Source organism: Vibrio sp. 2033 (assembly GCF_033339735.1).
In genome coordinates this window covers 1-57671 of record NZ_JAWOVC010000019.1, presented here as the reverse complement: position 1 = coordinate 57671, position 57671 = coordinate 1, and the positions used below count along the sequence as shown (strand labels likewise).

The following is a 57671-nucleotide window of genomic DNA, read 5'->3' as shown; positions in this document are numbered from 1 at the left end:
AGATAGAAGTTCTTTTACAGAGTGTTGCGTCGGCTTAGTTTTCACTTCGCCCGCTGCCGCTAGGTAAGGAACAAGTGTTAGGTGCATGAACATTGCGCGCTCACGGCCTAGCTCAACAGCTAGCTGACGAATCGCTTCCATAAATGGTAGTGATTCGATATCACCAACAGTACCGCCAACTTCAACGATAGCCACATCATGGCCTTCAGAACCTGCAATAACGCGATCTTTGATTGCGTTAGTGATATGAGGGATAACTTGAATAGTTGCGCCTAGGTAGTCACCACGACGTTCTTTACGAAGTACGTCGGCATAAACACGACCTGCAGTGAAGTTGTTACGCTTGGTCATCTTGGTACGGATGAAACGCTCGTAGTGACCAAGGTCAAGGTCAGTCTCTGCGCCATCTTCTGTAACGAACACTTCACCGTGCTGAGTAGGGCTCATTGTGCCCGGGTCAACGTTGATGTAAGGGTCAAGCTTCATCATAGTCACTTTAAGACCACGAGCTTCTAGAATAGCCGCAAGAGATGCTGCTGCAATACCTTTACCTAGAGAGGATACAACCCCGCCAGTAACAAAAATGTAATTTGTCGTCATGTTTAACCTGAAATTGGTTGAATGAGGGAAATGGAGTGCTTCTGGACGGGAGATAAATATACCAGAAGCTCCTTACCGCCACAACGTGAAATCTATCACACCGTAATTTTTTATTTTTTGCTTCAAATCAAAGTGAGCAAAGACAAACCAAAGTCCGTTTTCGTGTAACCAAACAAGCTGACCTTATATTATGTATTCTGCCAGTTTACCTCTGCCTCGATTCTTCTTGTTTTACTTCATCCCAAAAATGGTCAAGTTCTGATAAAGAACAATCTGTAAGTACTTTGCCTGACTGCTGGACCTTACCTTCAACTTGTTTAAAACGTCGCGCAAACTTTACGTTTGCTTTTCCTAGCGCGACTTCTGGGTTTTTATCAAGGTGGCGAGCCAAATTGACAGTCGCAAATAGCAAATCACCGAGCTCCAACTCAACTTTCTCTTCATCGGGCTGAACTTGCAGTGCCTCTTCCATGACTTCGTCAATTTCTTCTCGTACTTTATCGACAACCGGGCCAAGTGAATCCCAATCAAACCCAAGTTTTGCACATTTTTTCTGAATTTTTGTAGCACGAGAAAGTGCCGGTAAAGAGTTTGGTATTGAGTCTAGGATACTTTCTTCCGCTTTGCCTACTAGGGCTTTTTCTTTTGCTTTTTCCGCTTCCCAGTTCGCGTTAATTTCCTCGTCAGATTCAAACTCAACATCTGAAAAAACATGCGGGTGGCGACGAGTCAGTTTTTCGTTCACGGTTTCAACGACATCCGAAAAGTCAAACAGCTCTTGCTCTTTCGCTAGCTGACTGTAAAAAATCACCTGAAACAACAAATCCCCTAGCTCTTCTTTTAGATTGGGCCAATCTCGATTTTGAATCGCGTCCACCACTTCGTAGGTTTCTTCTATAGTATGCGGAACGATGGTGTCAAAGGTTTGTTTTAAGTCCCAAGGGCAACCGTTTTCTGGGTCACGCAGCTTCGCCATGATTTGTTCTAACTGTTCAATTGGATGACTCATTTTTTGTTCCTTTAAACCTTTCTATTAAAGAAAAAGGTGAGCAGCCAAAACCACTCACCTTCTACATTATATTTTCTCAGCAGCTTTCACTAAGTAATTGTTACTTTGACAAGGCAACAAATTTTCGCGACTCCTGAGCATAGCCTACTATGTGATGCCCTTGAGCCGGCACGTCGGAATAAGTGCAGCTAACGCAGATAAAAAGCCAAATATGACGCAAGTGTAACTCTGTAAATAGTTGAAGTTGTAGCTAGGCGACAAACAAACGAGACTCCATCACATGGTTCACCATGTGATGGAGCGAGTGCGTGCAGTCAACAACGCTACAACGATAACTATGACGAGAGTTTTAGCCGAGGCGTTTCACCGTCATGACATCCTTGATCTGTTCCACACGCTTCGAAACCCGCGAAAGCACCTCAATATTGGTGACTTCTAGGTCAAAGTCCATGATGGCAAGTTGACGTCTGTAGTCGACTCGGTTCTTCATACTGGTCACTTTGATCTTTTCGTTGGCGAACAGTGTCGTAATGTCTTTGAGTAGACCACCTCGCTCCATCGCTTCAACACGCACGGTGAGGATGTATGACCCCACAAAGCCGCTGCCCCAGACTGTATCGATGATGCGCTCTGGCGCATGATGGCGCAGTTCTTCTAGCTGTTCACAGTCACTACGGTGTACTGAAATCCCACGACCTTGCGTTATGTAACCAGAGATATCGTCACCTGGAATTGGCTGACAGCAACGTGCTAGATGTGTCATTAGGTTATCGACGCCTTCTACTACAACTGCGTCTTTTTTCGGTCGGCTTTGCGCGGGTGATTTATGCTCAGCTTCTTGCAGTTTTTCCAGTGCTTGCTGATCTTCTTCCTCTGCCGTTGGCTTGTTAACTAACGCGTTGATATGGTTAATTATTTGGTTGATACGCAAATCACCGCTACCTACCCCAACATACAATTCATCTGGTGTTTTGACGTTAAACCGCTTGAGGGCGTAATGCTCTGCATCTTTTAACGTTGCGCCAATTTTGGCTAACTCATGCTCAAGGATTTCACGACCTGCTTCAAGGTTCTTCTCACGGCTTTGTTTTCGGAACCAGGCGTTAATTTTGGCACGCGCACGACCAGAATGAACGAAGCCTAATGATGGGTTTAACCAGTCACGTGATGGGTTAGGTTCTTTCTGAGTGATAATCTCGACTTGGTCACCCATATGTAATTTATGCGTGAATGGCACAATACGACCTCCGACTTTGGCACCGATACAACGGTGTCCCACTTCGGAGTGAATGTGATAGGCAAAATCTAGCGGCGTTGCCCCCATTGGCAAATCGACAACATCACCACGTGGTGTAAAGGCATAAACACGGTCATCAAAGACTTGGCTACGCAGCTCATCGAGCATTTCGCCAGAGTCAGACATTTCTTCTTGCCAATCCAGTAGCTTACGCAGCCACGTGATCTTCTCATCATAACCGCTTCGGCTGCTTGCCCCTTCTTTATATTTCCAGTGCGCTGCAACACCCAGTTCCGACTCTTCATGCATTTGCTTGGTACGAATCTGGATCTCGATGGTTTTGCCTTCTGGCCCTAGAATTACTGTATGGATCGATTGATAACCGTTTGGTTTAGGGTTAGCAACGTAGTCATCAAACTCGCTCGGTAGATGCTTGTATTTGGTGTGAACTACGCCTAAAGCCGCGTAACAATCTTGCAGTTTGTCTGCGATGATACGCACTGCTCGCACATCAAACAGCTCATCAAAGGCCAAACTCTTTTTCTGCATTTTTCGCCAAATGCTGTAGATGTGCTTAGGTCGACCACTCACTTCGGCATTGATGCCCGACACTTCCATTTCGTGCGTGAGGTCTTCAACAAAGTCTTTGATGTACTGTTCACGAACGATGCGTCGCTCAGAAAGCTGCTTGGCAATTTGTTTGTAAGTTTCCGGCTGTTGGTAGCGGAAAGCGTAATCTTCAATTTCCCATTTCAGCTGACCGATGCCTAATCGGTTTGCTAGCGGCGCATAGATGTTGGCACACTCTTTTGCCGCCGCACGTCGAACTTCATCAGGCGCTTTTTTAACTTCAATAAGGTTACAAATTCGCTCCGCAAGCTTGATAACCACGCAGCGGAAGTCATCCACCATGGCAAGCAGCATGCGGCGTACGTTATCTACCTGAGATGACGCTGCACTGCCTTCCATGTTGACGTTGAGTTGGCCAATAGCAGCCATTTCTTCAACGCCGTCGATTAATTTTATGATTTCTTTGCTGTATTTCTCTTCCAGAATTTCTCTGTTAAAAGCACCACTTGAAACCAAAGGAAACAGTTGAGCAGCCACTAAAGTGGCTTGATCCATAGACAAGGTGATCAAAATTTCGATCATTTCTCGTCCACGCCACAACAACAGCTCCGCTTGCTCGTTATCAGCCAATACCGTCTGGCAATCTCGATATACTTCGATTAAGCGTGAGGCTGTGTTTTTCTCTTGTCCTAGGCTAGCCACCCAGTTTTCGAGTTCAAACTGTTCATCTTGGTTTAAATGCGCGCTTCTTACCGCAACCATCTCATCATCCTAATTATTATATTCGTGTGGTTTGACTAACACCGTCCAGGTTAGTTCTTTTTACCGCGCGTACACGCTGGCTTTATGACCACCCACCACAAATAAGGGGTCAAAGTCCTAAAGTTAGGACTTTTCAAACAATGCCATCGATTCTAGATGACTGGTATGAGGGAACATATCCAGCATACCTAATTTCGTTAATTTATAGCCTTGCTCTATCAAGCTTTGACTATCCCTAGCAAGGGTAGCAGGATTACAAGAAACATAAACTACACGCTGTGCGCCAAGCTCAGAAACTTGATCGATGATCCCACTCGCTCCCGCGCGTGCTGGGTCTAATAATACTTTATCAAACCGCTCTGCGGCCCAGGCTTGGCCTTCAAAATCTTGCTCAAGGTTAGCGTGATAAAATTGCGCGTTATTGATTTGGTTCAAAGATGCATTGTTTGTGGCTTTTTCTACCATCTCTGCAACACCCTCTACTCCAACCACGTACTTAGCTAATTTCGCAACTGGTAAACTAAAGTTGCCTAAGCCACAGAACAAATCTAACACTCGGTCACTCTTTTGTGGGTCTAACCACTCAACCGCTTGTTTGACCATTTGTTGGTTTACACCTTGGTTTACTTGAATAAAGTTATTTGGTGCAAAAGGGATTTTCACTCCAACTTCTTGATAAAAAGGCATATCGCCTTCGATAAGGTCTAATTGTTCTGTCGATGGCATTAAGTACAACGATGCGCCATGACGTTTTGCCAACTCCGTTAGAGATTGAGCTTCACTCGTTGTCAGAGCGCTCAAGTGGCGCAGCGTAATACACGGCCCATTATCACCAAGTACCAGCTCTATATGACCCAATTGTTCAGGCTTTTTGAACGCTTTTAGCGCTGAGTAAATCTCTGGCAGCAAAACATTCAGTTCCGGTGCCAGCACTGGGCAATCGGTCACTTGCGCAATTTGCTTACTCTGCTTTTTACGGAAACCAAAATGTAGCTGACGTGTTTTTTTATCAACAAACAAGCTCACTCTCGCACGGCGACGGTAGGCCTGCGAATATCCCAATAACGGGGCATCTAGTTCAATGTCACTGCCTGAAAATTTTCGCATTAGCTGACGCAACGTTTGCTGTTTGTACGTCAATTGTTGGTCATAATCTAGATGCTGCAAATCACAGCCACCGCACTCATGATAATGTGGGCAAAATGGCTCCACACGAGCTTCACTCGGCTTAAGGATTTTAATCAACTTACCGCGAGCGTATTTGCTCTTTTCTTCCACCAATTGAGTGACCACCTCCTCACCCGGCAGTGCTCCATCAATAAACAATGGCTTCTTTTTGAGGTAAGCAATGCCTGCGCCGTGGTGATCTAAACGCTCTACTTGCACTGCTTGGTGCCGAGTATTGAGTTGGGTTTTCTTTTTCGGTTGAAAGATGCGTGCCATGCTCTATGCCTGATTTATGTGTAATTGCTCTTCGGCTTCACTATTCTTGATTGCAGCCGTTGTGTGATTCGAGTGACTTGATTATGCTTACCGTTTATTCGGTGACGTCACTTCTTTGCTCAAGGCTTTATCGTGCGCTTGAGAAATAATGCGTTATTTTCCCATATCCAGACTCCGATGTAATTAGATAACATGACCAGATATGGCTTACGAGCACGTGTAATTACACTAACTCTCGCTCCCACTCTCATTATTGGTTTATTACTGAGCGGCTTTTTCTCATTTAACCGCTACCAAGACCTTGAGAAACAAGTTATCACCACTGGTAACAGCATTATTGAGCCGCTGGCGATTGCCAGTGAAACTCATCTACTATCAGAAAGCCGAGAGGCGGTACGTCGCTTGATAAGCTACGCGCACCGTAAAAACTCCAAACTGGTTCGTAGTATCGCGGTATTTGATGAACATCATGAGCTCTTTGTAACCTCTAACTTTCATCCTAATTTTGAAGCCTTGATGTTTCCCAAAGATAAACCGATCCCGCAACTGGGTAATTCGGAAATCTACGAAAACTCACTGATATTGCGTGTCCCCATTTTGTCAGAAGGTCACTACTTAGCGGAGTTGTCGAACGAAAGCCAAGGCACAAAAGCGATTGGTTACATCGCCGTCGAGTTAGATCTATCCTCCTTGAGGCTGCAACAGTATCAAGAAGTCTTCTCTGCGTTTTTAGTTCTGGTTCTCGGTCTTGGCTTAGCAAGTGTGTTTGCTTCACGTCTAATGCACGATGTGACCCAACCTATCACCCACATGAAGAATGTCGTTGACCGCATTCGCCGTGGTCATCTGGATGTGCGTATCGAAGGCAAAATGCACGGTGAGTTAGACCAGCTAAAAAATGGCATCAACGCCATGGCGGTATCGTTATCAGAATATCACGTAGAGATGCAGCACAGTATAGACCAAGCCACGTCCGACTTACGTGAAACGCTTGAGCAGCTAGAAATTCAGAACGTTGAGCTGGATATCGCGAAGAAACGCGCGCAAGAAGCGGCCAGGGTTAAGTCAGAGTTCTTGGCGAACATGTCGCACGAGCTGCGTACTCCGCTCAATGGGGTGATTGGCTTTACTCGTCAAATGCTTAAAACGCAGCTTTCTAACAGCCAAACGGATTACCTACAGACGATTGAGAAATCGGCGAACAACTTGCTGAATATCATCAATGACATTCTCGACTTCTCGAAACTTGAAGCGGGTAAGCTGGCGCTGGAAAACATTCCTTTTGATTTCCGAGAAAGTTTAGAAGAGGTAATTAACCTACAAGCCACAAGTGCACATGAGAAAGGGTTAGAAATCACCCTAAAAGTGGACCCTAAAATTCCACCAGGTTTAGTTGGGGATCCACTACGTATCCAGCAAATTTTGACGAACTTAGTCGGTAACTCAATCAAGTTTACCGAGCGAGGCAACATTGATGTTAGCGTAGAAATGCGCTCTCAATCAGGAGACTCCGTCGAACTACAATTCATGGTGCGTGATACCGGTATTGGTATCTCTGAGCGTCAGCAAGCGCAGTTGTTCCAAGCCTTTAGCCAAGCGGATGCCAGTATTTCACGTCGTTACGGTGGTACTGGCCTTGGTCTGGTTATCACTCAGAAACTGGTGAGCCAGATGGGCGGCGAAATCAGTTTAACCAGCCGTCTACACCAAGGTTCAACCTTCTGGTTTACGGTGCGCTTGCACTCAACCGAGATGCCAATGAGCGAACTGATTGAAGTGGAACTTCTGACTGGGAAGCAGTTACTGCTGATTGAACCAAACATGCAAGCCGCATCCGTAACCCAACAGATTCTAAGTCAGGAGGGTATTTTAGTAACCTACCGCTCTTCGCTACCAAACAACGAAGAACAATATGATTATGTACTGTTGAATTTAGCGGCCAACCAGACTCACGATGCGGAAGTTATTACACCTTGGATAGAACAAGCAAAACGCATGGCTCCAAGTGTTCTCCTAGGGACACCGAGTACCGAATTGGCGCTTGCGGACCATATAATGACTGAGCATCATGTCCAGTGCCTGACCAAGCCATTGTCTCGCCGTAAATTGCTACAAAGCCTGATTAGCGAACATGTAGAATCGCCACCGGTATTAAGCGCTCCAATTACGCCAAGCGAAGGGGACCGTTTACCTCTGACTGTACTAGCAGTGGATGACAACCCTGCAAACTTGAAGCTGATCTCTGCACTGCTCCGCGAACGAGTAGAAACCGTCACCGCCTGTAGCAATGGCCAGCAAGCGGTGAACCTGGCGACAGAGAAAAAGTACGATTTAATCTTCATGGATATCCAAATGCCACAAATGGATGGGGTGACCGCTTGTAAGCACATTAAAGAGTTGGAGCTAAATAAAGACACGCCAGTGATTGCGGTAACGGCGCATGCCATGGCAGGGGAACGAGACCGCTTGCTCTCGGCAGGAATGGATGACTACTTGACCAAACCTATTGAAGAGCATGTGCTACAACAGGTTTTGGTTCACTGGAACCCCAATGCTTGTACAGAGAGCATTGGCAAAGTCGCCCCTTCATACGTTGATGAACCTGAAGGAAGCGCACCACAATCCGTTTCTTCACCTCAACAGGATGTGATTATTGATTGGCAAGCGGCCTTGAAACAGAGCGCGAATAAAGAGGATCTCGCCAAAGATATGCTGCGCATGTTGATTGAGTTCATCCCTGAAGTAGAAGCGGTTGTTGACCAAGCTCTAGAGCAAGAAGATATCTCTCGTGATGACCTAATTCATGTCATCCATAAGCTGCACGGCAGTAGTTCATATTGTGGCGTTCCAAGACTGAAGTCACTCTGTGCGACGCTTGAGCAAGCACTGCGCTCAGGGATCAGTCTTGAGGAGGTTGAGCCTGAAATGTTCGAGCTGCAAGATGAAATGATTAAAGTAACAACAACCGCAAAGTTATACCTTGAACAGTGATCTATTGAAGAGAAACAAAAGCCAGAGCAAATGCTCTGGCTTTTTAGTATTTTGTTTAAGACTTACAAGCTAGGATTCAAAAATGACCGTCGCCACAGCGTAATGACGCTCATCGGAAATGGACAGGTGAATGTGGTTAACACCCATCGCATCCGCTATTTGCTTGGCTGTGCCCGTCAATGCGAGCACTGGTTTTCCAAGCTCATCGTTCGAGATGGAAAAGTCGTGAAACGTGACCCCTTTTGCGATCCCTGTTCCCAATGCTTTTGAGGCCGCTTCTTTAACTGCAAAGCGCTTAGCAAGATAACGACCTTGCAGCTTAAGCTGTGAGAATTTGGCCATTTCTTCTTCTGAAAGAATCCGCTGAGCAAAAGGTTCACCACTACGAGCTAACGCTTTTTCAATACGCTCAATTTCTGCAATGTCGGTCCCTAACCCTATAATCGCCATCTAGATAGCCCTATGACTGGCGAGCCTCAATCATCAGTGCTTTCATGTCAGCAACCGCTTTATTTAAACCATCAAATACTGCGCGACCAATGATTGAGTGACCAATGTTGAGTTCGTAAATTTCTGGTAATGCAGCAATTGGTGCGACATTGTGATAAGTCAGGCCATGCCCGGCATTAACAATAATACCTAGGTCATGTGCATAACTCGCACCAGCAGCAATCTTCTTCAGTTCAGCTTGCTGTTCGTCTTCTGTCGTCGCATCTGCATAGTGGCCAGTATGTAGCTCAATAAACGGAGCGCCACACTTTTTCGCAGCTTCAATCTGTTGACGGTCAGCATCAATAAAGAGCGAAACTTTAATGCCGGCATCTGTCAGCTTTTTCGTCGCAGCTTTAATTTTTTCAAGCTGCCCTACAACATCTAAGCCACCTTCCGTCGTCAGTTCTTCACGCTTTTCAGGCACTAGACACACAAACTCTGGTTTAGTTTGCAGCGCAATCTCAACCATTTCGTCCGTCACTGCCATCTCTAGATTCATACGCGTTTGAATGGTTTCACGCAGAATACGTACATCACGATCCAAAATATGGCGACGGTCTTCACGTAAGTGGATAGTGATACCGTCCGCGCCTGCACGCTCTGCAATTTCAGCAGCGTGAACAGGATCTGGGTATTTTGTACCACGTGCATTACGTAGAGTGGCAATATGGTCGATATTGACGCCTAAATAAATTGAGCTCATTTTCCGTTACTCCGTGCTCTGGGGGTCTGAATGAAAAATTCACGACTTTTTAAAGGTTTGCCGCCAAGATACGGCTTTAAGGCTATACGTGTAAAGCGTTTTGCCGCTTTTAGCTGCTCTTTAGTGACGAACCGCCGCTCACTGATAGCAATCAGTTCATTCCCTAAAAACGTGAGGTTATCGCGCCTAACCGAAGCAATAAACCCTTTCTGTTCCCGGTAACGATAGGTCATTTCTGGATCGACGGGCTCGCCGGTACCTGCACAATGCAAAAAATCCACGCCATACCCCATCGCAGACAGCAAGGCTAACTCAAAACGACGCAGTGCAGGCTCAGGGTTCTCGTTGTGCGCCAACTCGGTTAACGCATGCAAATAATCATGAAATAGTGCTGGCATCGGCACTTCAGCCATCAAAATACGGCCAATCAGTTCATTGACGTACATGGCTGAGTAGAGATTAATGCCCGTTAACGGCAAACCTAGACTTATCGGCTCGGCTTGACGCAAAGTTTTCATTGAGCCTTTCCCCGACCATTTAAGTAATAGCGGGGTAAAAGGTTGCAATGCGCCTTTTAAGTTCGAACGCTTACTGCGCGCGCCTTTGGCCATTAAAGTCATTCGGCCATATTCCTCACTAAATACATCAAGGATTAAGCTCGATTCACTGTAAGGGCGTCGGTGCAATACAAAACAGCGCTGTAAACCTTCGGAAGACAGATTACTCATCTAAGTCATTGTGCCTAAAAAGTGTGAAATAAAAAATAAGGAGCCGAGCGGCTCCTTATTTTAATCGATACTGATTTTTCATCGATGTTGGAGCGAAGCACCTTCGCAGCCAAGATTATAAATCGTCTATATAACCCAACGATCGCAACGCTCGTTCGTCGTCTGCCCAGCCAGATTTCACTTTTACCCAAGTTTCTAGGTAAACCTTACGACCGAACAATTCTTCCATATCTAAACGCGCTTCGCGACCAATGGTTTTAATCTTCTCGCCGCCTTTGCCAATCACCATTTTCTTCTGGCCATTACGCTCAACAAGAATCAATGCATTGATGTGGAAACCGTCGGTTTCTGGGTTGTAATCAAAACGTTCAATCTCAACCGTTACTGAGTATGGCAGCTCTTCACCAGTAAAGCGCATCAGCTTTTCACGCACAATCTCAGACGCCATAAAACGCTGAGAACGGTCAGTCACGTATTCTTCTGGGAAGTGATGCGTTGCTTTAGGTAAGTGATTACGCACGTGCTTACGCAGTACGTCAATGTTCTTACCTTGCTTGGCAGAGATTGGCACAACATCCACGAAGTCCATCTTCTTCGACATCTCCGCCATGTGTAGCATCACGTCGTTACGATCTTGTACGTTGTCGACCTTGTTTACACAAAGCACAACTGGGAAGTTCGATTTTTGAAGTTTGGTCAGCACCATCTCATCGTCTTTAGTCCAATGCGTACCATCGACTAAGAAGAACACAAGGTTTACATCACTCAATGACGAGTTAGCTGCACGGTTCATCAAACGGTTGATCGCACGCTTTTCTTCAATGTGAAGTCCAGGCGTGTCGACGTAAATCGCTTGGTAATCGCCGTCCGTATCCACACCCATAATACGGTGGCGTGTCGTTTGCGGCTTACGAGAGGTGATCGAAATCTTCTGACCCAAAATCTTGTTCAAAAGTGTCGACTTACCTACGTTTGGACGACCAACAATAGCAATAAAGCCACAGTGTTGGTTTTCTGGCGAGCTTGGCTCACCTTGTGATGCGAAAAACGCATCGATATCGAATTCGTTATCAGCCATTTGTTAATTGCTCAAGTGCTGTTTCAGCAGCCGCTTGTTCTGCCTTGCGGCGGCTGGTGCCTTTACCGATTACAGGCTTATCCACACCTGCTACTTCACACTCAACCGTAAACTCTTGGTTGTGCGCTTCACCTTTAATATTAGTCACTGTGTACACAGGCAGCGGTTTTCTTCTGCCTTGTAGGAACTCTTGTAGGCGAGTTTTCGGATCTTTTTGTGAGACGCCAGGTTTAATGGCTTCAAGGCGTGACTGATACCAACTCAGTACAATGCCTCGCACAACTTCAAGATCACTGTCTAGGTAAATTGCGCCAATAATGGCTTCAACCGCATCGGCTAAAATAGAGTCTCGGCGAAAACCGCCACTCTTCAATTCACCTGGACCTAATTTTAAATAATCTCCTAGATCGAATTCACGACCCAGTTCCGCCAATGTATGTCCGCGAACCAAAGTAGCACGCATGCGGCTCATGTCACCTTCGTTCACTTTTGGGAAACGATGGTACAGATCATCAGCGATGACAAAACTTAAAATTGAATCGCCCAGAAACTCAAGACGTTCATTGTGCTTACTGTTGGCGCTGCGGTGCGTCAGCGCCAAATTGATAAGCCCGGCATCTTGAAACTGGTAGCCGAGCTTTCTCTCTAGTTTATCAATTGGAGAATTCATACTCTCTCGATATTTGAATGGTTAGTGAATGCCACCGATGCGGTTAAAACGCACACCAGTTGGAATCCATGAAGGTAGAACACTATCTGCGCCACGATCAAACTCGAAGCTGATCCAGATCGCGACAGCTTTACCGACTAAGTTTGCTTCTGGAACAAAGCCCCAGTAACGGCTGTCAGCACTGTTGTCACGGTTATCACCCATCACAAAATACTGACCTTGTGGTACAACCCACTCTGTCGTGCCGCTGCGTGGGAAATATTGCTCCACGCGGTTACGCACAAGAGGGTTAACCAAAATATTGTGCTCAACGTTACCCAATTTTTCATCCAGTTGGATCATTGGAATACCGTTCGAGCTAAACTGACTTTCTTCAACATTGCTCAGTTTAACTGGCTTACATGCCGATTCGCCTTGGCTTTGCACGCAAAGCTGCTTATCACTTGAATAACGCACGATATCACCAGGTAAACCAACTACACGCTTAATGTAGTCCACACTTGGTTGTGGTGGGTATTTGAATACCACGATATCACCACGCTCAGGCTTACCAGTTTCCACTAGCTGAGTACGCCATACTGGGTCTTTTAGACCGTACGCGTACTTCTCAACTAAAATGAAATCGCCAACTAGCAAGGTAGGCATCATTGAGCCTGATGGGATTTGAAATGGTTCGTAGATAAAAGAACGTAATACTAAAACGAACGCGATCACAGGAAAAATAGAGACGCTATTTTCAACCCACCAAGGCTGACGCTCTACTTTTTGCAAGGTCACTGCATCCAAACCATTAGACGTCTGAGCTTGAATCTCAGCCAGTTTTTCCTGACGCTTTTTCGCGAAAACCAGCTTTTCCAATAGCCAAACCACGCCAGTTACCAAAGTCGCAATAACCAACATCAGTGAGAATGTATTCGCCATTAAATTCCCTTATCTAAAAATACGAAAGTGAAAGAGCCGAAACCCTTTCACTTATTTTAATATCTAACGTCTTAAGACCGACAAGTGTGAGACAAAGTTCAACTTTAGTCTTTACCTACGTGAAGGATGGCTAGGAACGCTTCTTGAGGCAGCTCAACGTTACCGATCTGCTTCATGCGTTTCTTACCTTCTTTCTGTTTCTTCAGAAGTTTCTTCTTACGACTTACGTCACCGCCGTAACATTTCGCAATAACGTTCTTACGCAACTGTTTTACCGTTGAACGAGCGATAATGTGGTTACCAATTGCCGCTTGGATTGCGATATCAAACATTTGGCGAGGGATGAATTCTTTCATCTTCTCTACCAACTGACGACCGCGAGTCTGAGACTGATCTTTGTGTGTAATCATCGCCAATGCATCAACAGTATCACCGTTAAGAAGAACGTCTACACGTACCATGTTCGAAGCTTCAAAACGTTGGAAGTTGTAATCCAAAGATGCGTAACCGCGTGATGTTGATTTCAGACGGTCGAAGAAATCCAGTACCACTTCGGCCATTGGAATATCGTAAGTCACAGCGACTTGGTTACCGTGGTAAACCATATCAACTTGACTGCCTCGCTTTTCAACACACAGAGTGATTACGTTACCTAGGTACTCTGAAGGCACAAGGATATTACAACGCGCAATCGGTTCACGAATTTCTTCAATGTCATTGATCGCTGGTAGTTTTGCTGGGCTATCAACATACAGCAGATCGCCATCCGTCTTCTCAACTTCGTAAACTACCGTTGGTGCTGTGGTGATAAGATCCAAGTCGTATTCACGCTCTAGACGCTCTTGGATGATTTCCATGTGCAACATGCCAAGGAAACCACAACGGAAACCAAAGCCAAGTGCCGCAGAGTTTTCTGGCTCGTAGAATAGCGATGCGTCGTTAAGGCTTAGTTTGCCTAGTGCGTCACGGAAGTTCTCGTAATCGTCAGAAGATACAGGGAACAGACCTGCGTAAACCTGAGGTTTAACTTTCTTAAAGCCTGGTAGCGGTTTATCACAACCATTCTTCGCTAGAGTCAGCGTATCACCAACAGGGGCACCAAGAATGTCTTTGATACCACAAACAACCCAACCTACTTCACCAGTACGAAGGATATCGGTATCCACTTGTTTTGGCGTAAAGATACCAAGACGATCTACACCCCAAACTTGGCCCGTACTCATCACTTTGATCTTATCGTTCTTCTTCAGTTCGCCGTTTTTAATACGCACTAAAGAAACAACGCCAAGGTAGTTATCAAACCATGAGTCAATGATCAGCGCTTGTAGTGGCGCATCTGGATCACCTTCCGGTGCTGGAATCGCTGACACAATGTTCTCTAGAACGTCATCAACACCGATGCCTGTCTTCGCAGAACAGCGGGTTGCTTCCATTGCATCGATACCAACGATTTCTTCAATTTCTTCCGCTACACGCTCAGGATCAGCTGCAGGTAGGTCAATCTTGTTTAAGATTGGCACAACCTCTAGATCCATTTCGATCGCGGTGTAACAGTTAGCCAGTGTTTGAGCCTCAACACCTTGACCCGCATCCACAACCAATAGCGCACCTTCACAAGCCGCTAGAGAACGTGATACTTCATATGCAAAGTCAACGTGCCCCGGAGTATCGATGAAGTTCAGCTGATACGTCTCACCGTCTTTAGCGGTGTAGTTTAGCGTCACACTCTGAGATTTGATGGTGATGCCACGCTCACGTTCAAGATCCATTGAATCCAGAACCTGTGCGGCCATTTCACGATCGGTTAACCCGCCACAAACTTGGATTAGACGGTCTGATAGGGTCGACTTACCATGGTCGATGTGGGCGATAATCGAAAAGTTACGAATGTGCTTCATAGATTTAGGGTGACTAACTCTTTACAAATAGGGACAGTAAGAAACGCCATCTACTGACGGCATTTCAATCAAGTTGGCAGATTCTACCGAATTTCGTTAACGGGCGCACGTAATTTAAAGTACATACCCAAATAACCTTTAGTGGAGGGGGACAGCACTTACTGGATTGGCTCTCCAAGTACCCGAACGAGGGTAACTTGGCGCTTAGATTCATCTTCTAACGGACGAGAAACACGTTTTGCGATCCACATTCCACCAGCGGCAAACAATACCGATGCCAATATGATGATGCCTTCCCCGCCGGCTGTCAGCGGCGCTAATAGGAAGTGACCAAACATCGCACCGATAATCAAACCAAACAATGGCAGTAAATAAACCGCCATTGCTGATTTTATTAGGCTCGACTCAGGAAAACCAATCTCGACGACTTGACCTATTTTCACCGATTTATCCGTGCGCAGGTGCCAAGATAAACTCTTGTTACCAATGGCTTTAGTAACAACGCCCGTTCCACAGCTTTTCTGTGAAGAGCAACTACTGCAACTGGTCTGCTGTTCGCAACTTAAATCAATTTCGTATTGCTTGCCGCGACGATGCACGTCTGTCACGGTAGCCAACGCGGTCATCATTGTTATTTACTCTTTGTTACATTAAATGTGACAGATTGGGCTATACGCTGTGCTGTGGTCGGTGGAATGTCTCCTACAACAGAGATTTCATGTTGACCGCTCACAAAACTGTGTAGCGTTCTTCTGCCTTGGCGAACCAACTGCCCTTTTAACGAATGCTCATCTTTGTTTGCTACGTAAACAGAGAAGCTAAACAGACCATCAGAATACAGCTGGCTCTCCACCATTTGATTAGTAACGGCCATTCGATAGCGGTTGAGCTCGTTCGGCTCGAAACCCTCAGGGATCCAACCAACCTGCCAATTACTGGTCCCAATATCGCCTTTTGGCATGGTGAGAACAGCAGGTAATTGAACATCTTGCAGGCCACTCATTAACTCTGCGATTTTTGGGTTTACCGTGTAAGAAATAGTGCGATATTGTTCAAGCATCTCACCATCGCGGTCCACAAGGTCGGCACGTAACGGCAATTTACTCTTCTCATCGATCCATAGTACGTATGAATAGCGCAGACCGTCTTTAGGAACAATACGCAGCACTTGTGTTGCCACACCAGCTTCACGAGCTCTACCCACTTTTACATAGTCGTAATACAAGTTTAGCTCATCGATATTGGTGTTGAGCATAGGCATAGTCGGAGCGACCATTTTACCTGACTCGATGGTGAATGGTTCTAAACCCGTTTCGATATAACTTACTTCAGTTCCGCGACGAATCACTTCACGCACAGGGCCACTTAAGTAGACAAGATGAGCATATTGATCGTCACCATGCGTGGCATGACGATACAGCAACGGCTCAATGCTGTTCTTTTTGATAAGGATATAAGAGAGTTCGTAACTTAAATTCTTACTCGCCTCGCTCATTTGATGCAATAAAGCCTCCGCTGGCTTATCACCAGCAAAGGCTTGAGAAGACATCATACTGAACAGAGCGCAAGCGCTGATCAGAAATTTTTTCATTCAATATCCGGATTCAGATTTGCATCTTGTTGAGATGCATCACTGTTAATTCGTAACTGCAATTCGTAGTCTCGCAGCATAGCATGAACACGCTTGCGCTGCTCTTGCATATTTGCCTCGCCTACAGAACGTTCTACAGACTCACGAGTCAAACTCACTGGTTCTGCGCTGCCAGCAAACGGAACCGTCTGCAATACAGGTAATTGATCTGTTTGCGGCGACATTGAATCGCTACCACCGTACTGCTGTACACCTAAAATAACAACAAGCGATACACATGCAGCAACAGCAACTTGACCAAACTGCGTCAACCAACCTGGCAACTGACGTTTTGCTTTTTGCGGTTCTGGTTGCGACTCTTTTGGCGTATCCGCAATTGAGATAACATTTGCACTGTGCGAATCAAACGCACGGTGTGCAGGTTCATCTTCTAACGCTAACGCCACGCTTTCAGCAATATTCCACTCAGGTTTTGCTGGCGCTTCGCCTCGCATCACATCACCAATCAGGTGATAGTTCTGCCAAGCATCACGGCTCTCTTGGTCTTGCTCTAACTCTTGAATTAAAGCCTTATCGACCAATTCTCCATCCATGAGAGCTGAAAGTTTTTCTTTGTCAGCCATTATTTTCACCATAGTTATTACTTGTACTAGCGTTGCAAAAGAGGTCTGATTTTCTTTTCCACCGCCTCACGAGCACGGAAGATACGCGATCGTACCGTTCCTACCGGGCAATCCATCACTTCTGCAATTTCTTCATAACTCAAGCCATCGAGCTCTCGTAATGTCATTGCGGTTTTTAAATCTTCAGGTAAAGCTTCGATTGCACTGAACACCACCCGTTGCAATTCTTTGGACAACGTTAAGTTCTCAGGGTTCGATATTTCTTTAAGTGCACTACCTGTTTCGTAAAATTCAGCATCTTCAGCATCGACATCTGTCGCTGGAGGTCTACGCCCTTGAGCAACAATGTGATTTTTCGCAGTATTCACTGCAATGCGATACAGCCACGTATAAAACGCACTTTCCCCACGAAAGCTAGGGATAGCTCGGTAAGCTTTAATAAACGCTTCTTGTGCTACATCTGGTACATCGCCAGGATTACTAACGTATCTGGAAATAAGATTACATACCTTATTCTGGTACTTTGTTACCAACAGGTTGAATGCTTGCTTATCGCCATTCTGAACTCGCTCAATCAATACTTGATCGGTCAGCTGCTCGTTCATTCGAGCGGATACTCCTATTTGTTATGCCCCTACTCTTCTCAGATATGGGTACTAATTATGCAAAACGTAGTATTGACACCACTGCTTACTTGAGCACTATTGTGACCCTAACGTGAATGAGAAAGTTCCATGGTTTCTCAAGTTTTTTGTCATTGTTTTTTCACAGTGTGATGTCTGTACCCAAATGACCACCGCTGCCTGACTTTAGTCTAAGTTTGACAAGCGAGCATCTTGGAGGGAAATGGGTATAATGAATGATCTCTGTCCCAGATTGTGCTGGGTCGAGCATGGAAAAGCAATGGCATTGACAAACTATTACTTTTCATTTGCATGGCTAATGGCTATCTGAACACCGCGTTACAAATTATAACTTAGGAAGCATGCTCATGCTCTGCATGAAAAAGAAGAGTGGCTCAGTCACCGCCGTAACACGGACGTCGATAGGTCTCCCAACTTAGCCCTTAGCGACAGATGTCGCGATAATGGAATGCACATGGTGTGCAAATAATACACAAGGTAGCCTTGTTACCTTAGCTTGGGATTATAAAAGTTATATGAACACAAATCGTGAACATGAGTGTGATGTATTAGTGGTAGGGAGTGGCGCGGCAGGTTTGTCGTTGGCTTTGCGCGTTGCTAACCACTGTAAGGTGATGGTGCTGAGTAAAGGACCACGCAGCGAAGGGGCGACATACTATGCTCAAGGCGGTATCGCTGCCGTATTTGATGAGTCAGACACCATTGATTCACACGTTGAAGACACGCAAATCGCCGGGAATGGTATTTGCGATGAGGAGACCGTAAGGTTCATTGCTGAGCATTCAAAAGAGTGCGTACAGTGGTTGATTGACGGTGGTGTCCCATTTGATCGTGAAGAAGATGACTCTGACGATGAACCTCGCTACCACTTAACTCGTGAAGGTGGTCATAGCCGTCGTCGTATTCTTCACGCGGCAGATGCGACAGGTATGGCGATGCAAACCTCCCTGCAAGATAACGCTCATAACCATCCAAACATTCATGTTCTCGAACGTCACAATGCTCTGGACTTAATCACCGAAGACAAAATTGGCGGTGATAAAAACAAAGTTATCGGTGCTTATATTTGGAACCGCAACGAAGAGCATGTCGAAACCGTGCGAGCCAAATTTGTGGTTCTCGCTACAGGTGGTGCTTCAAAGGTTTATCAATACACCTCTAACCCAGATGTGTCGTCTGGTGATGGTATTGCGATTGCTTGGCGTGCAGGGTGTCGTGTGGCGAATATGGAATTTAACCAGTTCCATCCGACGTGTTTATATCACCCAGAAGCACGTAACTTCTTGCTGACTGAAGCGTTGCGTGGCGAAGGTGCTTACCTGCGTCGTCCAGATGGCTCTCGCTTTATGCCAGATTTCGATGAACGTAAAGAGCTTGCTCCGCGTGACGTGGTGGCTCGTGCTATCGACTTCGAAATGAAGCGTTTAGGCGCCGACTGTATGTATCTCGACATCAGTCATAAGCCTGCTGACTTTATTACGAAACACTTCCCAACCATTTATTCACGTTTGATGGATTTGGGCATCGACATGACTAAAGAGCCAATCCCAATCGTACCTGCTGCACACTACACTTGTGGCGGTGTCATGGTGGATAGAAATGGCTGCACCGATCTGAAAAATTTGTATGCGATTGGTGAAGTTAGCTACACCGGGCTGCATGGTGCTAACCGCATGGCATCAAACTCACTTCTCGAATGTGTGGTTTATGCTTGGTCTGCGGCAAAAGATATTCTAAAACATCACACTAACGTTGAGCTACCCTCACAGGTGCCATGTTGGGATGAAAGCAAAGTAACCAATAGTGATGAAGAAGTGATCATTCAGCACAACTGGCACGAGCTTCGTCTGTTTATGTGGGACTACATGGGCATTGTGCGAACTGACAAACGTTTAGAGCGCGCCTTACGCCGTATCCAACTGTTGCAACAAGAAACACACGAGTACTACAGCAATTTCCGTGTGTCGAACAACTTATTAGAACTGCGTAACCTTTTACAAGTCGCAGAGTTGATGGTTCGTTGTGCGATGCAGCGTAAAGAGAGTCGAGGTTTGCACTACACGCTTGACTATCCGAACCAACTGGAAAACAGCGGCCCAACGATTTTGGTTCCAGCTAAACAGCTTTAACTTTACCAAGTAAACTATTACATCAGCAGGGAGCATTAGCTCCCTGTTTCATTTCCCATTGGCGTAATACCAAAGATAGTTGACGATACTGCTCATCGTCACAGCTATCACGCCAAATCGTAACACTACGGCCAGATTGCAATTGGAATGTTATCTTGAATGGTGATGCCGATGTATCGACTCGCTGTAAATGACCCTTTTCGGACTCAATATCTTCCGAGCATTCGCCATACTCAAGGGCATCAAACCTAACCGAGCCATCGCAGTGCACATACCAATGCCCATGACTTGTAGGTTGAACAAGGCCTTGGCTTGAGAGAGCCTTAACAATCAGTAATAACAAATAAGTCGATAATACGAGCGGAACACTAGAGAAGATAACAGCCCAAGTCATCAATAAGAAAAGTACAACATTGAAGACTCGGGCAGTCAGAGAGGGAGAAGCAGTAAAATTAACGAACTTTGCTGAGGTTATGGGCGACAATTTTATCAACCATTGCTGCATGACCTAAATTTTCGCTACGGCCATGCCCCATTACCCAAGTAAACAGATCAGGATCATCGCATTCAAGTAAAGAAACAAAGTCACGCTGCTCTTGTTCACTCAGAGTATCAAAGCACTCTTCAAAAAACGGCATAATTACTACGTCAAGCTCAAGCATGCCTCGACGACAAGCCCATTTAATACGCGCTTTTTCTTCCGGAGTGTACATTCACTATTCCTTCATAGATGTCTTGTTGTTAGTGCGGAGTGTAACAAGTGATGTGCTACGTCACTAGTGTGCGGGTCACAATACGATAGTGAAAGCAGACAAATGTTGATTCGTAAATCGCTCCCCTAGTATCTCAAGGTTATTTGGGTATAACATAGCGGAAAAATATCTTCAAAAGGCATTGTAATTATGGAATGGCAAACTCGTTTTTCAGCATTACCTCTCTCAACTCAAGACGCACTTCCAGAGTTATCTATCTCACTGCTGGATAACTTCGGCATGATCACCATGATCGGTGACGATAAAAAATCATACTTACAAGGTCAGGTTACCTGCGATGTTGTTTCTTTAGAAAAAGACCAATCAACACTGGGCGCACATTGTGATGCGAAAGGCAAAGTGTGGAGCGTGTTCCGCCTTTTCCATCATCATGATGGCTACGGCATGATCCAACCAAAATCGGCGATTGACGTAGAACTTAGTGAAATAAAGAAATACGCCATTTTCTCTAAAGTAACGATTGAAGCTTCTGATGACGTTATCTTAGGTGTCGCTGGCGTCAAAGCCGATGAATTCATTTCAACAATGAGCAAGACAACTGGCAGCGTTCGCCCAGTTGACGGTGGCACAGCAGTGCAAGTTGCCCAAGATCGCTGGTTACTGATATTAAGTGCGCCAGAAGCACAGCAAATCGTTGAAACTACCGACGCTGTCTTTACGACAAATGAGCTTTGGAATCGTTTCGATATTGAGGCAGGTTTACCATTTGTCTCTGCATCCGCGCAGAATGCTCACATTCCACAAGCACTTAACGTGCAAGCTTTAGGAGGCATAAGCTTCACAAAGGGCTGCTACACGGGACAAGAAACGGTAGCACGAGCGAAGTATCGCGGTACCAATAAACGTGCGATGTATATCGTAAAAGGTGCAACTTCTGCTCCATTCAGTGACGAACCAATTGAGCTCGAACGCAGCGTAGGTGAAAACTGGCGTTCAGTAGGTGCTTTGTTAAATCACTACCAGTTCAGTGACAATCACGCGATTGGCCTGATCGTACTGCCTAATAATCTCGATGAAGACACTCGTCTTCGTTTGGTTGCGCAACCAGAATGTGAATGGACAATCGAATCAATGCCTTACAGTCTTGATGATGAGTAATACAATCAATACTCCTTTGATGCAATTTCTCACAGACCAACACATTCCGTTTCGTCTGTTACCGCATCAAAGACCAGCAACCACCATTGAGGATGCCGCGCACCAACGCGGCATTCGCCCTTCTCAAATGGTGAAAGCAATCTTGCTACGAGACATGGGTAATCAATATGCACTAGCCTGTGCACCAGGTGATCGTAGCGTTGATCCCAAAAAAGTGCGCTCGTTACTGAAATGTCGCCGGATGACTTGTGTTGATCAAGCCGATGTTGAGTCCATCACTGGTTACAAAGTTGGTACTGTCACTCCTCTGTTACTCAAACGTCATATGCCAATCGTGTTCGACCCCAGCTTACTAGAAGAACAGGAAGTCACGATCAGCAGTGGCGATCGAATGGCTGGGCTGGCGCTTTCTATTCAAGATCTTATCCAATTGTGCCAGCCGACCGTAGCTGAGATCTGTCGTTAATCGTCTAAAAACAATGTAATGACACGTAGTGTTTCTATCACTGCGTGATCTCGCTCATATCTACAAAAATAGACATGAGAATTTTTAATCACATATAAAACATAAATAGTCACAAAGATAAAACTCGTATATGCTGAATTTGTTGGTTAAGTTTCAAACAAGCACTTAACCGATATAAAGTGAGTCAGCTAGCTGAGTGACAGCATTCATGCAGTTAGTTATCCACTTTTGTGTAATGCATCTGTGACTATTCGCCCGCTGAAGCGGGCTTTTTTTTACGTGGAACTTTTTCTCTTTCATTTCCTCTAATCGTTAGAACGTAAAGTGTGTTGCGCGAGGCACGACCTTAATAGAAACAACTAGCAAACAACCGTTTTCGTTCTATTCTTAATTCTGTAACAAAACTATTGCTTAATGCGTCACGTAAAAAGGAGTGTATTGGCGTAAGGGTTCCTTTAGAGAGGTTATTTTTGAGGTAATCCTCACGCTATTTAAGAGATGACACTGTCAAATTGTCTAAGACAACACAATTCTCTGACGCAACACCCTACATCTGTATTTAATACTATTGCTGTCACAATAATTTTCGCGTCCAGAACGTAGAATACCTAGGCTAGGTTAGATAAAAGGAAAGTAAATATGAGACTGTTTAAGCGCTATACACCAAGTATGATTGCTAAACATATAAGTCGTCTTTTTAAAGGAAGAATTTATATTTACGGGGTCGGTAGATTCGAGTTTGATAACGGTAAGTTAATACTGCCGGAGAAAGCAGAGCAACGCCATTTCCGAGCGGTCAAAGAGATCAATCAAGAAATAATGAAACTCCGATGCGCATATGCTTAGCGAAATGTTGATAAAACAAAGGCTGGATTAACCAGCCTTTTGTGTATTTGAAGTTCGCTTTGCACTTACTGACGCGCCAGATCCGGCAAGTGTCCCTTTAAACCAAGCGCGCGCTTCATGATCTCATCTTTCGCTCCCGGCAGTTGCCCCGCTAAACTTAAGCCAATGCCACGAACGAGCTTCTTAGCTGGGTTCTCGCCAGAGAACAAATCTCGAAACCCTTGCATAGTAGCGATCATCTTTGCCGCTTCCGCTTTTCGCCAACGCTCGTAGCTTCTTAGGTTGCGTTTACTACCGATATCTTGTCCCTGCTTCCAAAGTGCTAACACCTCTTGAGCAAGACTGGCCGCATCTAATAAACCCAAATTCACACCCTGCCCCGCTAATGGGTGAATGGTATGGGCCGCATCACCAACCAGCGCGACTCGCTCGACGACAAAATCTCGCGCATAGCGCATTTTCAAAGGAAACGCAGCACGCTCTCCCACTACTTCACATAGACCAAGTCGAGCATCAAACTCACTCGTCAACGCTTTATTGAAATCATGTTCACTCATCGCCACTAACTGCTCTGCTCGATTTGGCTCCGTGGACCAAACAATAGAGCACATATCTGGTTGCGACATTGGCAAAAATGCCAACGGTCCGTGAGGAGTAAATATCTGGCGCGCAATGCTGTTGTGTGGCATAGCAGTTTTGACATTCGCGACCAAAGCATGATGACCATAGTCCCAATGCGTTAATGGAATATCCATTTGATGGCGAAGCCACGAATTCGCCCCATCGGCTCCGACCACTAATTTAGCGGTCATGGCTTGGCCATTATCGAGCGTCAGCCAGCTTTCTTGCTCACCGACCGCGAGAGTCGCGCAACGTGCAGGCATAAACATAGTGACGTTATCGAGCTTTTGGACTTGTTCAAGCAGCGCAAGTTGAATCACACGATTCTCAACAATGTGCCCTAAATCAGGTTGTGCCATACTTTGTGCATTAAATTCAATACTGGCAAAGCTATCTTGTTCCCATACTTCCATGCCATGGTAAGGTGAAGCTCGGCGCTGTTCTATGCCCTGCCAAGCACCAAGTTTACGCAAAATCGTCTCACTAGAGCGGCTCAGCGCAGACACACGAACATCGGGCAATTCTTTCAACGAATCATCTGGCACTTTACCTTCAATAACGGCGACACGCAGATCACTGTCTTTGAACGCGGCAGCAAGTGCCAACCCAACCATCCCTCCGCCGATGATGGCGATATCTACACTTTGCATCATTGCTTTTTATTACCTAATTCAGTGCGGCCGTTCATCGTTTTACCAAGCCAAGTGTATGGCGTAGTAGCGGCTGCTTAAAAATAGAAAGGTTATCCATCGCTGCTAAGGCAGTATTTCGGCCAATTCGCATCGCGGGTAAATCATTTGAAAAAACATGTACTAAGGCACTGGTTAGCCAAATAGTTTCGCTTCGATCTGCTTCTCTACGTTGACTAAAGCGCATCAGGCCTTGATAAAGACCCACATCCTCACTTTGCTGCACAATTTCTTCTGCTAGTGAGACTACATCGCGAATACCGAGATTAAAGCCTTGTCCAGCTATCGGGTGCAGCGTTTGCGCCGCATTTCCAACAATCGCAAAGCGATGTGAAATATTTTGCTTTCGATGGCGAAGAAGCAATGGGTAACTTGCACGGCGCCCCACTTTTTTCATCGCGCCTAAACGCCAACCAAAATCGTTCTGTAAACGCTGGAGAAATGCTTGATCAGATAACTCAAGAACGGCTTGGGCTTCTTCAGGGTGCAAACACCAAACTAAGGACATTCGATTGTCACTCATTGGCAATAAAGCAACAGGGCCATTCTCAGTAAAACGTTCAAAGGCTCTACCTTGATGAGGTTCTTGAGTCACAATATTGGCAATGACAGCCACTTGTTCAAAATCTTGCTCAGAAAGTTCTAGACCAATTTTCTGACAACAGGTCGAAACAGCACCATCTGCAGCCACCAGCAGTTTTGCTTCAAGTTGCTCACCACTTTTCAACGTCACATGGGTACAGTTTTGCTCGCGCTCGATATCGGTAACGGAGTCAGGACAAAACAGCGTAATTGACTCGCTACTGTCTAATAATTCTTGATATACACGCCCAACATCGGCTAATTCTACAACATACCCTAGAGCTTCAACCCCAACCTCTTGCTTGGTAATCTCCGTCATCCCAGCATGAGAACGGTCAGAAACGTGGATATGTTCAATGGGTGTGACAAACGGTTCTACTGACGTCCAGAGCTGTAGTTGACGCAACAGATTGACAGTACCGTAAGACAATGCGATTGAGCGAGAGTCAAAACCAGGGTGCATATCTGATTGTGCTTTAAAAGGCTCAACGACGGCAATGCGGAGCTTTCCCTGAGACAAATGGTCAATCGCCAATGCTAACGTTGCACCAGCCATGGCACCACCAGCAATGACTACATCATATTGCTTCATACTAACCTCTGGACGGTCTACGATTAGTGAATAGTAGGTTTTTTGTCGCTGCTTTCAGGACGAACACCAAATTCAGCATGAATCGTTAGTACGCAAGCTTTGATGTGCTCAATCACTTGCTCTAGCAATTGCGCTTGTTCACCAAGATCGTCATCTTCATCAATGCCTAATTTGGCAATCTCTTCTAGATCAGCCAGTGCTTCTTTAGCGTCATCAGATGCTTTGTTAAGCGCAACGCCTGCTAGACCTAGCCCAGAAATAAAGTGGTTTACAAAGTCGGACACACTGTCGGCTAATGCGAATAAGCCTTCTTCGCCCGGCTCATCTGGCAATAGTAAAGACAGCTCCATTGATGTGCCAGTAAGCTCATTAACAGTAACGTTGAATATGCTCTGAGCAAAAGTGAGTGCTGTCGAGGGCCACCCCATCCCATCATTGGTGTAGTCAAAAAGAATCGGCTGCCAAGTTTGATCATTGATCGCCAATCCACCACTTAACATGCCAACAAATAAGCCATGTAACTCCGCCGGTGTCACAGCCAGGCTTGCCGATTGCAGTTCAGCAGCAATAGATTGGTATTCAGGAAGGGTGATTTCACTCATAACTTGGCTCATTCTTGCGTAATAATGTATTGGTATATCCTACCATCAAGGTTAGTGGTCTGAAACGGCTATCAAATTCAATTTTGGACAGCATTTGTTCAATTTGCCCAATTCCTGTGTGATCTCGTCATCATTTCTCTTTCTGTGATGGGAAATGCTTGAATCTTAATAGCGGTTTTCCTATAGTTTGCTCCTCGGTAGTTGTATGAAGCAACACCTTAGATAGCGCGAATATAGAGTTTATTCATCATGAGCAATCAAGCGATCGACGTTGAAATATTAGGCAAACTTACACGAGTGAATTGTCCGACAGGACAAGAAGAGTCTCTTGTTGCAGCGGCAAAAGATCTGGATCGCCGATTGAAAGAAATGAGCGAACGTACTAAGGTAACCAATGAAATCCAACTGCTGACCTTTGCTGCATTGAATATTTGCTATGAGTTGCACACCAAGTCATACGAATCCAATGGTCAACAGCAAGAAATTACTGAGCGAATGGAAAAGCTCACCGCGTCTTTAGAGAACGCACTAAGCAAAGTTACGCAAGGACAGCAGTAAATACAAAATTTACCCTGGGGTGTGCGTCAGCAGGATTTAAGTCCCTGAGCCGATAAGCAATACCTAAGGGTTAGTATTTGGTAACTATTGAGCAAGCTCGGCATGCACCGAGAAGCCTACGGTTGTCATTGCTGATCCGCCTTGAACCAGCTGGTTCAAGGGCCACAATCCTCAACGGCACCCTGGGGTATTCTCTCTATGTCAGACCTCTCTCGACAAGACTTCCGCAAACTGATTCGTGAAAAGCGCAACGCTCTGTGCAGTGATACACAATACCAAGCGGGAATCGACCTTATTACTCAATTTTCCCAACTTCCTGAAATCGATCAGGCGCAACATATTGCCATCTACCTTTCTGCAGACGGTGAGCTTGATACTAAACCGCTCATTGAATGGTTATGGCAACAGGGAAAATCGGTTTATCTGCCCGTCATCCACCCCTTTTCTAAAGGTCAGTTACTGTTTCTTCAGTATATAAGTGATGAACAGCTCGTCTACAACAAGTACGGCATCTTAGAGCCCAAGCTCGATATCAGACACCTCAAACCCGTTCGCCAGCTTGATTTAATCTGCACGCCTTTAGTTGGGTTCGACAGTATCGGACACCGCTTAGGCATGGGCGGAGGGTACTACGATCGTACTCTGTCACGTTGGTTTATAACTGGAGAGGGAGCTAAACCTGTTGGTATCGCTCATGACTGCCAACATGTAGAACGCTTACCAATTGAAAGCTGGGACATTCCATTACCTAAGATCGTGACCCCAAGCCAAATATGGCAATGGGAAAGTGACAAGTAAGCCGCTATAATCACGCCCGCAAACGTTAACGAACATCTATTCAGGAGATTGGCATGACTCAAGATGAAATGAAAAAAGCGGCTGGTTGGGCAGCACTAAAATATGTTGAGAAAGGCAGCATTGTCGGTGTTGGTACTGGCTCTACCGTGAATCACTTCATCGATGCACTAGGCACTATCAAAGATGATATTAAAGGTGCAGTGTCTAGCTCTGTCGCTTCAACTGAGCGCCTTAAAGAGCTTGGTATTGAAGTATACGAGTGTAACGATGTAATGAAGCTGGATGTGTATGTTGATGGCGCAGATGAGATCAACCCAGCACGTGAAATGATCAAAGGCGGCGGCGCGGCTCTGACTCGTGAGAAAATTGTCGCAGCAATCTCTGATAAGTTCGTATGTATCGTTGACGGCACTAAAGCAGTTGACGTACTTGGCCAGTTCCCATTGCCTGTTGAAGTAATCCCAATGGCACGCTCTTACGTGGCTCGTGAATTGGTAAAACTAGGTGGTGATCCAGCTTACCGTGAAGGCGTTGTGACTGACAACGGCAACGTGATTCTGGATGTGCACAATATGCAAATTACCAACCCGAAAGAAATGGAAGACAAAATAAACGGCATCGCTGGTGTGGTGACTGTGGGTCTTTTCGCTCATCGTGGTGCAGACGTAGTGATCACTGGCACACCAGAAGGTGCAAAAATTGAAGAATAAGTAACAGCCCAAAATGAACCTATCTGGTTCACTTTTCTGTTATTTCATTACATACGGTGCTGCAAGGCACCGTTTTTTATTCCTTTCTATAAGAAAATTATCTCTTATTCCGTAATTTTCTTACCCAAAGCAATTTTTTTTTGTTACTTTATTGAACAGAAGACGCACAGGGAAACGTTTGTCTTCCTACAAAACTGTTAATTATCCCCTTTTTAATAGTTTTGTCCAATGTGCGCCACATTAGCCCACCTTTCCATTTTAAGGACGAGAAAAAATGGCCAAAGTTTCACTGGAAAAAGAAAAGATTAAGATCCTCTTGTTAGAGGGACTCCACCCTTCTTCAGTTGAAGTTCTTCAAGCAGCTGGTTATACCAACATTGAATACCATAAAGGTTCCCTTCCGGAAGAAGAACTAATTGAAGCGGTAAAAGACGTACACTTCATTGGTATCCGCTCCCGTACGAACCTATCCGAAGAGGTAATCAATGCGGCGAACAAGCTGGTTGCAATTGGCTGTTTTTGTATTGGTACTAACCAAGTAAACCTAGACGCAGCAGCAAAACGCGGTATTCCTGTCTTTAATGCACCATTCTCTAACACTCGAAGCGTGGCAGAGCTTGTACTTGGGCAAATCCTTTTACTAGTGCGTGGGATTCCTGAAAAGAATGCACTTGCACATCGCGGTATTTGGAAGAAAAGTGCAGACAACTCTTACGAAGCTCGTGGTAAGTGCCTTGGCATTATCGGATACGGTCACATTGGTACGCAGCTTGGTATTATTGCCGAAAACTTAGGTATGCGCGTTTACTACTACGATATTGAGAACAAACTGTCCCTTGGTAATGCGACGCAAGTACATACCATGAGTGAACTATTGAACAAATGTGATGTGATTTCTTTGCACGTTCCCGAAACACCGGAAACGAAAAACATGATGGGTGAAGCTGAATTTGCTCGAATGAAACCAGGTTCCATCTTTATCAACGCTGCACGTGGCACCGTTGTGGATATTCCTGCACTTTGCCATAGCTTAGAAGCTGGTCACCTTGCCGGAGCTGCAATTGATGTATTCCCAACTGAACCAAAAACAAATGCTGACCCTTTCGAGTCTCCTTTACAAAAATTCGATAACGTCATTCTCACTCCACACGTTGGTGGTTCAACGCAAGAAGCACAAGAGAATATCGGCTTAGAAGTGGCGGGTAAACTGGCTAAGTACTCTGATAACGGCTCGACACTTTCAAGCGTAAACTTCCCTGAAGTGTCATTGCCAGAACACAGTGGTGAGTGTTCTCGTCTGCTTCATATCCACAAGAACCGTCCTGGTATCCTAACTCAGATCAACACCATCTTTGCTGAAGAAGGCATTAACATTGCCGCGCAGTACCTACAAACAGCCGCTGAAATAGGCTACGTAGTGATCGACGTTGAAACTGAGCGCTCAGAAGAAGCTCTAACAAAGCTCAAAAACATTGAAGGCACAATCCGTGCCCGTATCCTTCACTAAACAGTGAAACAGAAACGACAAAGGCAGGGGTTATGACTCCCTGCCTTTTGCTTTTTACTGTTTGCTAAGCCTTACTTTAGCTTATAAATGACATCGACTTGATCGCGAATGATCATAGTTGAATCTTGGTAGCTATTCGCTCCTTCTTTACTATCCATCGCCATTGAACGCATTAACACAGGCTGAACGTGCATCTGTCTGTAATTGATCTGCCATACATCGCCCAACTTTTTCTCAAAACCAGTCGCTAATGACCCTGCTTTTTCTCTTGCGTCCTTAATCGCAGCCATTCGTGCCTTTTGCTGATACTCGGCTTGGTTGCTTACCTTAAGTTGAATATTATCAACCTGATTAATTCCCGCTTCTAACGCCATATCTAGGTATTGGTTAAGGTTTTTCAGATCCGTCACCGTGACATCAATACTGCGAGATGCTCGATACCCAACAAGTTCTGCTTTCCCTGATTTAGGGTAATGGTACTGAGGAGCAAGGTATAAATTCGAGCTAGTAATATTGTCTTTTGATAAGCCGGCATCCGATAAGCTTTTTAGAAACTCTTCAACGGTTTTATCTACGGACAATTTCGCTTGTTCGGCCGTCATTGTCGTATCGACTACTTTTACAGAAAACGTAGCCATATCAGGTGTGGCCGTCACTTCGCCATACCCCGTTGTCGTAACATGAGCAAACTCTGGCGTATTCGCCAAAACTGAAGCACTGGTAAGGCTGAGTGCTGAAGCCAGCAAAAATGAATACAATTTCATTCAATAAATCCATCCATACAAAATTAAGTACTTAATCTCAGATTCCAACATCACTATCATGGCTGAGAAAGCGTGTGGTTTCATAATAGAAACTTCCGCCGATTATCCAAGCACCCATAGTGACTTCTAACACAACTTTGACTATGTAACATTGGCGTAATTTTTAAACAAAACACACTAAGTTAACGATATGCAGCTCTGACAAACTTATTGAGGTAGATGCTGCTGCGCATACCCCACTATCGCGTGTGAGATTTCTTGTAATACCCCAGTTTCTAACTGCCAGTGGTGCCAATAAATCCGATGGGACATTAAAAAACCTGGAGTCACATCAACCAACACACCTCTGTCTAATTCGTCGGTAATTTGCAAGCGGGGGATCAAGCAATAAGCAACACCAGCTAACGCCACTTTTAGAAACGCTTCAGAACTACTGATGTTGTGATGAATAACGCTGTCAGGATTGACGTTAAAATGCTCGGTAAGAAATGTTTTATGTAGATCATCATATTGGTCATATGAAACGGCCGGTGCTTTTGCCAATGTCTGATTATTTACGCCTTTAGAAAAATAACGCTGATAGAACTCTGGGCTCGCGACACAAACATAATCGATGCGACCTAAATAGTCTGCTCTGCATCCGGGGATTGGCTGGGACTCCAAGCTGATCGCTCCTGTCACTTCGCCACTTTTGAGTTTTTCAATAGAGCGGTATTCACCAAAGATAGTCAGTTTTAGTTCAACTTGACGCTGCTTCATAACATTTTGCAGCGCTGGCAGTAGCCATGTTGCAAGGCTATCTGCATTAGTCGCTAAAGAGAGTTGCACAGGTCGCGTACTGGTATCATTTTTTAGTTCGGGGAGAATTTCATGCTCTAGCAAGCGTACTCGCCGATAAAGACCCAACAATTTTTTACCAATTGGCGTTGGCTTAGGTGGCTGGCTTCGAATTAAAACAGGCTGCGCGAGAAACTTCTCTAACTGCTTGATACGTTGAGAAATGGCGGATTGAGAAACAAATAAATGCTCGGCAGCACGCTCAAAGCTACCCTGATAAACTATAGCGTCTAATGCCTCAATCCATTTGTAATCTAACCCTCGCATACCTTTCCTCTCACTCCTGATCAAACGCCTCCCGTTAAATTAGTCTATCTAATGTAAGATTAAAATCATTAATTATACTTATTTAGATAAACGCTTTATCTTTCCCTTTTCTGTAAATGTATTTGTTATTTTGAAGTGAGGTGAAGTGTGAGCTTGTGGGTTCTATTGCAAGGTTTTGGTTTAGGAGCATCAATGATCATTCCGATCGGCGCGCAAAATGCGTATGTTTTGAATCAAGGCATAAAGCGTAACCACCACCTAACAACCGCCACTATTTGTAGCGTGCTAGATATGATTTTCATCTCTCTAGGTATCTTTGGTGGTGGTGCAATTCTGTCTCAAAATGAAATCTTACTGACGTCGGTGACACTTGGTGGTATTGCTTTCTTAAGCTTCTATGGACTGCTCTCGCTTAAAAGTGCTTTTAAGCCAGAGAGTGAATCGGAATCAAAAGGGGAGATCGTAGCTCGAGGTCGTCGAACGGTTATTCTAGGTGCGTTAGCTGTCACTGTGCTTAATCCGCACTTATATTTAGATACAGTCGTTATTCTAGGTTCGATCGGTGGACAATTTGAAGGCCATGATCGCATTGCTTTTGCACTAGGTACGATTATGGCTTCCTTTGTTTGGTTCTACACTTTATCGATAGGAGCAGCCAAACTAGGTCCAACACTCTCTAAACCAAAAGTGAAAAAAACCATCGACATTGCAATCGCAATGATGATGTTCACAATAGCGTATATCTTAGCGAATGAGCTTATTGATAAGCATTGGTAATCACCAGGTAGTAAGGCAGCAAAGACATGGAGTCACTAAAACGTATTTATAACAACAATAGAGAGCGATTCAACGCGCTCTCTATTCCTTTTCGGGAATGGCAGCACGAAGCCATTTTAGACTTTGAGACAGATATACGCATTGCGAGAGAGCTTGGTTGGACGGGTACGCATACCAAAAGCCTCTTTTTAACACTCAAAGGACAAGGTTACGCGGTTTATCTGACAGATAAGGACTCGCGCCTCGATGCCAAGCAGATTAAAGCGATTACAGGTAAACGTCCCTCTATTTGTAATGACGATGAAATGGTCGAAGTGTTAGGTTGCGTACCCGGCGCGGTTTGCCCAATAGGCTTACCGGAAGACATCACTATCATTGTTGATACCAATCTCTATCAACATCAAGAGTTGCTGTATACGCCTGGCTTACCTGAGTTCACATTTGGATTTGCAGGTAAACATCTAAAACGCCTCTTACTTGCTGGTCATCACACCCTTTACGAAATATAAAAAAGCGAGGCCTATTGGCCTCGCTTTTGAATATCGACTGCTTTTGATTAAGCGTCGACTTTGTTCAGGTGAACATCCATTTGTGGGAATGGAATCTCGATACCATTTTCATCCAATGCTTCTTTAATACCTTGCATTGCATCAAAGTATACGCCCCAGTAATCTGCAGTTTTCACCCATGGACGAACCACAAAGTTAACTGAAGAGTCCGCTAACGTAAGTACACCAATTGTGATATCTGGGTCTTTCAAGATACGTGGATCTTTCTCTAGCGTCTCACGAATCACTTTCTTCGTTAGTTTAAGGTCTGCTTTGTATGAAACACCAATCACTAGGTCGACACGTCGTGTCGCATGGCGAGAGTAGTTAGTAATGGCACCGCCGATAACTGAAGAGTTAGGCACAACAACCATTTTGTTGTCTGGTGTTTTTAGAACGGTTTGGAAGATTTGAATTGCTTCAACACTACCCGCTACACCACCGATTTCTACGTAGTCGCCTGATTTGAATGGACGGAACGCAACAATAAGTACGCCTGCTGCAAAGTTTGATAGTGAACCTTGTAGTGCAAGACCAACAGCAAGACCTGCCGCACCAATCACAGCAACAACAGAAGCGGTTTGAACTCCTAATCGACCAAGAGCCGCGATTAGCACGATTACAAATAGCAAGTAACGAACAAGACCGTGAATAAATTCAACGACGGCCTTATCCATGTTTTTCTTTTCTAGTACTTTAGAAACACTACCAGCGACTGCCTTAACGATAAGATTACCGATAAACAGAATAAGCAGCGCAGAGATAATGTTCACACCGTACTGAACCAGTAGATCTGAATTGTTTGTCAGCCAAGTTTCAGCCTGAGTTAGACCATCCGTTAAAGTGGTATCGATACCCACCGATTCACCTGCCATAATTCTTATCCTCAAAAATAAAGAGATATAAATCCAATTGCCGTTAATTTATGAACCTTGTTTTTTAAAGGCTCTTTTCTAAAACAACATCCCTATTGCTCCACTGAACAGTGTCAGATTTTTGGCACAATATCCCAACTCTGACTTTTTTCAAAGTCAGAGTTTCGCAAAGATATGCAAAACAAGACTTTATCAGAGCTTTCTGACACTGACTTGTTACAGGTTACGCAATGCACTCTGATTTCGCCACTCTTAAGACTGATATTCCCATGTTTTCTTTAAAAAAACGTTAAAGGTGAGATATCTCACTAGCAAATACAACCTAACGCATAAAAATATCGGGAGAAAGCAGCGGGGAAGAAAGTGATAGACATAAAAAAACCCGCTCAAAGAGCGGGTTTTTAAGTAACTTAATCAGTAACGATTATAGTACGTCAACTGCGTTAAGGTCAGCAAATGCTTGCTCTAGACGAGTAACCATTGAAGCTTGGCCTGCACGTAGCCATACGCGTGGATCGTAGTACTTCTTGTTTGGTGCATCTTCACCAGTTGGGTTACCGATCTGACCTTGTAGGTAATCGTGGTTTTCAGCTTCGAACTTACGGATACCATCCCAAGTAGCCCACTGTGTATCAGTATCGATGTTCATTTTGATTACACCGTAGCCGATAGATTCACGGATTTCTTCTAGAGAAGAACCTGAACCGCCGTGGAATACGAAGTTTAGAGAGTTCGCTGGAAGACCGAATTTCTCAGAAACGTGCGCTTGAGAATCACGTAGGATAGTTGGAGTTAGTACAACGTTACCTGGCTTGTATACGCCGTGTACGTTACCGAAAGATGCTGCGATAGTGAAACGGTGGCTGATTGCGCTTAGTTTCTCGTATGCGTATGCAACGTCTTCTGGAGAAGTGTATAGCTCAGACGCATCCATATCAGAGTTGTCAACGCCGTCTTCTTCACCACCAGTACAACCTAGTTCGATTTCTAGAGTCATGTTCATTTTAGCCATGCGCTCTAGGTACTTAGCAGAAATTTCGATGTTCTCTTCTAGAGACTCTTCAGAAAGGTCGATCATGTGAGAAGAGAATAGTGGCTTACCAGTTTGCGCGAAGTACTCTTCACCAGCGTCTAGTAGACCGTCGATCCAAGGAAGTAGTTTCTTAGCTGCGTGGTCAGTGTGTAGGATTACTGGAACACCGTAAGCTTCAGCTACAGCGTGAACGTATTTCGCACCAGCAACAGCACCTAGGATTTGAGCTTCTTGACCTTCAAGTTTTAGACCTTTACCAGCAAAGAAAGCAGCGCCACCGTTAGAGAACTGAACGATAACTGGAGCTTTAACTTTTGCAGCTGCTTCAAGTACTGCGTTTACAGAGTCAGTACCCACACAGTTTACTGCTGGAAGTGCAAAGCTGTTTTCTTTTGCAACTTCAAATACTTTCTGAACGTCATCGCCAGAGATAACACCTGGTTTTACGAAGTCGAAGATCTTAGACATGGATGTAATCCTATTTATCTGTCGTTTTTAAACAAAACTTGTTAAGTTGAAAATCTTGCAAACGTTTGCTCACAACTGAGGCTATTCTAGCAGAGTTCCTCACACGTTGCAGCAAACAAGAAAGCGGGAGAATCACTCCCCCGCTTTGCTTTAATTACTTAGCGCGTGCTTCTAGCATTTCTACTGCTGGAAGAACTTTACCTTCTACGAACTCAAGGAAAGCGCCGCCGCCAGTAGAGATGTAAGATACATCCGCTTTGATACCGAACTTGTCGATAGCCGCTAGCGTGTCACCACCACCAGCAACAGAGAAGCCTTCAGAAGCTGCGATAGCTTCAGAGATACCTTTAGTACCTGCTTCGAAGTTCTTGAATTCGAATACGCCTACTGGACCATTCCATAGGATAGTCTTAGCGTTTTTAAGGATTTCAGCTAGTTCAGCAGTTGAATCTGGACCAAGGTCGAAGATCATGTCGTCGTCTTGTACTTCAGAAACGTGCTTGATTTCAGCTTCTGCGTTCTCGTCAAATGCTTTCGCACATGCAACGTCAGTTGCTACTGGAATTGCACACTCGTCCATTAGCTTCTTAGCTGTTTCAACTAGGTCTGCTTCGTATAGAGACTTACCAACGTTGTGGCCAGCAGCTGCGATGAATGTGTTAGCAATACCACCACCAACAACGAGTTGGTCAGCGATTTTAGATAGAGACTCAAGAACCGTTAGCTTAGTAGAAACTTTTGAACCACCTACGATAGCAACCATTGGACGAGCTGGCTTGTCCATTGCTTTGCCTAGCGCTTCTAGTTCGTTCGCTAGTAGAGGACCAGCACATGCTACGTCTGCGTGCATACCAACGCCGTGAGTAGATGCTTGAGCACGGTGAGCCGTACCGAATGCGTCCATTACGAATACGTCACATAGTGCTGCGTATTTCTTAGATAGCTCTTCGTCGTTTTTCTTTTCGCCTTTGTTGAAGCGAACGTTTTCAAGAACAACAAGTTCACCCGCATTTAGCTCTAGGCCATCTAGGTAGTCTTTTGCTAGCTTCACTTCGCAATCTAGTGCGTCGTTTAGGTAGTTAACAACTGGTTGTAGAGAGAACTCTTCAGCGTATTCACCTTCAGTTGGGCGACCTAGGTGAGACGTAACCATTACTTTAGCGCCTGCTTCTAGGCAGTGCTTAATAGTTGGAAGAGATGCGATGATACGTGCATCCGAAGTTACTTTACCGTCTTTTACTGGCACGTTTAGGTCAGCACGGATAAATACACGTTTACCTGCAAGATCCAGGTCAGTCATCTTGATTACAGACATGATGTGTCCTCTCAAATATTTAATAATTAAAGTTTTTGAAAACTCGGCAACCCTGCCAAGCCTGTTAATTCTTCAAACTGGTTATAGATATGGAGATATTATGGATTTATTTCAAGGCTAGAAATAAAAATTCTCCATCACTTCTTCGTCATTACTGTTCCACTTGCGAAGAAGCTTGCATTGCTAAGGCAGTATCCAGCATCCGGTTAGCAAAGCCCCATTCGTTGTCGCACCAAACGAGCATTTTTACGAGTTGCCCGTTACTCACTCTAGTCTGGCTTCCATCCACAATCGCACTATGGGGGTCGTGGTTAAAGTCGATGGAAACGAGTGGCGATTCAGTATAGTCAACAATGTTACGTAATGTACACTGAGATGCGTTAACAATGGTTTGATTTACGTCATTAACTTTCACATTTGTACTAATTGTGACACTTAAATCCATTGCAGTGACGTTAACCGTTGGAACACGAACAGAAATTGCTTCGAATTTGTTGGAAAATTTCGGGAAGATCCTTTCAATCCCCTTATGCAACTTAGTGTCCACCGGAATAATAGATTGGCTTGCAGCACGGGTACGGCGTAAGTCGTTATGATACGCATCAATTACTTGTTGATCGTTCATGGACGAATGAATTGTGGTAATGGTGCCAGACTCTATGCCGAAGGCTTCGTCTAATACTTTAATGATGGGAACGATACAGTTGGTGGTGCAAGAGCCATTGGAGACAACACGGTGCTCGTCTTTCAGAGTTTCGTGGTTCACGCCATAGATAATCGTATTATCTAGGTCGTTTGCGCCCGGGTGCGAAAACAGTACTTTCTTCGCGCCTGCTTCTATATGCGCTTGCCCATCCGCTTGCGAACCAAATACGCCAGTGCAATCCAAGACGATATCAACTTCTAAATCACGCCAAGGAAGTAATTCGATTTCGGAGAGATGGAGAATGCGAATGGAATCATATTCACCGCTGTCATGATGAACATGCAAATGTTCTTGGTCATGGGAAATTTTTTTACCAAAGCGACCATGACTGGTGTCATATTGCAGTAGGTGTGCCATCGCCTCTGGCTGTGCTAGTTCGTTTACCGCCACAACCTTGATCTGCTGGTGTTTTCCGCTTTCATACACCGCTCGCAGAACATTACGACCTATACGTCCAAATCCATTGATCGCAACCTTTAGCATTTATCCTTCGCCCTACCAAAAATTTCGTGTCACAGATACTACCTGATCAGGCTGACAAACGCACCTGTTGAATCAAAGTAAAGCAGGATTAAAAAAGGTCGAGACTATGCTCGACCTTATTACAACGATAGATAATTAAAATGCGACGTCTAAACCTAACCAGTAGCGACGACCATCTTCAATATATCCGTATTCTTCGTAACTGATTTCCTCGTCCAGCAAGTTATAGATAGCGCCTTTAATACGAGTATTGTCGGTTAACTGGTATGTCACACCGGCGTCCACAAAGGTATAAGCTGGTTCTACAATACTGTTTCTTGATGGGCCAGTAACCGGATCCATTTCTTTACCTCGGTACGTGACTTTCGCCCAGCTCTCTAGATCTGTTGTCGTTTGCCAAGTCACATCCACATTAAACAGATGCTTTGGTAACTGCTGCAGCGGCATGCCTTTGTATTCACCTGTTTTTTGCTCTGAGTCGGTAAATGTGTAGCTCGAGCTGAGGTAAATGGTTTCCGTTAATGGCGATGCTAAGGTCGCTTCAATACCTTGTGTGACCGCTTCGTCCACGTTAATGCGGTACGTTGGATCTGCACCCCATTGGTTTGGTCCATCTGTACAGATGGTATCTGGACAAACAACACGTGTGATCTTGTCTTTGAACTCATTATGGAACGCAGTCAAAGAGACATCTAAAGCAGAGTCACCTTGATACAAGACACTGATTTCTTTGTTTAGCGACGTTTCAGGGTCAAGGTCTGGGTTACCGTAGATATTACCGCCGCCACTGACTTGCGCCCAACCAGGAGTAATTTCACGTAATTGCGGAGAACGGAAACCTGTTGCCACGCCACCTTTCACAGTCCAAGACGGGTCAACTCGCCATACACCATAGACACGCGGACTAAAGTGCGCGCCATAGTTTTCGTCATGATCTAGACGGCCGCCAAGCGTAACGCTAAACGGATCAGCAATTCTCCATTCATCTTCAATGAAAACAGCCCACTGCGTATTCGATGTTTCAGTCTTCGATGACGCTTTGTTGGAGGTGAAATCCTCAAGCTCTGCATGAGTAGCGTCCACACCCGTCGTCAACGTATGGTTTCCAATACCAGTCACCAAGCTCGATTTGAACGTGGTGTTGGTGATCGTCATCTCACGAGATTTGTTCTCGCTCTCTTCTCGCTGTAAGTAAGTATCTGAAATTCCCACCGAATCCCAATCACCGTTGTGGCTTACCGTTACGTAATTACGACGATATTCATTCAGTGAATCTTCACACCCACCACGACACCCTGTGGTCGGCACTGAAAGGCCCACATTGCCACGACGACTTTGTGCCGACGTGCCGCCCTCTAATTGCACCGAGTGGCGATCATTAATCTGGTAAGTCAGTTTTGAAGAGATACTCTGCATATCTTTATCTTCATAACCGTATTCGATGTCATCTTCTTCTCTGGTTGTGTACTGACCATATACTTGGAGAGATAAATTTTCAGCCAACGGACCATTAACGAAAAAGTTCGCGCTCTGCTCTCCACCTGAGCGGCTATTCTCTTGTAGTACCGTGCCCAGTTGAACATTACCCGTCCACTCTAACGCATCTTTTCGTGTGATGACGTTAATCACGCCACCAATCGCATCAGAACCGTAAAGCGTCGACATTGGACCGCGAATAACTTCGATTCGCTCAATCGCTTGAAGAGGAGGTAACCAACCTTGTTCGATACCAGGACCGTCACTATTTGGACGAGTTTCACGCGTGCTTTGACGTTTACCATCGACCAGTATCAAAGTGTATTTAGAACCCATACCACGGATACTAATGTCGGTGGTATCACCACCACCTGTCACGACAACACCTGGCACACTTTTTAGTGCATCAGTCACATCGCGGTAATAACGGGAGTCCAACTCCTCACGTGAAATCACACTAATACTTGCAGGCGCGTCCGCTTGAGATTGCTCGTAGCTTGATGCAGTTACAACCACTGTTTCCATTTTAGAAACTGCATCATTGGCAAAAACATGAGGGACACTGACGAAGGCTAAAATACCAGTTGCGGTAATAACTGGCAGTCTAAGAGTAGACATCTACATCTCCATAATTGATAATGATTATTATTTTCGAAAGTGAATTATTCACAAATAGAATGAGATGCATAGTGAGAGTTATGGAACGGTTCTTTCCATTTATGGAACTCGTACATAACGCAGTAAGGAGTAAAATAAATATGCACGACTTAGCATCAATTAGAGCCTTTGATGCGCTCAATCAGCATAAAAGTTTGACAGCCGCTGCTAAAGCCCTTAATCAGCCAAAATCAACGCTAAGTCGTCGCTTGGCACAATTAGAAGAAGACTTCGGTCAGGCTCTAACCGCCAGACAAGGTAATCGATTAGTTCTGACAAGAGCTGGAGAAATCTTTGCCCACTACAGCCGCCAGATTCTTGAGTTAAGTGAAGAGAGTTATGATGCACTTCAAGGTTTAACGAACCAAGTTTCAGGGCCACTGCATATTGTTTGTCACACTGCCTTAGTTAGAAGCTGGCTCGGCGGCGTACTCAATCGTTTTCTTGCTGATAATCCCGATGTTAGAGTTCAACTTACCAGTGACTTTTCTGAGGCGCATCATGACCCAGATTTGTTCATCTGGCTCGGCGAACGTAAAGAGCTAGACTGGCGAAAAGAAGTGCTGGGGGTATTTCGCTATACGCCTTTTGCCTCTCCAAATTATCTAAAACAACATGGGCCTATACCGCACCCCAAAGAACTTGAAGCACATCCATGGATCGATTTTGGTTCAGTGCAAGAAAATGGATTGATGCTAGCACACCCTCAACACGGTGAGTTCTTTTTAGAACCCTTTGTTAGTCGCTTATACAGCGACAACATAGCAATGCAAATAGACAGTATCGCGAATGGTCATGGTATTGGACTGCTGCCGACTTGGACAGCATGCGGCTATGAGAAACATCACCCAGGGCGAATCGCACCTTGCTTAGAAGGTTGGCTTTCTGAGCCTATTTCCATTAACTGCTATACACCAGCAGGACGACCACCACTGCGCTTATCCGTACTTTTAGACTGCATTCACCAAAGCATTCCACAAGGTTGGAAAACCTGACAAAAATAAAAAGGCCATCATAATGATGGCCTTTCTAACTTTAGCATCTAACAGTTGTCGTTTACGTTCGACTGTTTAGACGGTCCTGCAATTACGCTAGCAATTCTTTTGCTGTGTTCACTACGTTTTCAGTCGTGAAGCCAAACATCTCGAATAGCTGACCAGCAGGTGCAGATTCACCGAATGTTGTCATACCGATGATGCGACCGTCGAAGCCAACGTACTTGTACCAGAAATCAGCAATGCCCGCTTCAATAGCGATACGTGCCGTTACGTCTGATGGCAGTACAGCTTCACGGTAAGCGGCGTCTTGTTTGTCGAATGCATCTGTTGATGGCATTGAAACAACGCGTACTTTCTTGCCTTCTGAAGTTAGTTGCTCAGCGGCTTTCACTGCAAGCTCAACCTCAGAACCTGTTGCGATAAGGATTAGCTCAGGCTTACCTTCGCTATCTTTCAGGATGTAAGCACCTTTCGCGATGTCTGCGACTTGTTCAGCAGTACGCTCTTGTTGCGCTAGGTTTTGACGAGAGAAGATAAGTGCAGTTGGTGCATCTTTACGTTCAATCGCTAGTTTCCATGCAACTGCAGACTCAACTTGGTCACATGGGCGCCATGTGCTCATGTTTGGAGTTACACGTAGAGACGCCATTTGCTCAACAGGTTGGTGAGTTGGGCCATCTTCGCCAAGACCGATCGAATCATGCGTGTAAACTTGGATGTTCTGAATTTTCATCAGCGCAGCCATACGCATTGCGTTACGAGCGTATTCCATGAACATTAGGAATGTTGCGCCGTAAGGAACGAAACCACCGTGCAATGCGATACCGTTGATGATAGCAGTCATACCGAATTCACGTACACCATAGTGGATGTAGTTGCCAGAGAAGTCCTCCGTTTCTAGAGACTTAGAACCAGACCACATGGTCAGGTTAGAAGGCGCTAGGTCAGCAGAACCACCCATAAACTCAGGAAGCATTTGACCAAACGCTTCTAGTGCATTTTGCGATGCTTTACGTGATGCAATGTTCGCTGGGTTTGCTTGGAGATCAGCAATGATTTGGTTCGCTTTTTCTTCCCACTGTGCAGGAAGTTCGCCGTTTAGACGACGTTTAAGCTCTGCCGCTTCAGCAGGGTAAGCTGCAGCGTATGCTTCGAATTTTTCATTCCAAGCTGCTTCTTTCGCGGCGCCCGCTTCTTTTGCATCCCACTCAGCGTAAACATCTGCCGGGATCTCAAATGGGCCGTACTCCCAACCTAGGTATTCGCGAGCCGCTTGGATTTCATCGTGACCTAGTGGTGCACCGTGACAGTCGTGCGAACCAGACTTGTTAGGAGAACCGAAACCGATAATTGTTTTGGTACAGATAAGCGTAGGACGTGGGTCCGCTTTTGCTGCTTCAATTGCTGCGTTGATCGCGTCTGAGTCGTGACCATCGACTGCTGGGATTACATGCCAGCCGTACGCTTCAAAACGCTTAGGTGTATCGTCAGAGAACCAGCCTTCAACGTGACCGTCGATAGAAATGCCGTTGTCATCCCAAAACGCGATCAGTTTGCCTAGACCTAACGTCCCAGCAAGAGAGCATGCTTCATGCGAGATACCTTCCATTAGACAGCCGTCACCCATGAACACATACGTAAAGTGGTCAACGATATCGTGACCTTCTTTGTTGAACTGTGCCGCTAGTGCTTTCTCTGCGATCGCCATACCAACAGCGTTAGTGATGCCTTGACCTAGAGGACCCGTTGTTGTCTCGATACCAGGCGCGTAGCCGTACTCTGGGTGACCTGGGGTTTTTGAGTGCAATTGACGGAAGTTTTTCAGATCGTCAATAGATAGCTCGTAACCGCTTAAGTGCAGTAGAGAGTAAATAAGCATTGACCCATGACCGTTTGACAGCACAAAGCGATCGCGGTCGGCCCACTCTGGGTTTGAAGGGTTATGGTTTAGGTGAGAGCGCCAAAGAACTTCAGCGATATCAGCCATACCCATTGGTGCGCCTGGGTGGCCTGAGTTAGCTTGTTGAACACCATCCATGCTTAGAGCACGAATTGCATTGGCAAGATGTTTACGAGACGACATGTCTGCTCCTGAGTACATTAAGCGAAACGAAAAGTAGGTCATAATTCTCTCAAAGCCCTGTTGGGTGTGCAAACGTTTTCCAGTCCAAAACCTCACAAATATTGCACCTTTCGCGCCAAATCGTTCGAAGTTCTTAAAATTATCAATAAATCAGGCAAACGTTTGGTTATAACAAAAACCAAAAAAGAGCTTGTAATTCGAGCAATCAAATTTAGAATAGACGTCTAGATGTAGATACACCTACAAAAATTAGTATTAATTTGCGCTGGAGAGTTTATCATTCCCCAGTTTTAAACCAGATATAGTGGAGCTAACATGGCTAAGCACCTGTTTACTTCTGAGTCAGTATCAGAAGGTCATCCAGATAAAATTGCAGACCAGATTTCTGATGCGGTTCTTGACGCGATTCTAGAGCAAGATCCAAAGGCTCGTGTTGCATGTGAGACTTACGTTAAAACCGGTATGGTAATGGTGGGTGGTGAAATCACGACTTCAGCATGGGTAGACATCGAAGAGTTAACTCGTGAAACCGTTCGTGAAATCGGCTACGTACATTCAGATATGGGCTTTGACGCAGATTCTTGTGCGGTACTAAACACAATCGGTAAACAGTCGCCAGATATCAACCAAGGTGTTGATAAAGCTGACCCTAAAGAACAAGGTGCAGGCGACCAAGGCATCATGTTTGGTTACGCTTGTAACGAAACTGAAGTACTAATGCCAGCGCCAATTACTTACTCTCACCGTCTTGTTCAAAAGCAAGCAGAAGTTCGTAAAAACGGCACACTACCTTGGTTGCGTCCTGATGCAAAATCTCAGGTAACATTCCAATACGATCAAGGTAACATCGTTGGTATCGACGCGGTTGTTCTTTCAACTCAACACTGTGACTCAATCTCAACTTCAGACCTGCGTGAAGCGGTAATGGAAGAGATCATTAAGCCAGTGCTACCTTCTGAGTGGATCAACAAAGAAACAAACTTCTTCATTAATCCAACCGGTCGCTTCGTAATCGGTGGTCCTATGGGTGACTGTGGTCTAACTGGTCGTAAGATCATCGTAGATACCTACGGCGGCGCAGCTCGTCACGGTGGCGGTGCGTTTTCTGGTAAAGATCCATCAAAAGTTGACCGTAGTGCAGCATACGCAGCACGCTACGTAGCGAAAAACATCGTAGCCGCAGGCATGGCTGACCGTTGTGAGATCCAACTTTCTTACGCAATCGGTGTTGCTGATCCAACGTCTATCATGGTGGAAACGTTCGGTACTGAGAAAGTATCTCACGACATCATCATTGAAGCGGTTCGTCAATTCTTCGACCTACGTCCATACGGTCTACAAGAAATGCTTAACCTTCTTCAACCTATCTACAAGAAGACAGCGGCTTACGGTCACTTCGGTCGTGAAGAATTCCCGTGGGAAGCGACAGACAAAGCTGCACTTCTACGCGATTTCGCTGGCATCAAATAATCAAGCCAAGCAAGAATCAATCAAGCCCTCGCCTATGGCGGGGGCTTTTTATTTTCAGCAACTTTTATCCAGCCATTTCGGCTCATACCGCCCTGCCCCACAAAGCAGTCCTGTTTCTCCCTCATTTTTATACCGAATAAATTTTAAGCAATTATTTGTAAATTATCCCATCTCCGCCAATAGTTAAAATATTGTTAACTCCAATTTAAATAGAGACGTCGGATGCTGGCGACTGTGGAAGCAACACTTAAGTAAAGACATGAGTCAGGCATCTTTATGGCCGATACCAAACTAAGCCAATGCTCAGATGTAAACTTGAAAAAGTCGCTTCAAGTTTGACTGAACAAAAACCGCTGTCAGTTGGTATAAGCGGATAATGTGGGAATAAATCAAGGAGGAGTTATGCCTCGAACTGTTAATCCATCGGACTTCCACAACAAACGAAAGGAAGTGCCAGACAACGAATACGCCAGAACCATACCGTGCAATACGGTCAATCTTTCTGCACCTTTTCATTGGCTCGCATTAGGTCTGCATGACTTCGTGCGAATGCCGCTTATTAGTGCTTTCTATGGCATCTGTTTTATGGCTGCTGCGATAGGCATTGTTTTGCTCGTACAGTGGCAAGGCACACACTTAGTCGTCATGCCCAGTTTGATTGTTTACATGTTAATCGGTCCGTTTCTCGCGCTGGGCTTGTATGATGCCAGTTGGGAGAGAGAGCGCGGACACAAAGCAAGCTTGTTCCATTCAATGAAAGCGATCGGTCGTAACTCAACATCTCAATGGGCGTTCGCCGTGTTACTCGCAGTGTGTATGATATTTTGGATGCGCATTGCCGCTCTACTTCATGCACTCTACCCTTCTGTTCAAGGGGCACCTTTAAGTGAGTTCCTACCCTTCCTTGTCATCGGCTCTTTAGTTGGCTTTGTTTTGGCTTGTGTGGTGTTTAGCATTTCAGCCTTTTCTATTCCTCTCATGATGGAGCGTCGCGTAGACATGATGACCGCTGTATTTACCAGCTTTAATGCAGTGAAATCCAACATTCCAGCAATGATTGTTTGGGCAGCGATCATCTGTGGCGGTATTCTTATCGGCTTTGCGACCTACGGGATCGGAATGTTGTTTACCATGCCAATTCTAGGCTACGGTACATGGCACGCTTACCATGCCACCATCAAGAAAAAACACACACCATAATTAACTGATGCTATGATCTGGCCCTCGCAAATGCGGGGGCTTTTTTATTTGATTTATCGAGGTGAATTGTGGATATAGAACTCAGCTATAAAGCCAAGCAAGTGATGGCGGGCTGTATCGCGATGGCAGAACAAGCTTTCAAACGTTCTTTCCCGATTCCAACAATCACCTTCGACGTCCGTGGGAAAGCGGCAGGAAAGGCCTACCTTCAATTAAATCAAGTACGCCTAAACCCTGTTTTATTTCGCGAAAACACCCAAGCATTCTTAGATGAAGTCATTCCTCATGAAGTAGCACACCTGATTACTTATCAGGTTTACGGGCGAGTTAGGCCTCACGGCAAAGAATGGAAAGGCGTCATGGAAGCCGTATTTAACGTACCAGCCAAAACCACTCACAACTTTGAAGTAAAATCCGTTCAAGGTAAAACCTTTGAGTATCGTTGTGGTTGTATGACCTACCCTCTATCGATTCGCCGTCATAATAAAGTACTGCGCAAAGAGGCGACGTACTCTTGTCAAAAATGCCGCCAACCACTTAACTTCACCGGCATTCAGTTATCGTAGCCCTTACCTCATAGTGTTACTTGCGTTCCCAAAATAAAGATCGAGTTGATCAAAACCTTCCCTTCGCCACTTATTGTTAACTTACTCATCACTAAAGCTATTTTATGCGTGTTATCATGAATAAAGTCATACTTTATAAAGACTTTTATCATGAAATACTTATTCTCTCTGTTGCTTATCGCGCTTTCTAGCACTGCGATTGCCGCGCCACCGAGCTCATTCTCTGCAGCCAAACGTGAGGCGGTCAAAATTTATCAAGACCACCCAACAAGCTTCTACTGTGGCTGTAACATTCAATGGCAAGGCAAGAAAGGCTTACCCGATTTAGCCTCTTGCGGTTACCAAGTCCGTAAACAAGAAAAACGGGCTGCACGAATCGAATGGGAGCACGTTGTTCCTGCGTGGCAATTTGGCCACCAGCGTCAATGCTGGCAAGATGGCGGACGTAAAAACTGTAAGAAAAAAGACAAAACTTTTCGTTTGATGGAAGCAGACTTACACAACCTAACTCCTGCTATTGGTGAAGTAAACGGTGACCGTTCGAACTACAACTTCAGCCAATGGAACGGTATGGATGGCGTGAGTTATGGTCGCTGTGAGATGCAAGTGAACTTTAAGCAGCGTAAAGTCATGCCACCAGACCGTGCGCGTGGCTCAATTGCTCGCACCTATCTATACATGAGCAAAGAGTACGGTTTCAAACTGTCGAAGCAGCAAACGCAATTAATGAGTGCTTGGAACAAAACCTATCCTGTCGATAAATGGGAATGTGAGCGTGACGAGCGCATTGCAAAAGTACAGGGCAATCACAACCCATTTGTTCAAGAAGCCTGCCGCGCACTGTAACCTCCGACCTCGAAGCGTTTCAATTACTGATATTGAAACGCTTCTTGCCCCTTGTTTTTTCGGTGCAAAGCATCCATGTTAGGGTTTAAGTTTATTCTCTTGCTGGAAATCTCATGCGTACCCCTCGAATTTATCATCCAGAAACCATTCATCAACTTGGCTCACTTGCTTTAAGTGACGACGCAGCAGGCCATATCGGTCGTGTTTTGCGCATGAAAGAAGGCCAAGACGTTCTCCTTTTTGACGGCAGTGGCGCAGAGTTCCCAGCGGTTATCAGTGAAGTCAGCAAGAAATCAGTTTTGGTTAACATCACCGAGCGTGTAGAAAGCAGTATTGAATCCCCTTTAGATCTGCACCTTGGTCAAGTCATTTCACGTGGCGATAAGATGGAGTTCACCATCCAAAAGTCTGTTGAACTTGGCGTCAATACCATCACTCCTCTGATTTCTGAACGTTGTGGCGTCAAGCTTGACCAAAAGCGTTTTGAGAAAAAACTCGCGCAATGGCAGAAAATCGCCATCAGTGCCTGTGAGCAATGTGGGCGTAATGTCGTGCCCGAAATTCGTCCAATTATGAGCTTGGAAGAGTGGTGTCAAGAAGAGTACGATGGTTTAAAGCTTAACCTTCACCCTCGTGCTAAATACTCAATCAACACTTTGCCAACCCCGGTTGAAAAAGTGCGCCTACTGATCGGTCCTGAAGGCGGTTTATCGTCTGAAGAGATCGAGATGACTCGAGAATACCAATTTGAAGAAACGCTACTCGGCCCTCGCGTTCTGCGCACCGAAACAGCGGCTCTGACAGCAATTACAGCCTTACAAGTTCGTTTCGGCGATCTTGGTTAAACGGAGAAAAATAATGATCAAACTCGGTATCGTAATGGACCCAATCTCGTCCATTAACATCAAAAAAGACTCTAGCTTTGCCATGATGCTTGAAGCGCAACGACGCGGCTATGAAATCCACTACATGGAAATGAATGATCTGCATCTCGATCAAGGCGTTGCCATTGCAGATACTAAAGTGGTGGAACTAAAAGAAGATCCAAACGGTTGGTACGAGTTCAAATCAGAGCAAACTATCGAACTGTCTGAGCTAGACGCGGTGCTAATGCGTAAAGATCCTCCGTTTGATACTGAATACATCTACGCGACTTACATCCTTGAGCGTGCAGAAGAACAAGGTGCACTGATCGTTAACAAGCCTCAAAGCTTACGTGATTGTAACGAAAAGCTGTTTACAGCATGGTTCCCAGAGCTGACACCTACAACGATCGTGACGCGAAAAGCAGAAAAAATTAAAGAATTTCGTGAAAAACATGGTGATGTCATCCTGAAACCGCTTGATGGTATGGGTGGCGCGTCCATCTTCCGTGTGAAAGAAAACGATCCAAACGTCTCTGTGATCATCGAGACATTGACTAACCACGGTCAAAACTACGCAATGGCGCAAACCTTCGTGCCAGATATCAGCAACGGTGACAAACGTATCTTAGTGGTAGATGGCGAACCTATGCCTTACTGTCTAGCACGCATTCCTGCTAAAGGCGAAACGCGCGGCAACCTAGCCGCTGGTGGTACTGGTGAAGCTCGTCCGCTAAGCGAAACCGACCTCAAAATTGCGCAAACCGTTGCTCCGACATTGAAAGAAAAAGGCCTTATCTTTGTTGGCCTTGACGTAATTGGCGACAAGCTAACAGAAATCAACGTCACCAGCCCAACCTGTATTCGCGAAATTGAAGCAGCTTTTGATATCTCAATCACAGGCAAGCTGATGGATGCGATTGAGCGTCGAGTAAAAGGCGAATAACTCAAACTGTATTACAGTTAATAGAGAGCGTAGTACATTAACTTAAGCAAACTCATGCACATACCTAGATGGTAAACTGTATGATGTTTGCTTAAGGGCATTTACGAGAGTTAAGGGTCAGTATGAGTATGAATCTCACAAATCACTTTTTGGTTGCCATGCCTGGGATGAAAGATCCGTACTTTCAAAACAGCGTGATCTACGTTTGTGAGCACAACGAAGACGGCGCTATGGGGCTGATGATCAATGCTCCTGTTGATATCACCGTCGGCAACATGCTCAAGCAGGTGGAAGTTCAGCCAGTACACCCGCGCCTATTTGAAGCCAGTCTAGATAGACCAGTCTACAATGGCGGCCCAATCTCGGAAGATCGTGGTTTTATTTTGCATAAACCCAAAGATTACTACGAGTCCAGCGTCCAAATGACCGACGACCTCGCGGTAACCACTTCGCGAGATATTCTTTCGGTGTTAGGAACAGAAGCAGAACCAAGTGATTACCTAGTGGCACTTGGCTACTCCGGTTGGAGTGCAGGCCAATTAGAAAGTGAGCTGGTCGAAAACTCTTGGCTCACCATTGAAGCGACGCCTGAAATTATCTTTAATACACCAATCAACGAGCGTTGGAAGAAAGCGGTCGAAAAGCTGGGCATCGACCCAAGTCACCTTTCAGCAGACTCTGGACATGCTTAGTCCAAATATACAGTTACATTAGATAGAGACACCTTATGTCACGCACAATTATGGCTTTTGACTTTGGAACCAAAAGCATTGGTAGCGCTATTGGCCAAGAAATTACTGGTACAGCTTCCCCATTAAAAGCCTTTAAAGCCAATGACGGTATTCCAAACTGGGACGATATAGAAAAGCAAATCAAAGAGTGGCAACCAGATTTGCTAGTGGTCGGTTTACCGACCGATCTGCATGGTAAAGACCTTGAGACCATAACCCCTCGTGCACGAAAATTTGCTAAGCGTCTGCAAGGCCGATACGGATTGCCTGTTGAACTGCATGATGAGCGTTTATCTACTGCAGAAGCTCGTGCGGAGTTGTTCAGCATGGGCGGCTATAAAGCCCTATCGAAAGGTAATGTTGACTGCCAGTCAGCAGTGGTGATTCTAGAAAGCTGGTTTGAAGCCCTTTGGGATGAGTAAACACTTCAAGCACAATGAAAAAAGGTTGGCTCCTGCCAACCTTTTTTGTTTCTGGATTGGATTAATCCATATCGATCTTAACGTTCGCCAAACTGCCCGTAGAGAATGCTTCACCACGCTGCGTTTTCAACATCAAGCGCAGATCATTTGCCGAGTCGGCACTATGTAGTGCATCCTCTTCGCTGATCTTACCTTGCATCACTAACTTATAGAGAGATTGATCGAACGTCAGCATACCAAACTCATTTGAGCGAGCCATGGTTGACTTCAACTCATGTAAATCTCCGCGACGAATCAAATCCGACACACGTGGGCTATTTAGCAAGATCTCAAATACACCATGACGTCCCTGCCCATTTTTATCTCGGATCAACTGCTGACCAACCACGCCTTTTAGGTTCATCGACAAATCGAACAAGAATTGTTCTTTTTGATCTTTCGGTACCAAGTGAAGAATGCGCTCTAAAGCTTGGTTGGCATTATTGGCGTGCAACGTTGCCATACACAGGTGACCCGTTTCGGCGAAGGTCATCGCGTATTCCATTGTTTCACGGCTACGGATCTCACCAATCAAAATCATATCTGGTGCTTGGCGCAGCGAGTTTTTAAGCGCAACTTCATAGCTTTCCGTATCTAACCCAACTTCGCGTTGAGTCACGATACAGCGCTTGTGTTCATGCACGAATTCGATCGGATCTTCGACCGTCAAAATGTGCCCGGTTTTATTGCTGTTTCGATAGCCTGTCATCGCCGCCATGGTGGTCGATTTACCCGATCCAGTAGCACCGACCACCAGCACCAAACCACGCTTAGCTATCGCCAAATCTTGCAACACTAACGGTAACTTTAACTGCTCAAAAGTAGGAATATTGGTTTCAATACGACGAATCACTGCGCCTGGTAACTCGCGTTGAAAAAAGGCACTCACACGGAAGCGACCACAATCTCTCACAATGGCAAAATTCGACTCGCGACTTTTACGAAAGTCCTGACGCCGATCTGGTTCCATAGCGCTATCGAGTAATGCAGCCACATCACTCTCGGTGAGTTTTTCCCCTTGCGGACGCAATTCGCCATCCACACGAAATAGAATTGGCGCTCCAACCGTGATGTAAAGATCCGACGCTTTCAGCGCCAGCATGCCTTCGAGAAATTTATCTAGATCCATCTTCCGTATTCACCATTATCTGTATGAACGTTACGAGAATTGCTGCACTTCTAATCCGATCTTGCTATCGACCTCTTCACGAGCAACCATGCCTTGCGCCATTAACTGACGAGCATTTTGCTCCATGGTTTGCATGCCGTGAGCCGCACCTGTTTGAATGATCGAATACATCTGCGCGACTTTGTCTTCGCGGATCAAGTTGCGAATCGCAGGCGTTGCCATCATAATTTCATGGCATGCAATACGGCCACCACCATTACGCTTCAGAAGCTTTTGCGCGATAACCGAACGAAGGGACTCAGATAGCATCGAGCGAACCATATCTTTATCACTACCAGGAAACACATCGATAATACGGTCAATGGTTTTTGCCGCCGAGCTGGTGTGCAACGTCCCGAAAACTAAGTGACCCGTTTCTGCCGCCGTTAAGGCAAGGCTGATGGTTTCTTTGTCACGCATCTCACCAACCAGAATAACGTCTGGGTCTTCGCGCAATGCACTACGCAAAGCATTTTGGAAACTATGGGTGTCACGGTGAACTTCACGCTGGTTGATCAAACATTTATTGTTGTTGTGAACAAATTCAATCGGATCTTCAATTGTGAGTACGTGCTTGTTGTGATTACGGTTAATGTAGTCAACAATGGCTGCTAAGGTCGTCGATTTACCTGAACCTGTTGGGCCAGTGACCAGAACTAAGCCTTTTTCAGCGTTCGCAATTTTTTTGAAGATCTCTGGCGCTTCTAGCTCTTCCAGAGTTGGAATGCTACTTGGAATGGTACGGAATACTGCCGCACAACCGCGAGATTGGTTGAAAGCGTTGACACGGAAACGGCCAACGTTATGCAACTCAAAAGAGAAATCGACTTCGAGTTTTTCTTCGAACTCACTGCGTTGGGCATCGTTCATGATTTCGAAAACCAAACGATGCACTTCTTGGTGTGTAAACGCTGGAATGCCTAGTTTTCTCACATCCCCATCAATACGAACCATTGGTGGGACACCTGCAGAAAGATGTAGATCCGAGGCATTATGTTTTACACTAAAATCCAGTAACTCAGTGATATCCATTTAAAATCCTTAAGTCTAAAGTACAGCTATGAGTAGTATTCAACAAAATATTGAACATATCACCTCTCAAATTCGATATGACGAGCAAAAATGTGGTCGAACTCCAGAGTCAGTGCAACTTCTAGCGGTAAGCAAAACTAAACCTGTCGAGGCAATTCTCGAAGCCTACCGAGCGGGACAAACCGCCTTTGGTGAAAACTACGTTCAAGAGGGCGTCAGTAAAGTTCAGCACTTTGCCGAGCATTATCCAGATAATCGAATCGAATGGCACTTCATTGGCCCGATTCAATCCAATAAATCGCGACTTGTTGCTGAACATTTCGATTGGGTTCACACCATCGATCGAACCAAGATTGCTCAACGCCTGAATGATCAGCGGCCAAGCGAACTTAAACCGCTACAAGTTCTGATTCAGGTTAACACCAGTGGTGAGGCATCTAAGTCTGGTGTCACTGAAGCGGAAGTATTCGAGCTGGCGGAGTTGATTTCTCGCCTACCCAACCTCACTTTAAGAGGGTTAATGTCGATTCCTGCCAACGTGTCTGACTACGAATCACAACTCCGTGAATTTCAGAAGTTGGCTACGTTGAAGCAAACACTCGAAGCACAGTTCCCAGAAATCGATACATTATCAATGGGAATGAGTGGTGATATGACCGCTGCAATCGAAGCTGGTAGTACAATGGTTCGTATTGGAACCGCTATTTTCGGCGCACGAGACTACAGCTAAATCAACAAAACGCTCACTCGCGACATAAGTTATGTCGCCAATCGTTAGAGCGTAAATGCGCAATCATCTTACTCGCCAATAGGAGCAGTAAGTAACAGCGGTGCCATTATACACCTGAGCGCACAACAAATTCTAAATATCATGATGGAAATCAGACAAATGGAACATAAAAAAATCGCCTTCATTGGTGCTGGCAACATGGTGAGAGCCATTGTTTCCGGCTTGGTTGTTAACGGATACCCAGCGCAAAACATTACCGCAACGGCTCCTTCAGAGGCTCGTCGCCTTCTGCTAGAACAAGATTTTGGCATCCGTACCACCAGCGATAACATCCAAGCTGCGACCGAGGCGGATGTGGTGGTATTGTCTGTGAAACCGCAAATGATGGCGGATGTCTGTAAACCACTGCAATCGATCGATTTCACTAATAAACTGGTGATTTCTATTGCCGCAGGCATCAACTGTTCTCGATTGGATGATATGCTAGCCACCAAATTGAACTTGGTTCGTGTTATGCCAAATACGCCATCGCAACTTGGGTTGGGTATGAGTGGATTATTCGCACCAATTCATGTAACCGAGCACGACAAAGCTTTTGCCGCAGAGTTAATGGAAGCGGTCGGTAAAGTATGTTGGGTTGAGCAAGAGTCAGGTATCAATAATGTGATTGCCGCTGCGGGCAGTGCTCCAGCATACTTCTTCCTGTTTATGGAAGCGATGCAAGCAGAAGCGATTGCGCAAGGCTTTGATAAAGAGACCGCTCGACTATTGGTTCAGCAAGCTGCATTGGGCGCGGCCAGTATGGTGGTTAGCAACCCAGAAACTGAGCTATCGACCCTGCGTGAGAACGTAACTTCGAAAGGTGGGACAACGGCAGAAGCACTGCGTACATTCAACGAACATCAACTTTCAGATATTGTCGCTAAAGCCATGCAAGCTGCTGTGGCTCGCGCGGAAGAAATGGAAAAACTGTTTTAATTATTTGGATGAACTCCGTTTAGTATCATCCATCACTTGTTAAGGGTACCTTATGAATTCAATGAGTTTTCTCATCTCAACCCTATTTGACCTGTACATCATGGTCGTAATTTTGCGAATTTGGTTGCAAGCTGCGCGCGCAGACTTCTACAACCCATTCTCGCAATTTATAGTAAAAGCGACTCAGCCGGTCATTGGTCCACTGCGCCGCGTTATCCCTTCCGTGGGGAATATTGACCTAGCAACCGTGTTGTTTGCCTACGTGTTGTGTGTGCTTAAATTTGTCGTGCTTATCCTAATAGCTTCGAACGGTTCCGTCTCTTTCAGCGCTGACTTCTTATTCTTGGGCTTACTATCATTAATCAAAGCCGCTGGTGGCCTATTGTTCTGGGTACTATTGATCCGTGCAATTTTGAGCTGGGTAAGCCAAGGCCGCAGCCCTATCGAGTACGTATTCCATCAACTGACCGAGCCAATGTGCGCTCCAATCCGTCGTATTCTTCCGGCTATTGGTGGTCTTGATTTAAGCGTACTGGTGTTATTTATCGGCTTGCAGTTCGCGAACTTCTTAATGGGCGATATCATTGGTCCAATTTGGTTCCAGCTATAATGTCAGCTGCAGTTTGGCAAGATGGTGAGGACATCATCCTGAAGCTCTATATTCAACCTAAAGCTAGCCGCGATAAAATCGTTGGCTTGCATGGTGAAGAGCTAAAAATCGCCATTACTGCTCCACCTGTCGATGGCAAAGCTAATGCACACCTAACTAAGTTCTTAGCCAAGCAGTTTAAAATCGCTAAGGGCTTGGTTCACATAGAAAAAGGTGAATTAGGACGGCACAAACAAATTCGGATAGAATCGCCTACCCAGATACCGACAGAAATTAAAGCCATCATATGATGGCTTTTTATTTACGATTTTGTACCACACTTACTAATACCAACGACTGAGTACGCATTTTTTACCTCCTGACCAAGGTAAAATTGCAGCTATGGTTGTTTTATAACAAGTGCTTTGAGGAAGTAACAATGAGCAAATGGATTACCGCATTACTGATTAGCCTGTTGTCGTTACCAAGCTTCGCCGATCAGTTTAAAAATATGAAAGATATCGAAGTACACTATGTCGCGTTTAACTCAACATTCCTAACACCCAAAGTCGCACGTAGCTACGATATCAAACGTAATGGATACCTCGCTGTGGTTAATATTAGCGTGTTAGATAGAGCTTCATTGGGTAAGCCAGCATTAGAAGCAAAAATTGCTGGACGCGCGAAGAACCTTATCGGCCAAACTCAGACCTTGACCTTTCGTGAAGTCAAAGAAGGCAATGCGATATACTATTTAGCCGAACTGCCAATTACCCACGAAGAAACTTTTACTTTCGATATTGACGTAAAAGCTGGAAACAAAGGCTCAGGTAAGCTTAAATTCACCCAGAAGTTTTATGTTGAAGAGTAATTGGGTTGTGATGTTCCAAAAGCTTTTGGATCTAAGCAGGCTAAAAACCACTTATTAGTTAAAGAATATCTAGAGGAGAACGATTTGTTCTCCTCTATCACTATTAAAAGAGATTCCCATGAAAAAAATTGTGCTAGCAACTGGTAACCAAGGCAAAGTTCGTGAAATGGCAGATTTGTTGTCTGACTTCGGCTTTGAAGTATTAGCGCAAAGTGAATTCAATGTATCGGAAGTAGCTGAAACGGGTACAACTTTCATTGAAAACGCAATCATTAAAGCTCGCCATGCCGCACAAGAAACAGGGCTTCCTGCCATTGCAGACGACTCTGGATTAGAAGTCGATTTCTTAAAAGGCGCTCCGGGCATTTACTCTGCACGTTACGCAGGCGAGAGCGCATCTGATCAAGAGAATCTAGTAAAATTGCTAGCGGCAATGGAAGGCGTACCAGAAGCAGAGCGTACAGCACGTTTCCACTGCGTATTAGTCCTCATGCGTCACGAGAACGACCCAACGCCTATCGTCTGTCACGGTAAATGGGAAGGCCGAATTCTAACTGAAGCACACGGTAAAAATGGCTTTGGCTACGACCCAATCTTCTTTGTTCCTGAAGACAACTGTGCGTCAGCCGAACTTGAACCTGCACGTAAGAAACAACTGTCTCACCGCGGTAAAGCGCTCAAGTCGTTGTTTGCTCAACTGTCTGAGCAAGTGTCTCAGTAATCACGAGCGAATTAGACCATGTTAACGCCCCCAGCACTCAGCTTGTATGTACACATCCCGTGGTGTGTGCAAAAGTGCCCGTATTGCGACTTTAACTCTCACGCGCTCAAAACCGAGATTCCAGAAGAAGAGTACATCAGTGCCCTTTTAGAAGATTTGGATACCGACATTGAGAAATACCGACTTAACGAAGCGCCACGTCCACTGCATTCAATCTTCATTGGTGGTGGTACGCCGAGTTTGATTTCGGCAGAAGGCATCGAGCGTCTACTTAAGGGCATTGAAGCGCGTATTCCGTTCAAGCCTGAAATCGAAATCACCATGGAAGCGAATCCAGGCACCATCGAAGCAGAGCGTTTTGTTGGCTACCGCAAAGCTGGTGTAACGCGTATCTCTATCGGCGTGCAAAGCTTTGAGCAACAAAAGCTTGAGCGTTTGGGGCGTATTCACGGCCAAGACGAAGCCGTCAACGCTGCTCAGCTGGCGCACCAAATCGGTTTGAACAGCTTTAACCTCGATCTCATGCACGGCTTACCTGATCAAAGCATCGAACAAGCCTTGGCAGATTTGGACAAAGCGATTGAGTTGGCACCGCCGCACTTGTCTTGGTATCAGCTGACCATCGAACCAAACACCATGTTTTACTACAAGCCACCAACGCTACCTGACGATGATGACTTGTGGGATATTTTCGAGCTCGGACACCAAAAACTTGCAGCTGCGGGTTATGTGCAATATGAAATCTCCGGTTACAGCAAGCCGGGCTATCAGTGTCAGCACAACCTCAACTACTGGCGCTTTGGTGATTACCTTGGTATCGGTTGTGGCTCTCATGGCAAACTCAGTTTTACCGACGGACGTATTATTCGAACGACAAAGGTAAAACACCCGCGAGGCTATTTAGCGGCTTATCAAAATATGGTCAAACCTTATCTGCATACAGAACATGTCGTCGCGGATGAAGATCGTCCATTCGAGTTTTTTATGAACCGATTCCGCTTAATCGAAGCCTGTCCGAAGCAAGATTATGTGGACACCACGGGCTTACCGCTCAGTACGGTTCAAGAAACCATCGACTGGGCGATAGAAATGGGCTACCTGAGTGAAACGGCTACCCATTGGCAAATTACTGAAAAAGGGAAGCTCTTCCTTAATGATTTGCTCGAAGCCTTTATGGCCGAAGAAAGCGAAGACTAACGCAACCCCTGACCCGTCCTGATATGGGTTGACACTTTTTAACTAAAACGCTCGATGTACTTCATCGGGCGTTTTGTATTTTAA

At 45.3% G+C, this 57671-nt stretch carries 57 protein-coding genes and 1 other RNA gene (1 of these 58 running past the window's edge); 28 read left to right on the top strand and 30 right to left on the bottom strand.

Annotated features, from left to right (window positions below; genetic code table 11):
- The 4 genes from R7P74_RS20140 to rlmD all read right to left on the bottom strand — a co-directional run.
- A protein-coding gene (locus R7P74_RS20140) for a CTP synthase (RefSeq protein ID WP_021034029.1) crosses the window boundary here: on the bottom strand, window positions 1-600 show its 5' portion. 1041 nt of this gene lie to the left of the window's left edge; the window shows 600 of its 1641 coding nt (coding positions 1-600); the start codon lies at window positions 598-600; its stop codon lies beyond the left edge, outside the window.
- 205 nt (window positions 601-805) lie between these two features.
- Complete coding sequence (gene mazG, locus R7P74_RS20135) at window positions 806-1609, bottom strand: nucleoside triphosphate pyrophosphohydrolase (protein WP_042521267.1); 804 nt, start codon at window positions 1607-1609, stop codon at window positions 806-808.
- A gap of 349 nt (window positions 1610-1958) precedes the next feature.
- Window positions 1959-4178: a GTP diphosphokinase gene (relA, locus tag R7P74_RS20130; protein WP_005380915.1), complete on the bottom strand. Its 2220-nt coding sequence runs from the start codon at window positions 4176-4178 to the stop codon at window positions 1959-1961.
- A 123-nt stretch (window positions 4179-4301) separates the two neighbouring features.
- Window positions 4302-5621 (bottom strand): 23S rRNA (uracil(1939)-C(5))-methyltransferase RlmD, encoded by a 1320-nt coding sequence (gene rlmD / locus R7P74_RS20125; protein WP_318123126.1) that lies wholly within the window; start codon window positions 5619-5621, stop codon window positions 4302-4304.
- Between the two features lie 192 nt (window positions 5622-5813).
- Here rlmD and barA point away from each other — a divergent pair, with 192 nt between their 5' ends.
- The gene (gene barA, locus R7P74_RS20120) at window positions 5814-8612 is read left to right on the top strand and encodes a two-component sensor histidine kinase BarA (protein ID WP_054575401.1); all 2799 of its coding nucleotides are present in this window, start codon (window positions 5814-5816) and stop codon (window positions 8610-8612) included.
- Window positions 8613-8681: 69 nt separating this feature from the next.
- Here the strand turns inward: barA and acpS are convergent, their stop codons facing one another.
- From acpS to rpoE, 11 genes are all read right to left on the bottom strand, one after another.
- Window positions 8682-9062 (bottom strand): holo-ACP synthase, encoded by a 381-nt coding sequence (gene acpS / locus R7P74_RS20115; RefSeq protein WP_005380927.1) that lies wholly within the window; start codon window positions 9060-9062, stop codon window positions 8682-8684.
- Window positions 9063-9072: 10 nt separating this feature from the next.
- Window positions 9073-9807 carry a pyridoxine 5'-phosphate synthase gene (pdxJ, locus tag R7P74_RS20110; protein WP_005384579.1) on the bottom strand — a complete coding sequence of 245 codons (735 nt, stop codon included), beginning with the start codon at window positions 9805-9807 and terminating at the stop codon, window positions 9073-9075.
- Window positions 9804-10535: a DNA repair protein RecO gene (recO, locus tag R7P74_RS20105; protein ID WP_005384578.1), complete on the bottom strand. Its 732-nt coding sequence runs from the start codon at window positions 10533-10535 to the stop codon at window positions 9804-9806. The genes pdxJ and recO overlap by 4 nt, the downstream gene beginning before the upstream one ends.
- A gap of 115 nt (window positions 10536-10650) precedes the next feature.
- The gene (gene era / locus R7P74_RS20100) at window positions 10651-11613 is read right to left on the bottom strand and encodes a GTPase Era (RefSeq protein WP_005380931.1); all 963 of its coding nucleotides are present in this window, start codon (window positions 11611-11613) and stop codon (window positions 10651-10653) included.
- Window positions 11606-12283, bottom strand: a complete 678-nt coding sequence (rnc, locus tag R7P74_RS20095; RefSeq protein ID WP_005380932.1) for a ribonuclease III — start codon at window positions 12281-12283, stop codon at window positions 11606-11608. The genes era and rnc overlap by 8 nt, the downstream gene beginning before the upstream one ends.
- Window positions 12284-12304: 21 nt before the next feature.
- Window positions 12305-13204: a signal peptidase I gene (gene lepB, locus R7P74_RS20090; RefSeq protein WP_005380933.1), complete on the bottom strand. Its 900-nt coding sequence runs from the start codon at window positions 13202-13204 to the stop codon at window positions 12305-12307.
- A gap of 104 nt (window positions 13205-13308) precedes the next feature.
- Window positions 13309-15102: a translation elongation factor 4 gene (gene lepA / locus R7P74_RS20085; protein ID WP_005384577.1), complete on the bottom strand. Its 1794-nt coding sequence runs from the start codon at window positions 15100-15102 to the stop codon at window positions 13309-13311.
- Between the two features lie 158 nt (window positions 15103-15260).
- Entirely contained in the window at window positions 15261-15731 is a 471-nt protein-coding gene (locus R7P74_RS20080) for a SoxR reducing system RseC family protein (RefSeq protein WP_005384575.1), read from the bottom strand.
- Window positions 15732-15733: 2 nt separating this feature from the next.
- Window positions 15734-16693, bottom strand: a complete 960-nt coding sequence (gene rseB / locus R7P74_RS20075; RefSeq protein WP_005380941.1) for a sigma-E factor regulatory protein RseB — start codon at window positions 16691-16693, stop codon at window positions 15734-15736.
- Window positions 16690-17316: a sigma-E factor negative regulatory protein gene (locus R7P74_RS20070; protein WP_005380944.1), complete on the bottom strand. Its 627-nt coding sequence runs from the start codon at window positions 17314-17316 to the stop codon at window positions 16690-16692. Before R7P74_RS20070 ends, rseB begins: the two co-directional genes overlap by 4 nt.
- 26 nt (window positions 17317-17342) lie before the next feature.
- Complete coding sequence (gene rpoE, locus R7P74_RS20065) at window positions 17343-17921, bottom strand: RNA polymerase sigma factor RpoE (protein WP_005380946.1); 579 nt, start codon at window positions 17919-17921, stop codon at window positions 17343-17345.
- Window positions 17922-18475: 554 nt separating this feature from the next.
- On the opposite strand from rpoE, the gene nadB reads away from it, so the two are divergent.
- Window positions 18476-20089, top strand: coding sequence for an L-aspartate oxidase (gene nadB / locus R7P74_RS20060; protein ID WP_225474076.1), 1614 nt, complete (start codon window positions 18476-18478; stop codon window positions 20087-20089).
- 22 nt (window positions 20090-20111) lie between these two features.
- Here nadB and R7P74_RS20055 read toward each other — a convergent pair whose 3' ends face one another.
- On the bottom strand, window positions 20112-20573 hold the full coding sequence (locus R7P74_RS20055; protein WP_226977255.1) for a protein YgfX: 462 nt from the start codon (window positions 20571-20573) through the stop codon (window positions 20112-20114).
- A complete protein-coding gene (locus tag R7P74_RS20050; RefSeq protein WP_005380951.1) occupies window positions 20542-20802 on the bottom strand; it encodes an FAD assembly factor SdhE in 261 nt (86 codons plus the stop codon). The genes R7P74_RS20055 and R7P74_RS20050 overlap by 32 nt, the downstream gene beginning before the upstream one ends.
- Window positions 20803-20991: 189 nt before the next feature.
- Here R7P74_RS20050 and ygfZ point away from each other — a divergent pair, with 189 nt between their 5' ends.
- From ygfZ to R7P74_RS20035, 3 genes are all read left to right on the top strand, one after another.
- On the top strand, window positions 20992-21960 hold the full coding sequence (ygfZ, locus tag R7P74_RS20045) for a tRNA-modifying protein YgfZ (RefSeq protein WP_318123124.1): 969 nt from the start codon (window positions 20992-20994) through the stop codon (window positions 21958-21960).
- Window positions 21953-22426, top strand: coding sequence for an aminoacyl-tRNA deacylase (locus tag R7P74_RS20040; protein ID WP_053306796.1), 474 nt, complete (start codon window positions 21953-21955; stop codon window positions 22424-22426). The genes ygfZ and R7P74_RS20040 overlap by 8 nt, the downstream gene beginning before the upstream one ends.
- A 639-nt stretch (window positions 22427-23065) precedes the next feature.
- Window positions 23066-23272, top strand: coding sequence for a DUF1107 domain-containing protein (locus R7P74_RS20035; RefSeq protein ID WP_005380970.1), 207 nt, complete (start codon window positions 23066-23068; stop codon window positions 23270-23272).
- A gap of 65 nt (window positions 23273-23337) precedes the next feature.
- On the opposite strand, the gene R7P74_RS20030 is transcribed toward R7P74_RS20035, so the two are convergent.
- The 3 genes from R7P74_RS20030 to R7P74_RS20020 are packed head-to-tail and all read right to left on the bottom strand — an operon-like array spanning window position 23338 to window position 26358.
- Window positions 23338-24546 (bottom strand): FAD-dependent 2-octaprenylphenol hydroxylase, encoded by a 1209-nt coding sequence (locus R7P74_RS20030; RefSeq protein ID WP_033907445.1) that lies wholly within the window; start codon window positions 24544-24546, stop codon window positions 23338-23340.
- A gap of 31 nt (window positions 24547-24577) precedes the next feature.
- Window positions 24578-25756: a 2-octaprenyl-6-methoxyphenyl hydroxylase gene (ubiH, locus tag R7P74_RS20025; RefSeq protein ID WP_005380974.1), complete on the bottom strand. Its 1179-nt coding sequence runs from the start codon at window positions 25754-25756 to the stop codon at window positions 24578-24580.
- Window positions 25757-25779: 23 nt separating this feature from the next.
- Window positions 25780-26358 (bottom strand): YecA/YgfB family protein, encoded by a 579-nt coding sequence (locus tag R7P74_RS20020; protein WP_005380976.1) that lies wholly within the window; start codon window positions 26356-26358, stop codon window positions 25780-25782.
- 249 nt (window positions 26359-26607) lie between these two features.
- Between R7P74_RS20020 and R7P74_RS20015 the strand changes: the two genes are divergently transcribed.
- The 5 genes from R7P74_RS20015 (at window position 26608) to serA (ending at window position 29931) form a co-directional block, all read left to right on the top strand.
- Complete coding sequence (locus R7P74_RS20015; RefSeq protein ID WP_005384553.1) at window positions 26608-26916, top strand: cell division protein ZapA; 309 nt, start codon at window positions 26608-26610, stop codon at window positions 26914-26916.
- Window positions 26917-26924: 8 nt separating this feature from the next.
- A non-coding RNA gene (gene ssrS / locus R7P74_RS20010) (6S RNA) lies at window positions 26925-27109 on the top strand.
- A gap of 5 nt (window positions 27110-27114) precedes the next feature.
- Window positions 27115-27714, top strand: a complete 600-nt coding sequence (locus R7P74_RS20005; protein ID WP_005384552.1) for a 5-formyltetrahydrofolate cyclo-ligase — start codon at window positions 27115-27117, stop codon at window positions 27712-27714.
- 53 nt (window positions 27715-27767) lie between these two features.
- A complete protein-coding gene (gene rpiA, locus R7P74_RS20000) occupies window positions 27768-28424 on the top strand; it encodes a ribose-5-phosphate isomerase RpiA (protein ID WP_005380982.1) in 657 nt (218 codons plus the stop codon).
- A 274-nt stretch (window positions 28425-28698) separates the two neighbouring features.
- Window positions 28699-29931 (top strand): phosphoglycerate dehydrogenase, encoded by a 1233-nt coding sequence (gene serA, locus R7P74_RS19995; protein ID WP_005384551.1) that lies wholly within the window; start codon window positions 28699-28701, stop codon window positions 29929-29931.
- Between the two features lie 71 nt (window positions 29932-30002).
- Here the strand turns inward: serA and R7P74_RS19990 are convergent, their stop codons facing one another.
- On the bottom strand, window positions 30003-30695 hold the full coding sequence (locus R7P74_RS19990) for an oxidative stress defense protein (RefSeq protein WP_005384550.1): 693 nt from the start codon (window positions 30693-30695) through the stop codon (window positions 30003-30005).
- Window positions 30696-30902: 207 nt separating this feature from the next.
- A complete protein-coding gene (locus tag R7P74_RS19985) occupies window positions 30903-31799 on the bottom strand; it encodes a LysR family transcriptional regulator ArgP (RefSeq protein ID WP_213961254.1) in 897 nt (298 codons plus the stop codon).
- A gap of 147 nt (window positions 31800-31946) precedes the next feature.
- Between R7P74_RS19985 and R7P74_RS19980 the strand changes: the two genes are divergently transcribed.
- Window positions 31947-32576 (top strand): LysE/ArgO family amino acid transporter, encoded by a 630-nt coding sequence (locus tag R7P74_RS19980; RefSeq protein ID WP_238843836.1) that lies wholly within the window; start codon window positions 31947-31949, stop codon window positions 32574-32576.
- Window positions 32577-32602: 26 nt separating this feature from the next.
- Window positions 32603-33085, top strand: coding sequence for a YbaK/EbsC family protein (locus R7P74_RS19975; protein WP_318123123.1), 483 nt, complete (start codon window positions 32603-32605; stop codon window positions 33083-33085).
- Window positions 33086-33132: 47 nt separating this feature from the next.
- On the opposite strand, the gene mscS is transcribed toward R7P74_RS19975, so the two are convergent.
- From mscS to R7P74_RS19950, 5 genes are all read right to left on the bottom strand, one after another.
- Complete coding sequence (gene mscS, locus R7P74_RS19970) at window positions 33133-33999, bottom strand: small-conductance mechanosensitive channel MscS (protein ID WP_005380995.1); 867 nt, start codon at window positions 33997-33999, stop codon at window positions 33133-33135.
- Window positions 34000-34423: 424 nt separating this feature from the next.
- The gene (gene fbaA, locus R7P74_RS19965; protein ID WP_005380996.1) at window positions 34424-35500 is read right to left on the bottom strand and encodes a class II fructose-bisphosphate aldolase; all 1077 of its coding nucleotides are present in this window, start codon (window positions 35498-35500) and stop codon (window positions 34424-34426) included.
- A gap of 154 nt (window positions 35501-35654) precedes the next feature.
- Window positions 35655-36815, bottom strand: coding sequence for a phosphoglycerate kinase (locus tag R7P74_RS19960; RefSeq protein ID WP_005384547.1), 1161 nt, complete (start codon window positions 36813-36815; stop codon window positions 35655-35657).
- A 151-nt stretch (window positions 36816-36966) separates the two neighbouring features.
- Window positions 36967-38004: an erythrose-4-phosphate dehydrogenase gene (gene epd, locus R7P74_RS19955; protein WP_005384545.1), complete on the bottom strand. Its 1038-nt coding sequence runs from the start codon at window positions 38002-38004 to the stop codon at window positions 36967-36969.
- A gap of 135 nt (window positions 38005-38139) precedes the next feature.
- Complete coding sequence (locus tag R7P74_RS19950; RefSeq protein ID WP_318123122.1) at window positions 38140-40098, bottom strand: ligand-gated channel protein; 1959 nt, start codon at window positions 40096-40098, stop codon at window positions 38140-38142.
- Between the two features lie 140 nt (window positions 40099-40238).
- Between R7P74_RS19950 and R7P74_RS19945 the strand changes: the two genes are divergently transcribed.
- Window positions 40239-41132: a LysR family transcriptional regulator gene (locus tag R7P74_RS19945; protein WP_318123120.1), complete on the top strand. Its 894-nt coding sequence runs from the start codon at window positions 40239-40241 to the stop codon at window positions 41130-41132.
- Between the two features lie 91 nt (window positions 41133-41223).
- Here the strand turns inward: R7P74_RS19945 and tkt are convergent, their stop codons facing one another.
- Window positions 41224-43218 (bottom strand): transketolase, encoded by a 1995-nt coding sequence (tkt, locus tag R7P74_RS19940; RefSeq protein ID WP_054866504.1) that lies wholly within the window; start codon window positions 43216-43218, stop codon window positions 41224-41226.
- Window positions 43219-43533: 315 nt separating this feature from the next.
- Here tkt and metK point away from each other — a divergent pair, with 315 nt between their 5' ends.
- The 8 genes from metK (at window position 43534) to ruvX (ending at window position 50262) form a co-directional block, all read left to right on the top strand.
- On the top strand, window positions 43534-44688 hold the full coding sequence (gene metK, locus R7P74_RS19935; protein WP_005381027.1) for a methionine adenosyltransferase: 1155 nt from the start codon (window positions 43534-43536) through the stop codon (window positions 44686-44688).
- 402 nt (window positions 44689-45090) lie between these two features.
- Window positions 45091-45888, top strand: coding sequence for a DUF2189 domain-containing protein (locus R7P74_RS19930; RefSeq protein WP_005381026.1), 798 nt, complete (start codon window positions 45091-45093; stop codon window positions 45886-45888).
- A 68-nt stretch (window positions 45889-45956) separates the two neighbouring features.
- Entirely contained in the window at window positions 45957-46454 is a 498-nt protein-coding gene (locus tag R7P74_RS19925) for a SprT family zinc-dependent metalloprotease (RefSeq protein WP_054866486.1), read from the top strand.
- A 150-nt stretch (window positions 46455-46604) separates the two neighbouring features.
- Window positions 46605-47300 (top strand): deoxyribonuclease I, encoded by a 696-nt coding sequence (endA, locus tag R7P74_RS19920; protein WP_025768831.1) that lies wholly within the window; start codon window positions 46605-46607, stop codon window positions 47298-47300.
- 113 nt (window positions 47301-47413) lie between these two features.
- The gene (gene rsmE, locus R7P74_RS19915) at window positions 47414-48145 is read left to right on the top strand and encodes a 16S rRNA (uracil(1498)-N(3))-methyltransferase (RefSeq protein WP_154205024.1); all 732 of its coding nucleotides are present in this window, start codon (window positions 47414-47416) and stop codon (window positions 48143-48145) included.
- Between the two features lie 13 nt (window positions 48146-48158).
- The gene (gene gshB, locus R7P74_RS19910) at window positions 48159-49109 is read left to right on the top strand and encodes a glutathione synthase (protein ID WP_005381021.1); all 951 of its coding nucleotides are present in this window, start codon (window positions 48159-48161) and stop codon (window positions 49107-49109) included.
- Between the two features lie 128 nt (window positions 49110-49237).
- Entirely contained in the window at window positions 49238-49801 is a 564-nt protein-coding gene (locus R7P74_RS19905; protein WP_005381020.1) for a YqgE/AlgH family protein, read from the top strand.
- A 35-nt stretch (window positions 49802-49836) separates the two neighbouring features.
- Window positions 49837-50262, top strand: a complete 426-nt coding sequence (gene ruvX / locus R7P74_RS19900) for a Holliday junction resolvase RuvX (protein ID WP_053304143.1) — start codon at window positions 49837-49839, stop codon at window positions 50260-50262.
- A gap of 61 nt (window positions 50263-50323) precedes the next feature.
- On the opposite strand, the gene R7P74_RS19895 is transcribed toward ruvX, so the two are convergent.
- Window positions 50324-51430: a PilT/PilU family type 4a pilus ATPase gene (locus R7P74_RS19895; protein ID WP_149191715.1), complete on the bottom strand. Its 1107-nt coding sequence runs from the start codon at window positions 51428-51430 to the stop codon at window positions 50324-50326.
- A 30-nt stretch (window positions 51431-51460) separates the two neighbouring features.
- Complete coding sequence (locus R7P74_RS19890) at window positions 51461-52501, bottom strand: type IV pilus twitching motility protein PilT (protein WP_005381015.1); 1041 nt, start codon at window positions 52499-52501, stop codon at window positions 51461-51463.
- A 28-nt stretch (window positions 52502-52529) separates the two neighbouring features.
- On the opposite strand from R7P74_RS19890, the gene R7P74_RS19885 reads away from it, so the two are divergent.
- From R7P74_RS19885 to hemW, 7 genes are all read left to right on the top strand, one after another.
- On the top strand, window positions 52530-53231 hold the full coding sequence (locus tag R7P74_RS19885) for a YggS family pyridoxal phosphate-dependent enzyme (protein WP_318123118.1): 702 nt from the start codon (window positions 52530-52532) through the stop codon (window positions 53229-53231).
- A gap of 159 nt (window positions 53232-53390) precedes the next feature.
- Entirely contained in the window at window positions 53391-54209 is an 819-nt protein-coding gene (gene proC, locus R7P74_RS19880) for a pyrroline-5-carboxylate reductase (protein WP_318123116.1), read from the top strand.
- 52 nt (window positions 54210-54261) lie between these two features.
- On the top strand, window positions 54262-54819 hold the full coding sequence (locus tag R7P74_RS19875; RefSeq protein WP_005381012.1) for a YggT family protein: 558 nt from the start codon (window positions 54262-54264) through the stop codon (window positions 54817-54819).
- On the top strand, window positions 54819-55109 hold the full coding sequence (yggU, locus tag R7P74_RS19870; RefSeq protein WP_005381011.1) for a DUF167 family protein YggU: 291 nt from the start codon (window positions 54819-54821) through the stop codon (window positions 55107-55109). The genes R7P74_RS19875 and yggU overlap by 1 nt, the downstream gene beginning before the upstream one ends.
- Window positions 55110-55237: 128 nt before the next feature.
- Entirely contained in the window at window positions 55238-55669 is a 432-nt protein-coding gene (locus tag R7P74_RS19865) for a DUF4426 domain-containing protein (protein ID WP_005381010.1), read from the top strand.
- Window positions 55670-55787: 118 nt separating this feature from the next.
- On the top strand, window positions 55788-56390 hold the full coding sequence (locus R7P74_RS19860; protein ID WP_137282374.1) for an XTP/dITP diphosphatase: 603 nt from the start codon (window positions 55788-55790) through the stop codon (window positions 56388-56390).
- Window positions 56391-56408: 18 nt separating this feature from the next.
- Window positions 56409-57587, top strand: coding sequence for a radical SAM family heme chaperone HemW (hemW, locus tag R7P74_RS19855; RefSeq protein ID WP_318123114.1), 1179 nt, complete (start codon window positions 56409-56411; stop codon window positions 57585-57587).
- Window positions 57588-57671 lie beyond the last annotated feature (84 nt).

What these genes read in the sequence shown, in the direction of transcription:
- mazG (WP_042521267.1), bottom strand. Translation starts at nt 1,609, where the DNA reads ATGAGTCATCCAATTGAACAGTTAGAACAAATCATGGCGAAGCTGCGT.
- relA (WP_005380915.1), bottom strand. Translation starts at nt 4,178, where the DNA reads ATGGTTGCGGTAAGAAGCGCGCATTTAAACCAAGATGAACAGTTTGAA.
- rlmD (WP_318123126.1), bottom strand. Translation starts at nt 5,621, where the DNA reads ATGGCACGCATCTTTCAACCGAAAAAGAAAACCCAACTCAATACTCGG.
- barA (WP_054575401.1), top strand. Translation starts at nt 5,814, where the DNA reads ATGACCAGATATGGCTTACGAGCACGTGTAATTACACTAACTCTCGCT.
- acpS (WP_005380927.1), bottom strand. Translation starts at nt 9,062, where the DNA reads ATGGCGATTATAGGGTTAGGGACCGACATTGCAGAAATTGAGCGTATT.
- pdxJ (WP_005384579.1), bottom strand. Translation starts at nt 9,807, where the DNA reads ATGAGCTCAATTTATTTAGGCGTCAATATCGACCATATTGCCACTCTA.
- recO (WP_005384578.1), bottom strand. Translation starts at nt 10,535, where the DNA reads ATGAGTAATCTGTCTTCCGAAGGTTTACAGCGCTGTTTTGTATTGCAC.
- era (WP_005380931.1), bottom strand. Translation starts at nt 11,613, where the DNA reads ATGGCTGATAACGAATTCGATATCGATGCGTTTTTCGCATCACAAGGT.
- rnc (WP_005380932.1), bottom strand. Translation starts at nt 12,283, where the DNA reads ATGAATTCTCCAATTGATAAACTAGAGAGAAAGCTCGGCTACCAGTTT.
- lepB (WP_005380933.1), bottom strand. Translation starts at nt 13,204, where the DNA reads ATGGCGAATACATTCTCACTGATGTTGGTTATTGCGACTTTGGTAACT.
- lepA (WP_005384577.1), bottom strand. Translation starts at nt 15,102, where the DNA reads ATGAAGCACATTCGTAACTTTTCGATTATCGCCCACATCGACCATGGT.
- R7P74_RS20080 (WP_005384575.1), bottom strand. Translation starts at nt 15,731, where the DNA reads ATGATGACCGCGTTGGCTACCGTGACAGACGTGCATCGTCGCGGCAAG.
- rseB (WP_005380941.1), bottom strand. Translation starts at nt 16,693, where the DNA reads ATGAAAAAATTTCTGATCAGCGCTTGCGCTCTGTTCAGTATGATGTCT.
- R7P74_RS20070 (WP_005380944.1), bottom strand. Translation starts at nt 17,316, where the DNA reads ATGGCTGACAAAGAAAAACTTTCAGCTCTCATGGATGGAGAATTGGTC.
- rpoE (WP_005380946.1), bottom strand. Translation starts at nt 17,921, where the DNA reads ATGAACGAGCAGCTGACCGATCAAGTATTGATTGAGCGAGTTCAGAAT.
- nadB (WP_225474076.1), top strand. Translation starts at nt 18,476, where the DNA reads ATGAACACAAATCGTGAACATGAGTGTGATGTATTAGTGGTAGGGAGT.
- R7P74_RS20050 (WP_005380951.1), bottom strand. Translation starts at nt 20,802, where the DNA reads ATGTACACTCCGGAAGAAAAAGCGCGTATTAAATGGGCTTGTCGTCGA.
- ygfZ (WP_318123124.1), top strand. Translation starts at nt 20,992, where the DNA reads ATGGAATGGCAAACTCGTTTTTCAGCATTACCTCTCTCAACTCAAGAC.
- R7P74_RS20040 (WP_053306796.1), top strand. Translation starts at nt 21,953, where the DNA reads ATGAGTAATACAATCAATACTCCTTTGATGCAATTTCTCACAGACCAA.
- R7P74_RS20035 (WP_005380970.1), top strand. Translation starts at nt 23,066, where the DNA reads ATGAGACTGTTTAAGCGCTATACACCAAGTATGATTGCTAAACATATA.
- R7P74_RS20030 (WP_033907445.1), bottom strand. Translation starts at nt 24,546, where the DNA reads ATGATGCAAAGTGTAGATATCGCCATCATCGGCGGAGGGATGGTTGGG.
- ubiH (WP_005380974.1), bottom strand. Translation starts at nt 25,756, where the DNA reads ATGAAGCAATATGATGTAGTCATTGCTGGTGGTGCCATGGCTGGTGCA.
- R7P74_RS20020 (WP_005380976.1), bottom strand. Translation starts at nt 26,358, where the DNA reads ATGAGTGAAATCACCCTTCCTGAATACCAATCTATTGCTGCTGAACTG.
- R7P74_RS20015 (WP_005384553.1), top strand. Translation starts at nt 26,608, where the DNA reads ATGAGCAATCAAGCGATCGACGTTGAAATATTAGGCAAACTTACACGA.
- R7P74_RS20005 (WP_005384552.1), top strand. Translation starts at nt 27,115, where the DNA reads ATGTCAGACCTCTCTCGACAAGACTTCCGCAAACTGATTCGTGAAAAG.
- rpiA (WP_005380982.1), top strand. Translation starts at nt 27,768, where the DNA reads ATGACTCAAGATGAAATGAAAAAAGCGGCTGGTTGGGCAGCACTAAAA.
- serA (WP_005384551.1), top strand. Translation starts at nt 28,699, where the DNA reads ATGGCCAAAGTTTCACTGGAAAAAGAAAAGATTAAGATCCTCTTGTTA.
- R7P74_RS19990 (WP_005384550.1), bottom strand. Translation starts at nt 30,695, where the DNA reads ATGAAATTGTATTCATTTTTGCTGGCTTCAGCACTCAGCCTTACCAGT.
- R7P74_RS19985 (WP_213961254.1), bottom strand. Translation starts at nt 31,799, where the DNA reads ATGCGAGGGTTAGATTACAAATGGATTGAGGCATTAGACGCTATAGTT.
- R7P74_RS19975 (WP_318123123.1), top strand. Translation starts at nt 32,603, where the DNA reads ATGGAGTCACTAAAACGTATTTATAACAACAATAGAGAGCGATTCAAC.
- mscS (WP_005380995.1), bottom strand. Translation starts at nt 33,999, where the DNA reads ATGGCAGGTGAATCGGTGGGTATCGATACCACTTTAACGGATGGTCTA.
- fbaA (WP_005380996.1), bottom strand. Translation starts at nt 35,500, where the DNA reads ATGTCTAAGATCTTCGACTTCGTAAAACCAGGTGTTATCTCTGGCGAT.
- R7P74_RS19960 (WP_005384547.1), bottom strand. Translation starts at nt 36,815, where the DNA reads ATGTCTGTAATCAAGATGACTGACCTGGATCTTGCAGGTAAACGTGTA.
- epd (WP_005384545.1), bottom strand. Translation starts at nt 38,004, where the DNA reads ATGCTAAAGGTTGCGATCAATGGATTTGGACGTATAGGTCGTAATGTT.
- R7P74_RS19950 (WP_318123122.1), bottom strand. Translation starts at nt 40,098, where the DNA reads ATGTCTACTCTTAGACTGCCAGTTATTACCGCAACTGGTATTTTAGCC.
- R7P74_RS19945 (WP_318123120.1), top strand. Translation starts at nt 40,239, where the DNA reads ATGCACGACTTAGCATCAATTAGAGCCTTTGATGCGCTCAATCAGCAT.
- tkt (WP_054866504.1), bottom strand. Translation starts at nt 43,218, where the DNA reads ATGTCGTCTCGTAAACATCTTGCCAATGCAATTCGTGCTCTAAGCATG.
- metK (WP_005381027.1), top strand. Translation starts at nt 43,534, where the DNA reads ATGGCTAAGCACCTGTTTACTTCTGAGTCAGTATCAGAAGGTCATCCA.
- R7P74_RS19930 (WP_005381026.1), top strand. Translation starts at nt 45,091, where the DNA reads ATGCCTCGAACTGTTAATCCATCGGACTTCCACAACAAACGAAAGGAA.
- endA (WP_025768831.1), top strand. Translation starts at nt 46,605, where the DNA reads ATGAAATACTTATTCTCTCTGTTGCTTATCGCGCTTTCTAGCACTGCG.
- rsmE (WP_154205024.1), top strand. Translation starts at nt 47,414, where the DNA reads ATGCGTACCCCTCGAATTTATCATCCAGAAACCATTCATCAACTTGGC.
- gshB (WP_005381021.1), top strand. Translation starts at nt 48,159, where the DNA reads ATGATCAAACTCGGTATCGTAATGGACCCAATCTCGTCCATTAACATC.
- R7P74_RS19905 (WP_005381020.1), top strand. Translation starts at nt 49,238, where the DNA reads ATGAATCTCACAAATCACTTTTTGGTTGCCATGCCTGGGATGAAAGAT.
- ruvX (WP_053304143.1), top strand. Translation starts at nt 49,837, where the DNA reads ATGTCACGCACAATTATGGCTTTTGACTTTGGAACCAAAAGCATTGGT.
- R7P74_RS19895 (WP_149191715.1), bottom strand. Translation starts at nt 51,430, where the DNA reads ATGGATCTAGATAAATTTCTCGAAGGCATGCTGGCGCTGAAAGCGTCG.
- R7P74_RS19890 (WP_005381015.1), bottom strand. Translation starts at nt 52,501, where the DNA reads ATGGATATCACTGAGTTACTGGATTTTAGTGTAAAACATAATGCCTCG.
- R7P74_RS19885 (WP_318123118.1), top strand. Translation starts at nt 52,530, where the DNA reads ATGAGTAGTATTCAACAAAATATTGAACATATCACCTCTCAAATTCGA.
- proC (WP_318123116.1), top strand. Translation starts at nt 53,391, where the DNA reads ATGGAACATAAAAAAATCGCCTTCATTGGTGCTGGCAACATGGTGAGA.
- R7P74_RS19875 (WP_005381012.1), top strand. Translation starts at nt 54,262, where the DNA reads ATGAATTCAATGAGTTTTCTCATCTCAACCCTATTTGACCTGTACATC.
- yggU (WP_005381011.1), top strand. Translation starts at nt 54,819, where the DNA reads ATGTCAGCTGCAGTTTGGCAAGATGGTGAGGACATCATCCTGAAGCTC.
- R7P74_RS19865 (WP_005381010.1), top strand. Translation starts at nt 55,238, where the DNA reads ATGAGCAAATGGATTACCGCATTACTGATTAGCCTGTTGTCGTTACCA.
- R7P74_RS19860 (WP_137282374.1), top strand. Translation starts at nt 55,788, where the DNA reads ATGAAAAAAATTGTGCTAGCAACTGGTAACCAAGGCAAAGTTCGTGAA.
- hemW (WP_318123114.1), top strand. Translation starts at nt 56,409, where the DNA reads ATGTTAACGCCCCCAGCACTCAGCTTGTATGTACACATCCCGTGGTGT.